General features: G+C 60.1%; 55 protein-coding genes and 1 pseudogene (2 of these 56 cut by a window edge). 31 read left to right on the forward strand and 25 right to left on the reverse strand.

The window, feature by feature from the left end; genetic code table 11:
• Positions 1–2490 carry the 3' portion of a hypothetical protein gene (locus ACIOMR_RS02575; protein WP_401192030.1) on the forward strand. It extends 984 nt beyond the left edge of the window, so 2490 of the gene's 3474 nt are visible here — the last part of the coding sequence; the start codon falls outside the window, past its left edge; its stop codon occupies positions 2488–2490.
• Between the two features lie 80 nt (positions 2491–2570).
• Here the strand turns inward: ACIOMR_RS02575 and ACIOMR_RS02580 are convergent, their stop codons facing one another.
• Positions 2571–3170 carry a nitroreductase family protein gene (locus ACIOMR_RS02580; RefSeq protein ID WP_008437924.1) on the reverse strand — a complete coding sequence of 200 codons (600 nt, stop codon included), beginning with the start codon at positions 3168–3170 and terminating at the stop codon, positions 2571–2573.
• A 153-nt stretch (positions 3171–3323) separates the two neighbouring features.
• On the opposite strand from ACIOMR_RS02580, the gene ACIOMR_RS02585 reads away from it, so the two are divergent.
• Together ACIOMR_RS02585 and ACIOMR_RS02590 are read left to right on the forward strand one after the other, a co-directional pair.
• Complete coding sequence (locus ACIOMR_RS02585) at positions 3324–3773, forward strand: YcgN family cysteine cluster protein (protein ID WP_003210671.1); 450 nt, start codon at positions 3324–3326, stop codon at positions 3771–3773.
• A gap of 12 nt (positions 3774–3785) precedes the next feature.
• Entirely contained in the window at positions 3786–5024 is a 1239-nt protein-coding gene (locus ACIOMR_RS02590; protein ID WP_178966425.1) for a hypothetical protein, read from the forward strand.
• A 106-nt stretch (positions 5025–5130) separates the two neighbouring features.
• Here ACIOMR_RS02590 and ACIOMR_RS02595 read toward each other — a convergent pair whose 3' ends face one another.
• From ACIOMR_RS02595 to ACIOMR_RS02605, 3 genes are all read right to left on the reverse strand, one after another.
• Entirely contained in the window at positions 5131–5481 is a 351-nt protein-coding gene (locus ACIOMR_RS02595; protein ID WP_003210673.1) for a DUF2892 domain-containing protein, read from the reverse strand.
• Positions 5482–5550: 69 nt separating this feature from the next.
• Positions 5551–6018 carry an RNA methyltransferase gene (locus ACIOMR_RS02600; protein ID WP_003210674.1) on the reverse strand — a complete coding sequence of 156 codons (468 nt, stop codon included), beginning with the start codon at positions 6016–6018 and terminating at the stop codon, positions 5551–5553.
• A gap of 288 nt (positions 6019–6306) precedes the next feature.
• The gene (locus ACIOMR_RS02605; RefSeq protein WP_003210675.1) at positions 6307–6681 is read right to left on the reverse strand and encodes a YajD family HNH nuclease; all 375 of its coding nucleotides are present in this window, start codon (positions 6679–6681) and stop codon (positions 6307–6309) included.
• A gap of 147 nt (positions 6682–6828) precedes the next feature.
• On the opposite strand from ACIOMR_RS02605, the gene ACIOMR_RS02610 reads away from it, so the two are divergent.
• Both ACIOMR_RS02610 and rarD read left to right on the forward strand, forming a co-directional pair.
• Positions 6829–7743: a ParB/Srx family N-terminal domain-containing protein gene (locus ACIOMR_RS02610; RefSeq protein WP_401192035.1), complete on the forward strand. Its 915-nt coding sequence runs from the start codon at positions 6829–6831 to the stop codon at positions 7741–7743.
• Between the two features lie 573 nt (positions 7744–8316).
• Complete coding sequence (gene rarD, locus ACIOMR_RS02615) at positions 8317–9201, forward strand: EamA family transporter RarD (protein ID WP_401192038.1); 885 nt, start codon at positions 8317–8319, stop codon at positions 9199–9201.
• A gap of 22 nt (positions 9202–9223) precedes the next feature.
• Here the strand turns inward: rarD and ACIOMR_RS02620 are convergent, their stop codons facing one another.
• A complete protein-coding gene (locus ACIOMR_RS02620) occupies positions 9224–9910 on the reverse strand; it encodes a spermidine synthase (RefSeq protein WP_063032534.1) in 687 nt (228 codons plus the stop codon).
• 78 nt (positions 9911–9988) lie between these two features.
• On the opposite strand from ACIOMR_RS02620, the gene ACIOMR_RS02625 reads away from it, so the two are divergent.
• Positions 9989–10276: a hypothetical protein gene (locus ACIOMR_RS02625; RefSeq protein WP_003210679.1), complete on the forward strand. Its 288-nt coding sequence runs from the start codon at positions 9989–9991 to the stop codon at positions 10274–10276.
• Here ACIOMR_RS02625 and ACIOMR_RS02630 read toward each other — a convergent pair.
• Together ACIOMR_RS02630 and ACIOMR_RS02635 are read right to left on the reverse strand one after the other, a co-directional pair.
• Positions 10273–10746, reverse strand: a complete 474-nt coding sequence (locus ACIOMR_RS02630) for a cyclic nucleotide-binding domain-containing protein (protein WP_003210680.1) — start codon at positions 10744–10746, stop codon at positions 10273–10275. The two genes, ACIOMR_RS02625 and ACIOMR_RS02630, sit on opposite strands and share 4 nt — an antisense overlap.
• 82 nt (positions 10747–10828) lie before the next feature.
• A complete protein-coding gene (locus ACIOMR_RS02635; RefSeq protein WP_401192042.1) occupies positions 10829–12883 on the reverse strand; it encodes a S9 family peptidase in 2055 nt (684 codons plus the stop codon).
• Positions 12884–12904: 21 nt separating this feature from the next.
• On the opposite strand from ACIOMR_RS02635, the gene ACIOMR_RS02640 reads away from it, so the two are divergent.
• The 3 genes from ACIOMR_RS02640 to ACIOMR_RS02650 are packed head-to-tail and all read left to right on the forward strand — an operon-like array spanning position 12905 to position 14814.
• The gene (locus ACIOMR_RS02640; protein WP_003210682.1) at positions 12905–13453 is read left to right on the forward strand and encodes a hypothetical protein; all 549 of its coding nucleotides are present in this window, start codon (positions 12905–12907) and stop codon (positions 13451–13453) included.
• Between the two features lie 30 nt (positions 13454–13483).
• Entirely contained in the window at positions 13484–14260 is a 777-nt protein-coding gene (locus ACIOMR_RS02645; protein ID WP_003210683.1) for a class II glutamine amidotransferase, read from the forward strand.
• Positions 14261–14271: 11 nt separating this feature from the next.
• Entirely contained in the window at positions 14272–14814 is a 543-nt protein-coding gene (locus ACIOMR_RS02650; protein ID WP_177040339.1) for a DUF2937 family protein, read from the forward strand.
• 110 nt (positions 14815–14924) lie between these two features.
• Here the strand turns inward: ACIOMR_RS02650 and ACIOMR_RS02655 are convergent, their stop codons facing one another.
• Positions 14925–15863 carry a LysR family transcriptional regulator gene (locus ACIOMR_RS02655; protein WP_008437943.1) on the reverse strand — a complete coding sequence of 313 codons (939 nt, stop codon included), beginning with the start codon at positions 15861–15863 and terminating at the stop codon, positions 14925–14927.
• A 176-nt stretch (positions 15864–16039) separates the two neighbouring features.
• On the opposite strand from ACIOMR_RS02655, the gene ACIOMR_RS02660 reads away from it, so the two are divergent.
• The 3 genes from ACIOMR_RS02660 to ACIOMR_RS02670 are packed head-to-tail and all read left to right on the forward strand — an operon-like array spanning position 16040 to position 18404.
• Positions 16040–16783: a 5-oxoprolinase subunit PxpA gene (locus ACIOMR_RS02660; RefSeq protein WP_087692567.1), complete on the forward strand. Its 744-nt coding sequence runs from the start codon at positions 16040–16042 to the stop codon at positions 16781–16783.
• Positions 16780–17484 (forward strand): 5-oxoprolinase subunit PxpB, encoded by a 705-nt coding sequence (gene pxpB / locus ACIOMR_RS02665; protein WP_177080158.1) that lies wholly within the window; start codon positions 16780–16782, stop codon positions 17482–17484. The genes ACIOMR_RS02660 and pxpB overlap by 4 nt, the downstream gene beginning before the upstream one ends.
• On the forward strand, positions 17481–18404 hold the full coding sequence (locus ACIOMR_RS02670) for a biotin-dependent carboxyltransferase family protein (protein ID WP_177008940.1): 924 nt from the start codon (positions 17481–17483) through the stop codon (positions 18402–18404). The genes pxpB and ACIOMR_RS02670 overlap by 4 nt, the downstream gene beginning before the upstream one ends.
• 136 nt (positions 18405–18540) lie before the next feature.
• Here the strand turns inward: ACIOMR_RS02670 and ACIOMR_RS02675 are convergent, their stop codons facing one another.
• The 3 genes from ACIOMR_RS02675 to ACIOMR_RS02685 all read right to left on the reverse strand — a co-directional run bounded on the left by ACIOMR_RS02675 (position 18541) and on the right by ACIOMR_RS02685 (position 21795).
• Positions 18541–19719 (reverse strand): VWA domain-containing protein, encoded by a 1179-nt coding sequence (locus ACIOMR_RS02675; RefSeq protein ID WP_003210689.1) that lies wholly within the window; start codon positions 19717–19719, stop codon positions 18541–18543.
• An 11-nt stretch (positions 19720–19730) separates the two neighbouring features.
• On the reverse strand, positions 19731–20576 hold the full coding sequence (locus ACIOMR_RS02680) for an AAA family ATPase (RefSeq protein WP_401192048.1): 846 nt from the start codon (positions 20574–20576) through the stop codon (positions 19731–19733).
• A 142-nt stretch (positions 20577–20718) separates the two neighbouring features.
• A complete protein-coding gene (locus ACIOMR_RS02685; RefSeq protein WP_401192051.1) occupies positions 20719–21795 on the reverse strand; it encodes a DUF748 domain-containing protein in 1077 nt (358 codons plus the stop codon).
• 123 nt (positions 21796–21918) lie between these two features.
• On the opposite strand from ACIOMR_RS02685, the gene cysK reads away from it, so the two are divergent.
• From cysK to ACIOMR_RS02700, 3 genes are all read left to right on the forward strand, one after another.
• Positions 21919–22893: a cysteine synthase A gene (gene cysK / locus ACIOMR_RS02690; RefSeq protein WP_177019671.1), complete on the forward strand. Its 975-nt coding sequence runs from the start codon at positions 21919–21921 to the stop codon at positions 22891–22893.
• Between the two features lie 186 nt (positions 22894–23079).
• Positions 23080–24018: an aspartyl/asparaginyl beta-hydroxylase domain-containing protein gene (locus tag ACIOMR_RS02695; RefSeq protein WP_003210693.1), complete on the forward strand. Its 939-nt coding sequence runs from the start codon at positions 23080–23082 to the stop codon at positions 24016–24018.
• Positions 24019–24434: 416 nt separating this feature from the next.
• On the forward strand, positions 24435–25295 hold the full coding sequence (locus tag ACIOMR_RS02700) for a DMT family transporter (protein ID WP_401192055.1): 861 nt from the start codon (positions 24435–24437) through the stop codon (positions 25293–25295).
• 31 nt (positions 25296–25326) lie between these two features.
• On the opposite strand, the gene ACIOMR_RS02705 is transcribed toward ACIOMR_RS02700, so the two are convergent.
• Positions 25327–26223, reverse strand: coding sequence for a DMT family transporter (locus ACIOMR_RS02705; protein WP_177040341.1), 897 nt, complete (start codon positions 26221–26223; stop codon positions 25327–25329).
• A 72-nt stretch (positions 26224–26295) separates the two neighbouring features.
• Positions 26296–27921, reverse strand: coding sequence for a methyl-accepting chemotaxis protein (locus ACIOMR_RS02710; RefSeq protein WP_177040342.1), 1626 nt, complete (start codon positions 27919–27921; stop codon positions 26296–26298).
• 411 nt (positions 27922–28332) lie between these two features.
• Here ACIOMR_RS02710 and aceK point away from each other — a divergent pair, with 411 nt between their 5' ends.
• From aceK to ACIOMR_RS02740, 6 genes are all read left to right on the forward strand, one after another.
• Entirely contained in the window at positions 28333–30054 is a 1722-nt protein-coding gene (aceK, locus tag ACIOMR_RS02715) for a bifunctional isocitrate dehydrogenase kinase/phosphatase (protein WP_102368332.1), read from the forward strand.
• A gap of 70 nt (positions 30055–30124) precedes the next feature.
• Entirely contained in the window at positions 30125–34036 is a 3912-nt protein-coding gene (hrpA, locus tag ACIOMR_RS02720; RefSeq protein ID WP_008437986.1) for an ATP-dependent RNA helicase HrpA, read from the forward strand.
• 264 nt (positions 34037–34300) lie between these two features.
• A complete protein-coding gene (locus tag ACIOMR_RS02725) occupies positions 34301–35422 on the forward strand; it encodes a beta-ketoacyl-ACP synthase III (RefSeq protein WP_003210699.1) in 1122 nt (373 codons plus the stop codon).
• 25 nt (positions 35423–35447) lie between these two features.
• On the forward strand, positions 35448–36062 hold the full coding sequence (locus ACIOMR_RS02730) for an RNA polymerase sigma factor (protein ID WP_008437987.1): 615 nt from the start codon (positions 35448–35450) through the stop codon (positions 36060–36062).
• On the forward strand, positions 36056–36289 hold the full coding sequence (locus ACIOMR_RS02735) for an anti-sigma factor (RefSeq protein WP_003210701.1): 234 nt from the start codon (positions 36056–36058) through the stop codon (positions 36287–36289). Before ACIOMR_RS02730 ends, ACIOMR_RS02735 begins: the two co-directional genes overlap by 7 nt.
• 339 nt (positions 36290–36628) lie before the next feature.
• Positions 36629–37963, forward strand: coding sequence for an OprO/OprP family phosphate-selective porin (locus tag ACIOMR_RS02740; RefSeq protein ID WP_003210703.1), 1335 nt, complete (start codon positions 36629–36631; stop codon positions 37961–37963).
• 33 nt (positions 37964–37996) lie between these two features.
• Here the strand turns inward: ACIOMR_RS02740 and ACIOMR_RS02745 are convergent, their stop codons facing one another.
• Complete coding sequence (locus ACIOMR_RS02745; RefSeq protein WP_157222855.1) at positions 37997–38152, reverse strand: hypothetical protein; 156 nt, start codon at positions 38150–38152, stop codon at positions 37997–37999.
• Between the two features lie 39 nt (positions 38153–38191).
• Between ACIOMR_RS02745 and ACIOMR_RS02750 the strand changes: the two genes are divergently transcribed.
• From ACIOMR_RS02750 to ACIOMR_RS02760, 3 genes and pseudogenes are all read left to right on the forward strand, one after another.
• Positions 38192–39316: a GNAT family N-acetyltransferase gene (locus ACIOMR_RS02750; RefSeq protein WP_401192063.1), complete on the forward strand. Its 1125-nt coding sequence runs from the start codon at positions 38192–38194 to the stop codon at positions 39314–39316.
• 79 nt (positions 39317–39395) lie between these two features.
• Positions 39396–39675, forward strand: a pseudogene (locus ACIOMR_RS02755) (BrnT family toxin).
• The gene (locus ACIOMR_RS02760) at positions 39653–39901 is read left to right on the forward strand and encodes a BrnA antitoxin family protein (RefSeq protein WP_003210705.1); all 249 of its coding nucleotides are present in this window, start codon (positions 39653–39655) and stop codon (positions 39899–39901) included. The pseudogene ACIOMR_RS02755 and the gene ACIOMR_RS02760 overlap by 23 nt, the downstream one beginning before the upstream one ends.
• 54 nt (positions 39902–39955) lie before the next feature.
• Here ACIOMR_RS02760 and aqpZ read toward each other — a convergent pair whose 3' ends face one another.
• The 5 genes from aqpZ to ACIOMR_RS02785 form a co-directional block, all read right to left on the reverse strand.
• Positions 39956–40654: an aquaporin Z gene (gene aqpZ, locus ACIOMR_RS02765; RefSeq protein WP_087692558.1), complete on the reverse strand. Its 699-nt coding sequence runs from the start codon at positions 40652–40654 to the stop codon at positions 39956–39958.
• Positions 40655–40833: 179 nt separating this feature from the next.
• Complete coding sequence (locus ACIOMR_RS02770) at positions 40834–42666, reverse strand: ABC transporter ATP-binding protein (RefSeq protein WP_003210707.1); 1833 nt, start codon at positions 42664–42666, stop codon at positions 40834–40836.
• An 83-nt stretch (positions 42667–42749) separates the two neighbouring features.
• Positions 42750–43313, reverse strand: coding sequence for a peptidylprolyl isomerase A (locus tag ACIOMR_RS02775; protein ID WP_003210708.1), 564 nt, complete (start codon positions 43311–43313; stop codon positions 42750–42752).
• Positions 43314–43316: 3 nt separating this feature from the next.
• Complete coding sequence (locus tag ACIOMR_RS02780) at positions 43317–44120, reverse strand: alpha/beta fold hydrolase (RefSeq protein WP_401192068.1); 804 nt, start codon at positions 44118–44120, stop codon at positions 43317–43319.
• Positions 44121–44133: 13 nt separating this feature from the next.
• The gene (locus ACIOMR_RS02785) at positions 44134–45057 is read right to left on the reverse strand and encodes a LysR family transcriptional regulator (protein ID WP_003210710.1); all 924 of its coding nucleotides are present in this window, start codon (positions 45055–45057) and stop codon (positions 44134–44136) included.
• 49 nt (positions 45058–45106) lie between these two features.
• Here ACIOMR_RS02785 and ACIOMR_RS02790 point away from each other — a divergent pair, with 49 nt between their 5' ends.
• From ACIOMR_RS02790 to ACIOMR_RS02800, 3 genes are all read left to right on the forward strand, one after another.
• Entirely contained in the window at positions 45107–45421 is a 315-nt protein-coding gene (locus ACIOMR_RS02790; protein WP_177035903.1) for a 3-phosphoglycerate kinase, read from the forward strand.
• A gap of 151 nt (positions 45422–45572) precedes the next feature.
• Positions 45573–46172, forward strand: coding sequence for an FMN-dependent NADH-azoreductase (locus ACIOMR_RS02795; RefSeq protein WP_003210712.1), 600 nt, complete (start codon positions 45573–45575; stop codon positions 46170–46172).
• A gap of 203 nt (positions 46173–46375) precedes the next feature.
• On the forward strand, positions 46376–47257 hold the full coding sequence (locus tag ACIOMR_RS02800) for a carboxylate/amino acid/amine transporter (protein ID WP_102368336.1): 882 nt from the start codon (positions 46376–46378) through the stop codon (positions 47255–47257).
• Here ACIOMR_RS02800 and ACIOMR_RS02805 read toward each other — a convergent pair.
• The gene (locus tag ACIOMR_RS02805; protein WP_032899700.1) at positions 47202–48107 is read right to left on the reverse strand and encodes a LysR family transcriptional regulator; all 906 of its coding nucleotides are present in this window, start codon (positions 48105–48107) and stop codon (positions 47202–47204) included. The genes ACIOMR_RS02800 and ACIOMR_RS02805 overlap by 56 nt on opposite strands.
• A 153-nt stretch (positions 48108–48260) precedes the next feature.
• Here ACIOMR_RS02805 and ACIOMR_RS02810 point away from each other — a divergent pair, with 153 nt between their 5' ends.
• The gene (locus tag ACIOMR_RS02810; RefSeq protein ID WP_008437999.1) at positions 48261–48905 is read left to right on the forward strand and encodes a hydrolase; all 645 of its coding nucleotides are present in this window, start codon (positions 48261–48263) and stop codon (positions 48903–48905) included.
• Between the two features lie 50 nt (positions 48906–48955).
• On the opposite strand, the gene ACIOMR_RS02815 is transcribed toward ACIOMR_RS02810, so the two are convergent.
• Positions 48956–50254: a mechanosensitive ion channel family protein gene (locus ACIOMR_RS02815; RefSeq protein ID WP_003210716.1), complete on the reverse strand. Its 1299-nt coding sequence runs from the start codon at positions 50252–50254 to the stop codon at positions 48956–48958.
• Between the two features lie 193 nt (positions 50255–50447).
• On the opposite strand from ACIOMR_RS02815, the gene ACIOMR_RS02820 reads away from it, so the two are divergent.
• Positions 50448–51794, forward strand: coding sequence for a DEAD/DEAH box helicase (locus ACIOMR_RS02820; RefSeq protein ID WP_401192073.1), 1347 nt, complete (start codon positions 50448–50450; stop codon positions 51792–51794).
• Positions 51795–51840: 46 nt separating this feature from the next.
• Here the strand turns inward: ACIOMR_RS02820 and ACIOMR_RS02825 are convergent, their stop codons facing one another.
• Positions 51841–52116: a hypothetical protein gene (locus tag ACIOMR_RS02825; protein WP_401192076.1), complete on the reverse strand. Its 276-nt coding sequence runs from the start codon at positions 52114–52116 to the stop codon at positions 51841–51843.
• Positions 52117–52270: 154 nt separating this feature from the next.
• On the opposite strand from ACIOMR_RS02825, the gene ACIOMR_RS02830 reads away from it, so the two are divergent.
• On the forward strand, positions 52271–52660 hold the full coding sequence (locus ACIOMR_RS02830) for a hypothetical protein (RefSeq protein ID WP_003210719.1): 390 nt from the start codon (positions 52271–52273) through the stop codon (positions 52658–52660).
• Positions 52661–52663: 3 nt separating this feature from the next.
• Here ACIOMR_RS02830 and ACIOMR_RS02835 read toward each other — a convergent pair whose 3' ends face one another.
• From ACIOMR_RS02835 to ACIOMR_RS02845, 3 genes are all read right to left on the reverse strand, one after another.
• Positions 52664–53530, reverse strand: coding sequence for a DUF6279 family lipoprotein (locus ACIOMR_RS02835; RefSeq protein ID WP_003210720.1), 867 nt, complete (start codon positions 53528–53530; stop codon positions 52664–52666).
• Positions 53531–53596: 66 nt separating this feature from the next.
• Positions 53597–54322, reverse strand: coding sequence for a TorF family putative porin (locus tag ACIOMR_RS02840; protein ID WP_003210721.1), 726 nt, complete (start codon positions 54320–54322; stop codon positions 53597–53599).
• Positions 54323–54530: 208 nt separating this feature from the next.
• The gene (locus ACIOMR_RS02845; protein ID WP_003210722.1) at positions 54531–54710 is read right to left on the reverse strand and encodes a hypothetical protein; all 180 of its coding nucleotides are present in this window, start codon (positions 54708–54710) and stop codon (positions 54531–54533) included.
• A 323-nt stretch (positions 54711–55033) separates the two neighbouring features.
• Here ACIOMR_RS02845 and ACIOMR_RS02850 point away from each other — a divergent pair, with 323 nt between their 5' ends.
• Positions 55034–55431, forward strand: the 5' end (the start) of a protein-coding gene (locus ACIOMR_RS02850; RefSeq protein ID WP_008438162.1) for a S1 RNA-binding domain-containing protein. 439 nt of this gene lie beyond the right edge of the window; only the first 398 of its 837 coding nucleotides appear in the window; its start codon is at positions 55034–55036; its stop codon lies beyond the right edge, outside the window.

Here is a 55431-nt window from a genome sequence, read left to right on the forward strand (position 1 = left end):
GTGACCTACGGCAGCCCTGCCTGGGTAAGCCTCGCGGTCGCAGCGGCGGCCATAGAGGCGCAGTTCCCCGGAAAGGTGGCGCACATGACCTTTGCCCAAGTCATGTCCAGCGCGGAAAACGCGATCCTGACGAATCGAGCCGCCGCCGAACATGCACAAAAGGCGGCATTGGTGGACTGGGCCGTGGTCAACGGGATCGTCACATGCCAGCCAGATGATCGTTACAGCGACGATGAGATAGACCGTGCAAGGACGGCATTCAACGCACAACTGAAGTCGACGCTTGCGGCTACCGGTTTGTTGGAAGCCGAGATTCCAAGCCGTAAAGACATTGCGTTGGCCCATTTGAAGGAGCGGTTTGGCGAACACGTACCTTTTGAAGAGAATCGACTGAAGGTCGTTGACTCGAAACAACCGTCAGCCCAACCACTTTATGATCCGAACCGGGCGCCCGGCGGGCTTTTCTCGTTGTTGGACATCGCCATGAGCGGACTTGGCCAATACCCATGGGAAACCAGGGACCCGAGCATTGCCGAGGCAATCAAAGGCAAGAGCCTGGATTTCAGCGTGAACAAAATCTTCAACGAAGAATTTGAACAAGCAATCACTTCTCGCCAGCAAGGGGTTCGCAGCGTCATCAAGCACCTTGTCGCAACACTGCCCTTGGTTGACCGGGAAAACCTGGAGTTTGCAAAGCTCGAGTTTTTTCAGAAAAACACTTATGAACTGGGCCTCGACTTCACCTCTAAAAAACGCCAGGGCGCGGAAAACAAACTGTGGGTCAAGGCCACCGGAAGGAATGGCAACACTGTTTATGAAATTGATTTGAACGCAGGTGCAATCAAGTCGGTGCCGACCTCGGAGTTAACAACAAAACGCGAGCGGCAGGCCAACAAGGAGTTCAAGACGGAGCCCTTCAAGCCCAAGACCGTGAGCGAGGCTGCCCTTGGCCAAAAGAGCCAGGACGGCTTGTCAACGCCGCCCCTCAGTTTTTCCAGTGCGCGAACCCAGCACATTGCCGATGCCTTTGTTGAGCATCTTGATCTCGACAGTGATGACATAAAAACCTATGCCCGGGGTGTCACCTCATTCGATAAACAAATGGCAACCGAGTGGAACGTCACCCACTTTTTTCTTGACCTGATTCCGCTCAGGTCCGCCATCGTGAATTTTTCCAGGGGTAACCACCTGGAAGGGGCCAGTGACCTGGCGCTGGATGTCTTTGGTTTTGTCACGGCGGGCGCGGGTGTGGCGGCGAAAGTCACGAAGGCGGGAGCCAAGGTCGCGAGCGCCGCCGCCAAGGCCATTCAAGTGGCAAAAGTCATCGGTGTGGCTGCCATTCAAGCATTCAACCCATTGGATGGCTTCAGCGAACTGGTCGCGGGCGGTGCCCGGTTGCTGGGCAAAGGCGCCAACTTTGTATGCGCCACGGGTGCAGAGGTGGTCAACAAGCTCAGGGGCGCGAGCGGCAGCTATGACCTGTTGAAGGCTGCGAGTAAACACTATGACGCAGCAGCGACGGGTACCTTCAAGGTCGCCGGGCAAAGCGTTGATGGAGGCGCGGTGCTCCAGAACGGTCGATGGTATGCGTTTGATGTGGACAGGATGCGGCCTTACGGCAGCCCTCTTGAAGGCTTCACCGCAAAAACGAGCGCGATGGATGGGGCGATCATCACCACGCCTGCCGAGCCGGGCAGCGCCCTGAACAACCGGTTGCTTGGCGACTACAGCGTGGCCGAATCGAAAATAGCCGGGCTTGCGCGCAACAGTCAGGGGATCTATGTGGCGGCGGACGGTCACTTGTCCCACATCCGCCATACCGATACTGCCGGCAACACTGCGGTCTACGAAGTGCGGCAAGTGACTCGCACCGCCGACGGTGCCGTACAGGCGCAGATTTATCACAACAACCGGCAAACGCCGCTGCTGGTGCAGCACCTGCAGGGGGACCAATGGCAGCGCCTGGGGGCACGCGGCGGTAACCCGCCTTCTGTGGCATCAGACCTGGGGCCGGAAATTGGCGGGGGCGGTGAGGGGACGATCTACGACAGTCTCGACGGGAAAAGTGTCTATAAGGACTATGGCCCTTCATCCATGACTTCTGCCGACGACTTTGTCGATAACGAGACCCTGTGCCTGAACAGCTATTACGGTGACGGCTTTGCAACCACGATATTTGAAAATGGTCGCCGTTATTTGAAAATGGGCAAGCTGGACGGGGTGGATGTAAATACCCTGGCAAGGGGAAGTTTGCCCCCAGAGGCCAGGCTTTTACTGGATGACGCATTTCGGCGCATGGAACAGAAAAATCTTTACCACAACGATCTGCAGTTAAGTAATTTCCTGTATTCAGCGAGGGATAATAAAATCTATCCAGTGGACTTGAACGCAAACGGTCTTGAAGACATGACACCGTTTCTCGCCAATATGTACAAGCGTGATCGAGACGAGCTGCGCAGGGCCTATTACGCGCTGATCGCCAAGGCGTAGCTGCACTTGTGGCGGGTGTACCCTGCTGTGATCGCAGCAGCAGGGTTTTGACGTGACCGTCAACGACTGCCAGAGCGTGTTCAGTCCTGGTGGTTGAAGTCGCCTTCGGACACCAGCTCGTTCAATGGACGACGCGGGCTCGGGGTTTCCCGGGCTTGCAGGTAGTCGGCCAGGGTCGATTTGTCGCCGAGCTTGCCAATCGCCACCGCAGCGTGCAGGGCGTAACCTTCAGGAATCTTCAGTTCCTTGCGGGTCAGTTCCTGGTCGAAACCGGCCATGCCGTGGGTGTGCCAGCCGCTGAGGCTGGCTTGCAGCGCCAGGTGGCCCCAGGCCGAGCCGGTGTCAAAGGTGTGCCACAGGGCCGGGGTTTCTTCGGTGGCACCAGGCACGGCAAAGGTCGTCTTCGACGCGACGATCACCAGGGCCGAGGCATGCTGCGCCCAGCCACGGTTGAATTCGTTCAGCAGGCCCAGGAAACGTTCCCAGTTCGGCGTGTCGCGGCGCGCATAGAGAAAACGCCATGGCTGCGAGTTGTAGGCCGAAGGTGACCAGCGCGCGGCTTCGAAGAAGCTCAACAGGGTGTCCACCGGGATGCTTTCGCCGGTGAAGGCGCGCGGCGACCAGCGGTCGGTGAATTGTGGGTGGATCGGATAGTCGGCGACGCGTGGGTTGCTGCTCATTGGGCTGATCCTGATGAAAAACCGGGGTTCAAAGCTACTTCGCCGCCGGGTGGCTGACAAGTCTTGTTCTACCGACAGTCGTAAGCGCTTGGCCCCGGGGGCCATGGGCACTAGACTGGCGGCCTTTTAACATACCGATATTGATGTAGAGCCATGGCCGCCAAAGTCGAACCTTTCTGGATCCGCAAAACCCTCGAACAACTCGACCAGGATGAGTGGGAGTCGTTGTGCGACGGCTGCGGCCTGTGCTGCCTGCAAAAGCTCGAGGATGAAGACGACAACAGCGTCTACTACACGCGCATCGCCTGCAAACTGCTGGACCTGAAAACCTGCCAGTGCACCGATTACCCCAACCGTCGCGCCTCGGTGCCCGATTGCATCCAGCTCACTCCGGGCCAGGCCGACCAGTTCAAATGGCTGCCGCCCACCTGCGGTTACCGGCTGGTCAGCGAGCGCAAGGATTTGCCGCTGTGGCACCATCTGGTCTGCGGCGATCGCGACGCTGTGCACCAGGAACGCATTTCCCAGTCCGGGCGCATGCTCAGCGAAGGCAGCGTGCCCGAGGATGACTGGGAGGATTACCTGATTTTTCGTGCAGGCTGAGAAGGAGTGTGTATGACGGTTGGAGCCAGGCTGGCGGCGAGCCTGCTGTTGTTGGTATTGAGTGCGCCGGCGTGGGCGGCGAAGAAAGTTGACCTGGACTATCACGTCAAGCTGTTGCCCCAAAGTGATCAGGCAGAAGTGCGCCTGAGCCTGTCCCAGGGCTCGGCGGTGCGCAGCCTCAACTTCGACCTGGGCCGCGACGGCGACTACAGCGACTTCAAGGCCGATGGCCAGTGGCAAGTGTTGCCGGGCAATACCCCGGGTGACAGCCGCGGCCTGTGGCAACCGAGTGCCGACAAGGCCAGCCTGACCTACCGTGTACGCCTCACCCACGCGCGCAAGAAAGGCGTCTATGAAGCGCGGATGACCCCGAGTTGGGCGCTGTTTCGCGGCGAAGACCTGGTGCCCACTGCACGTCTGGATCAACAGGACGGCATTGAACTGGTGTCGCGCCTGGTGTTTGAACTGCCTGCCGGCTGGAAAAGCGTCGAGACGTCCTGGCCGCGCATCGGCAAGAACAAATTCCGCATCGATAACGTTTCCCGCCTGTTTGACCGGCCCACCGGCTGGATGCTCGCGGGTACGCTGGGCAGTCGCAGGATGCGCCTGGGGGAAACCGAAATCACCGTGGCGTCGCCCAAAGGGCAAGGCATGCATCGCATGGATGTGCTGACCTTGCTGACGTTTGTCTGGCCGCAAGTGCAAGCGGCATTCCCACGGCACCCGGCGAAATTGCTGGTGGTGGGCGCCAGTGACCCGATGCGCCGCGGTGCGTATTCGGCGCGGGACTCGATCTACCTCAACAGCCGTACGCCGTTGGTCAGCGAGAACGGCAGCAGCCCGTTGATCCGTGAAGTGGTGCAGGCTATCGGCCGCTTCAACGACCATCAGGGCAGCGATTGGATCAGCGAGGGCTTGGCGCAGTACTACGCCATTGAGCTGATGCGCCGCGCAGGGGGGATCAGCGACGATCGTTATGCCGCCCTGCAGGCCCGGCTGGCCAGCGAAGGCAAGGACGTGACCACCCTGCGGGTCGAGCACGCCAATAGCGCGACCGTCTCACGAGCGGTGGTGTTGTTGCAGGAGCTGGACCGCGAGATTCGTGTGAAAACCCACAACAAGCGTTCGCTGGATGATTTGACCCAGGCGGTGATGCGCTTGAACAGCATCAGCACAAAGGAATTCGTGCAGCTGGGGGAGAGCATTATTGGCGAGTCGTCGGTAGTACTCGATACCAAACTGCTGCACTGAAACCAAGGTGGGAGCGGGCTTGCTCGCGAAAGCGGTGTATCAGAAACACAGTCAGTGACTGACACTCCGCTTTCGCGAGCAAGCCCGCTCCCACTTTTGATCGGGGTTAACCCACAGTTTTGCTGGCGTTTTCAGCCGCCACTTCAGCCTTGGTCTTGAGGTTTTTCAGTTCCTCACCGGCGCGTTCGATCTTGGTTCGCACGCTGTTCATTTCCTGGCGGCTGCGCTCCAGCAACTCTTTCGCCGAGCTATGCCCGCTGATCCCGCGTGCCAGCGCTACGCCGCCAATCGCCACCTGGATCAAACCGAAAAAGCCGCCACGGCGCAGGCCTTTGCCCATCATCACCACACCGCCAGCCAGGGAGCCGATGCGTTCCCAGCCCTGGACGTTTTGCGTGGGTTGGGGCTCGAACGGGGTGGACCGGATAACGGGTCGCAGGGTTTTGCTGTCGCTCATGATCTGTCTCCAACAAGGGCTGATTGATATGCAGCTGACTGCACACAGGCCACGGATGTTCCCAAAAAATCAGTATTTGGGGCCCGAGCGGGTGTTGTTGCCCTTGGCCAGACGGTCGTAAAGCACCACGTTGACGGTGGCGGCGAGGTTCATGCAACCGGTGGTCGGGATGTAGATCACGTCTTCACACCAGTCGCGAATCTCTTTGTCGAGGGAGCCGTCTTCCGGACCGAAGATATACAGCGCACGGTCCGGATGGGTGTATTCGGGGAGAGGGCGGGCGCCTTCCACCAGCTCCACGGCGACGGGGATGCAGCCCAGGGGCAGGATCTTTTTCAGGTCGTCGATACCGATCAGCGGAATGTCGTGGTGGACCTTCTTGGTGTCGGTAATAAAGTCCCGGGCCCGCTCATAGCGCTTGCCGGTGTAGAACACCGAGGCCACGCCGTAGCAGCCGGCGGCGCGCATCACCGAGCCGACGTTTTCGGGGGATTTGGGGTTGTACAGACCGATGCAGCTGTAGCGTTTATTGCCCACGGGAGAGGGTGCCTTCGAGAAAAACCGCGATTATACGGGGATTGCTCGAAAGGCGGTCAGTTTGAGCGGCACGTGTTGCAACACTGTGGCAAGGGAGCTTGCTATGGCAAAGGGGCTTGCTGTGGCGAGGGAGCTTGCTCCCGCTGGAGTGCGAAGCGCTCCCAAAAAGCGTGGGGCCGCTACGCAGCCCAGCGGGAGCAAGCTCCCTCGCCACAACAAGCCTTCTCCCACTGCGAGCCTCCTTCCACAGCGAGCCATCTCCCACAGCAGGTCGTTCATTACATCGCTTCAGTCGTCTTTCTTCATCAACCCGGCCAACGCCGCAAACGGGTTGTGCGTCGCCTTGGCGATCGTCGGGCTGCTGGTGGAGCCTTCGCCGAAATACTGCTGGTCGGTATAACGCGAGTGTTCGTTGTCGTGGCAATACAGGCACAGCAACTCCCAGTTGGAGCCGTCCTGGGGGTTGTCGTCATGGTTGTGGTTGCGGTGGTGCACGGTCAGTTCGCTCAGGCGCTTGCCGGCGAATTCACGGGCGCAGCGGCCACATACGTGGGGGTACATCTTCAGGGCTTTGTCGCGGTAGCCCATTTCCCGGTCGCGCTGGGCATCGGCGAGGATGCGATCCAGCTTGGCGGTGTGGGAGGGCGGGTTGGTCGAGCTCATCATGGCTCCTGTCTTTTAGTGGATCACGGATAGCGTTGATTCTAGCTGCTTGCGGGCTAATAAACCTCCGGCTTTTTCAGGCGCGGTCATGCCGGTGAGGGGGATTGTTTGTAGTATCGACGAACTGAATCATAAGGAGCGGTACTCATGCGGATGCATTCATGGTTGTGGGCGCTGCTGTTGTGCGCCGTCAGTGTTCAGGTCCAGGCGTTTTCCACGCCCCAGCCAGGCGAGGTGATCGATGTGGCGCTGGAGCAGCTCCACCCGACCCAGGCCGTCATCGGTTTTGATCAGATTCATTACAAGCTGGGGGTATTTGCCGAGTCGCCCAAAAAAGTGTTCGACGAATACTGTGAAACCAACGGCCAGGGCGGTGTCGACAAGGTGCCTGAAGATGCCGATCTGCATAAGCCGGGCAGCTTCACCTGCAAAGACCCGGTAGGCGCCCACCCGGCGGACATGAAAACCGTGGTGGTCGGCCCCGCTGGCCAGTTGTACCTCACTGACGGCCACCACTCGTTCAGTACCTTGTGGGAGCAGCCAGGTGCCGGCGCCAAACTGAAGATGTGGGTGCGGGTCACCGATAACTTCAGCGACAGTCCCGACCTGGCGACTTTCTGGAAACGCATGGAGCAGGGCCGCAAGGTCTGGCTCAAGGACGGCCAGGGCAAGACCATCACGCCTGAGCAAATTCCGGCACACCTGGGCTTAAAGGACCTCGGCGACGATATGTTCCGCAGCCTGGTTTACTTCTCCCGCAAGGCGTCCTACGGCAAGCCGACCTCTGGTGAGGTGGTGCCGGAATTCCTGGAGTTTTACTGGGGAGGGTGGTTGCGCACGCAGATTGACCTCGGCGCGTTCAACCTGAACAAGCAAGGCGGGTATGAAAAGGCAATCGAGGCGGTAGCCAAGCGCATGGTCAGCCTGGCGCCCGAGGCACCGGTAGGGGACAGCGGCTTCAGCGCCCGGCAGTTGGGCGGCTTCACGTCACTTGACCGCAAAGAACTGAACGATACGTTCAAGAAGAAAGTGCCCTACGTTATCGACAGTAGAAGTAACTAAGTGACGAACCGGCAGGGGCGGCCTTGTGCTGTTTCTGTCGGGCGTATAACGGCTTAATATACAGTAAAGATCCGGCAAATATCGATTTAAATGCCGTGGGGCATTTAATTGTCTTCAGGGTGATAAAGTGTTGGACTAACTTTGCCAGTTTGTTTAATGTGGCGCCTCTTGGCCTACTGCCGTTAGTGTGTTCTGTGGTGGCGTCAGGTAGTCAATACGTCAGGTCTTTCCTGGCGACTGTCAGTTTCCCGCAAGCCGGGCTTTCATTTCACGATATCAACCCCCGTGGTTGACGTTGTGGCGTTTCAAATCAGAAGCGCTCATCCAGAGCGTACTGCTTCCAATAACCGAAGTCGGGTGGTTGAAGTGTCTGATGATCGTCGTGCAAATAATAAAAGATCGACGCGTTACCCTGTTGTTATAACTTGAAGATTCGGGATAGGTGTCCTGTGCAAGTTGTAAGTTTATGGTGCCCGTTAATAAACTTCTGATGTTCATCTCGCTGACATTCACACTGCGTGAATGCAACGGCCTGCTTCAATTGAATACATGCAATTTTTTGTAGAGGCTGTTGTGTCTAAAGGCGTTGTTCTGGCGGTTTCCGCTTCCTTCCTGTTTGGTGTGCTGTATTTCTTTACCTCCCTTCTTGAACCCTTGAATGGCCAGCAGATATTTGGCTGGCGAATGCTCATCTCCTTGCCCTTCATGACGTTGCTGCTGTGCCTGTCCGGGGATTGGAAGTGGGTGCCGTTGATCTACAAGCGTCTGCGGGAGAAACCCGCGTTGCTGCCCTGTGTCGTGCTCACCAGTGCCCTGGTGGGTGTGCAGTTGTGGATCTTCATGTGGGCGCCCCTCAATGGCCACGGCCTGGATGTGTCGCTGGGCTATTTCCTGTTACCGCTGACCATGGTCATCACCGGGCGCATCGTTTACGGCGAACGCCTTTCCCATCTGCAAAAAATTGCCGCTGCGCTGGCGGCGGTGGGCGTGGCCAACGAGCTGTATCGCACGGGCGGGTTCTCCTGGACCACCCTGGTGGTGTGCGTCGGTTATCCGCTGTATTTCGTAGTGCGCAGGCGTTGTGGCACCGACAACCTCGGCGGGCTGTGGCTGGACATGATGCTGATGATTCCGGTCGCGCTGTGGTTCGTCCTCGGTAGTGAGCCCATCAACGAGACCCTGGCGCAGCGCCCGGCGCTCTATTGGCTGGTGCCACTCATGGGGTTGGTCAGCGCGGCGGCGGGTTATTCCTACATCCTGGCCAGCCGGCTGTTGCCGTTCAGCCTGTTCGGTTTGCTCAGTTACGCGGAACCGGTGCTGCTGGTGGCCGTGTCGCTGATGCTGGGAGACGCCCTCAAGCCGGGCCAATGGATGACCTACGTGCCGATCTGGCTGGCGGTGGTGGTGTTGGTGCTGGAAGGCTTGAGGCATTTGAATCGACTGCGCCGGTCGATCTGACTTCAACCCACGCAGTTAATGCTTAGCCCTTGAGCTTTTCAGCAATCCAGATGGTATGCCGCGTGCCCTTGTTGCCATGGGCAAACACTTGCACTTCCTCGGCCTTGAAGCCGGCCTTGCGCAGTTTGTCGCTGAACTGCTTGTCGGCGCTGGCCGACCACACCGCCAGCACGCCCTTGGGCCGTAGCGCCTTGGCGCAGGCGCTTAGGCCACCGGCGGAATACAGCCAGCTGTTGGCTTTTTGCGTCAGGCCTTCGGGGCCGTTGTCGACGTCCAGCATGATCGCGTCAAACCCCTGGGGCTCGGCCTGCAGCACCTTGGCCACGTCTTCCATACGGATCACGGTGCGCGGGTCCAGCAGCGGGCGGCCGGACTTTTCCCCCAGGGGCCCGCGATTCCACTCGACCACGCCGGGCACCAGCTCGGCAACCACCACTTCGGCAGTCTTGCCCAAATGCTTGAGCGCTGCCGCCAGGGTAAAACCCATGCCCAGGCCGCCAATCAACACCCTGGAGCCGGGCCGACCGGCGACTTTGCGGCACGGAATCTCCGCCAGCGCATCCTCGGAACCGTGCATGCGCGTGTTCATCAACTGGCCACCGTCACCGCCCTGAATCTTGATGACAAAATCCTCACCGTATTCGAACAGGCACAAGGCACCGCCGTTGTCGGGGATCGGAGTGGTGTCCAGCAGAACGAAACGTTTCATGGAAATCTCATTGGGAAGGGCATTCTTGCGCGGTTGGGAGTAGCCTTACGACTTTACGGTCAGGCCATGGAGCCATCGATGAAGTGCAGCATTCTAACGGTCATTGTGTGGAGCGCGCTCGCCCTTGGCGGTGTGGCCCAGGCTCAGGAGTCGCAAACCGTGCCGATTACCCCCGCGCCTACGGCGGGTTCACCGGGTACTGCAACGCCCACGCCTTATCCGCAAGTCACGCCACCGGCAACGCCAAAGGCGGCCGGCAGCGGTGAGCCATTGTTGGCGCCGATCGTGCTGCCCGCGCCGCCGAAGGACCAGACGATCCCCGGCTTGCAGCAAAACGACATCAAGCCCAAGACCCCGGGCGGCTAAAACTGCTGGGACAGCAATTGCCCGTCCGCCATGCGCAGGCGCCTGGACAGGGCGATAGCAATCGCACGAATGATCTTGGCCGCGATTTTCGGTGCATCGTTGAGCATCTTTTCCAGGGAATCCTTGCCCAGGTTCAACAGCACGCAATCGCTGGCCGCCACACAGCTGGCGGAGCGGCGCTCGCCGTCCAGCACAGCCATCTCGCCAAAGGTCCGTCCGCTGCGCAAGGTGGCGATAGTCAGGCGCTGGCCTGCATGGTTGGTCTTCTGCACCGCCACCTGGCCTGAGTGAATGATGCACATGAAGGTGCCCGCGTCGCCCTCGAGGAAAATCACCTCATCGCGGGCGATGCTGCTGATGTTGAAATAGCCCGCCGCTACGTGGAAGTCTTCCGGCAGCAACGGGTCGAACAGGCCGCAATCCATCAGCATGTCGCGGATTTCGTTATTGAGTAAGGTCGGTTCTGGCATGAGGCTTACAGTCTTTGTCCATAAATCGTGCAGGGCGCGCCCGGCGGTCAAGTGTTCAGACCGGCCCGCCAGGCGGAGTTCCTTAAATCAGCCCCAGCGCCTTGAAAACAAATGCATATTCGAGTGCTACGTCACGTAATCCCTGGTAACGACCACTCATGCCGCCGTGGCCGGCGCCCAGCTCGGTCTTGAGCAGCAACAGGTTGTCGTCGGTCCTGGTGTCGCGCAGCTTGGCCACCCACTTCGCCGCTTCCCAATACTGCACGCGGCTGTCGTTGTAGCCGGCGATCACCAGCGTGGCCGGATAGGCCTGGGCGCTGACGTTTTCGTACGGTGCGTACGCCTTGATCCGCTCATACACCTCGGGCTCCTGCGGGTTGCCCCATTCGTCGTACTCGGTGATGGTCAGCGGCAACTCGGGGTCGAGCATGGTGTTGAGCACATCGACGAACGGCACTTCGGCAATCGCCGCCTGGAACAGCTCCGGGCGTTGATTGAGCACCGCGCCGATCAACAGGCCACCGGCGCTGCCGCCGCTGATGGCCAGTTGCTTGGAGGTGGTCAGGCCCTGGGCGATCAAGTGTTCGGCGCACGCGATAAAGTCGCTGAAGGTGTTTTGCTTGTACTCCTGCTTGCCGCCGCGATACCAGGCCTCACCCAGTTCGCCACCGCCGCGTACATGGGCAATGGCGAAGGCCACGCCACGGTCCAGCAGGCTCAGGCGGGCGTGGGAGAACCACGGGTCGAGGCTGTGGCCGTAGGCGCCGTAGCCGTACAGATACAGGGGCGTCGGCTTACCCAACTGATCGCGTCGGACGACAAGACTGATCGGCACCTGAGTGCCATCGGCCGACGTTGCCCACAGGCGTTGGCTGACGTAGTCGTCGGCGTTGAACACACCCAGCACCGGGGTTTCCTTGAGCACTTGTTGTGCGCCGCCGGCCAGTTCCAGCTGACGAACCTGGGCCGGGCGGTTCAGCGCCTCATAGCGCAGGCGGATCTTGTCGCTGGCAAATTCCAGGCTGTTTTGCACATAGAGGCTGTAGGCCGCGTCCGGTAACTCCACGCGATAAGCGGCTTGCCCCTGTGGGTGCACTTCGATGATCGGCAGGCCGCCGATCCGCAGGCTCAGGGTCATGGCCCGGGCATTGAGGCTTACGCCATCGAGCATTACCGCGTCGTCGTGGGGGATCAGGTTCAGCCAGTCGTCCTGGGTCGGCACACTGCCGGTGTCGGCCGCCTGGAACAGCGCAAAGTTGATGCCGTCACGGTTGCTGCGGATAAACCAGGTCCACTGGTCGTCCAGCTTGCCGTGGTCGACGTCATATTCATGGCCTTCGACCCGTGGCGCCATGCAGGTAAACGCCTGCTGCGGCTTTTCGGCGTCCAGGGCCCAGATCTCGCTGGTGGTCTTGCTGCCCAGGGCCAGCAGCAACTGACGCTCGGAGCTGGAGCGGTAGCAGTGCAGGAAGAAACGTCCGTCAGGCTCGTGGAACACTTCTTCGGCGGCAGTGCCGTCCAGGCGATAGCGATACAGCTTGTGCGGGCGATGGGTGTCGTCCAGTTCGGTGAAGAACAGGGTCAGGCTGTCGTTGGCCCAGGTCATGCTGCCATCGCAGTCTTCAAACTCCAGTTCGCTGACCTTGCCGGTGGCCAATTCCTTCACGTAGAGGGTGTAGATCTCTTCGCCGCTGGTATCCAGGCTGTAGGCCAGGCGCTGGTGGTCCGGGCTGATGCTGAAGGCGCCGAGGGAGAAAAAGCCGCCATTGGCCAGTACGTTCGGGTCCAGCAGCAGCTCTTCCGCGCTTTCGTCGACCTGTTGGCTGTCGTCCGCCGGGCGCGGGCAGCGGTAGTGGCGGGCGTATTCGTCGCCGGCGGTGGTGCGGGTGTAATACAGGTACGGGCCCCAGGGCGAGGGCAGGGACAGGTCGGTTTCGAGAATGCGGCCCTTGATCTCCTCGAACAGGGTCTCGCGCAGCGCCTGCTGGTCGGACAATTGTGCTTCTTGCCAGGCATTTTCCGCCTTGAGGTAATCGAGCACCTCGGCGCTGTCACGCGCTTGCAACCAGGCATACGGGTCGGTGCCTGGGGCCTTGCGGGCGATCGGGGCGGCAGTGATGTGGGTCGATGGGGGCATGGATCACTCTCTGTCTGGCGGTTGGCCGACGGCATTGCAGCCTCGGCACTGAAAAGCCGTTATCATAGCGGCCTGTTTGCCTACCTTGCCATGGACACCATGACCGAGAACGACTATCTGATCGCTTGGGGCCTCTACGCCTTCGCAGCCCTGGGTTGCCTGTTGGTGTGGTTTGCCATGACCCGCTGGATGTGGCGCTGGCTGCGCGAGCCACTGCGGTTGCTGGTGGCGGTGCTGCTGTTCAGCCCGACCATCGTCGATCCGGTGAAGACCCAGTTCGCCCCGGCCGTGGCCATCACCGCCCTGGACCTGGTGCTCAAGGTCGGCAACAACGCCTGGCGGGCGATCTCCGATCTGTTCATGTATTGCATGATCGCGTTCGGCGTGTACCTGGTGTTCGTGCTGATCCGCTGGCCCATCGAGCGTGCCGCCAGGGTTCGTCGTGAGCAGAAGGCCGCCGCTGCGGCAGCCGCTGCCGCCGAGCCGGAGGATGACGACGAACCCTTCGCCGATGAGCGTTACGGTCGCCCGGCACCTGTCAGCGGTATGCGGGTCGAACCGCGCCTTTAACGTTGTACGCCCTGTATCGAGAAGCCTGGCATGTGTGAATTATTGGGCATGAGTGCCAACGTACCGACCGATATCGTCTTCAGCTTCACCGGGCTGATGCAGCGCGGCGGACGTACCGGGCCCCACCGCGACGGTTGGGGCATCGCCTTCTACGAGGGCCGTGGCCTGCGGTTGTTCCAGGACCCGGCGGCCAGCAGCGAATCGGAAGTCGCGCTGCTGGTGCAGCGTTATCCCATCAAGAGTGAAGTGGTGATTGGCCATATCCGCCAGGCCAATGTGGGCAAGGTGTGCCTGTCCAATACCCATCCGTTCGTCCGTGAACTGTGGGGCCGTAACTGGTGCTTTGCGCATAACGGTCAACTGGCGGACTTCAACCCCCGCGCCACGTTCTACCGCCCGGTGGGCGATACCGACAGCGAAGCGGCGTTCTGCGATTTGCTCAACCGAGTCCGTGAAGCGTTCCCGGAACCGGTGGACATCGAACAGGTGCTGCCGGACCTGATCGCCGCCTGCAGCGAATACCGCAGCAAGGGCGTGTTCAACTGCCTGCTCAGCGACGGTGACTGGCTGTTCTGCTATTGCTCGACCAAACTGGCACAGATCACCCGGCGTGCGCCATTTGGCCCTGCACGGTTGAAAGATGTCGACGTGATCGTCGATTTTCAGGCCGAAACCACCCCCAATGACGTGGTGACGGTAATTGCCACCGAACCCCTGACCGAAAACGAGACCTGGACCCGCTACGAACCGGGCCAGTGGAGCCTGTGGCGACGCGGCGAATGTGTCAGCCAAGGTAAAACGGAATAAGGACGTCGAATATGTTGCTCAGCTATTTGCGACTGGTGTTGTTTGCCGTGGGTCTGTTGGTCGGTGTGCAGGTGCCGGGGTTTATCAGCGACTACGCCAAGCGCGTCGAAGCCCACTTGATCGAAGCCCAGACCGGCTTGCGCGGCTTCGATGCCACGGCGCAACAGTTCTTCAACGGTGACTTGCAGGCGCTGGTGGCCCATTACCGTGCCAGTGACGACCCGGTGTTTCGCAGCGATGCCAACAGCCTGGGCACCTTGCTCGACCGCCAGGCAGCGCTGGATAAGCAGTTCCAGGCGATGCAGGGCCCGTGGTACATCCGCGCGCTGCAAGTGGCGGTGGCCGCCGACCCGGCGATTCGCCAGGAAACCTGGAACGGCTACAGCTACATGCTGTTGCTGACCCCGGAAGCCATGGGCTGGGGCCTGGGCGGGGCGATGTTGTTGTCGTTCGGCATCGAGTGCCTGTTCCGCCTGATCGACTGGGTGGTGTTGGGCGGCAAGCGCCTGCGCCAGAGCCGACCGATTGAAGAGCGGGACCTCAAGGGGCTTTAAAGGCTGACGCGGTCAAATTGTGGGAGCGGGCTTGCTCGCGAATGCGGTGCGTCAGTGACATATGGGGTGGCTGGCACACCGCATTCGCGCGCAAGCCCGCTCCCACAGTTTTAAATCGGTTCCTTCAGTGGCATGGGTTTGCTCAACACCATCAAGTCCTCGCCCACCTTCTGCGCGTACTGCTGCACCACGCTCTGGCACAGCGCCACAATCTCCTCCACCAACTCCACGCCCACTCGCCACGACACCACCACCTGCAGGTTCGGCGGCCGTTGTTCCATGGGCAGCATGGTCAATTCACCTCGTGCCAGCTCTTCACTGACCAATACGGGCGGGAACGCACCAATCCCGAACCCGTCCCGCAGCAGGCGGGTGATCGCTGACACCGAGTTCACACAGTTCATCCGTGGGGCGGATACGCCGTTAGCCTGCATCAGGCTGAGCACGTCCTGGTGCGGACAGGAGTTTTTCGAGTAGGTGATGATGCGCTCCTGGGCCAGTTCGGCGAGGGACGCGTAGTCGCGGTTGTAGATCGAGTGGCTGGCGACGATCCAGCCCATGGGGTGGCTGGCCAGTTCCAGGCTGCGCAAGGTTTCCTGGCGCAGCAGGTCGGTTTGCAGGATCAGGTCGAGAAAGCCCTTTTGCAACTGATCGCTGAGGTTCAACGCGGTATCGGCGACCAACTCGATTTCTACCCGCGGAAAGTTGTCCGTCAGTTCTGCCACCAGCGCGCTCAGCCAAGTGTGAATCACCGTGTCCATCACTCCGATGCGGATACGCCCGACCTTGCTGCTGGTGGTTTCCAGGGACTGCTTGAGCCCTTGCATGGTCGCCATCATCTGCTCGGCATAATCGAGCACCTTCAAGCCTTCCGGCGTCAGGCTCACACCTCGGGAATCGCGCAGGAACAGCTTCACCCCCAACTCGCTTTCCAGCACGGCGATGCGGCTGGAGATCGAGGCCTGGGTGGTGAACAGCTTCTCTGCCGTGAGGCGAAAGCTCTTGAGCTTGGCCACCCAGACGAAGGTTTCGAGGAACTTCAAATTCATGGGATCAACTTTTCTTATGCATGGATTGTTTTTTATTAGTTGGACGCAGCGTGCCGCAACCGCCAAAAATCGAGCTGTCTCACGATAAGCGTCGTTGGGGCTCGGGACAACATCGTTGCGAGATCTTGGTAAAAGATCCCACACTACAAAAAAATAAAGCCTACAGGAGCCCTACCGTGAGCCGCCTGCTATTGAACTGCGACATCGGCGAAAGCTTTGGCAACTGGACCTTGGGTCTGGACGCCGAAGTCATGCCGTTCATTGATTGCGCCAACGTAGCCTGCGGTTTCCACGCCGGCGACCCGAGCATCATGCGCAAGACCGTCAGCCTGGCCTTCGAGCATGGCGTGCAGGTGGGCGCGCACCCGGCGTACCAGGACCTGCAGGGCTTCGGCCGCCGCTCCATGGCCTACACCCCGCAGGAAATCCAGGACCTGTTGCACTACCAGGTCGGCGCCCTCGACGGTATTTGCCGGGCCCAGGGCGGACGGGTCAGCTACGTCAAACCCCATGGCGCGATGTACAACGACATGATGGCCAAACCTGCGCAATTGCGTGCGGTGATCCAGGCCGTGGCGGCCTACGACGCCAGCCTGCCATTGATGCTGATGGCCACCCGCGACAACAGCGCCGCCCAGGCCCTGGGTGACGAATATGGCGTGACCCTGTGGTTCGAAGCCTTTGCCGACCGTGCCTACGACAGCGCCGGCCATCTGGTCTCCCGCCAGTTGCCGGGCGCGGTGCATCATGACCCGGAAAAGATCATCCAGCAGGCCTTGATCATCGCCCGGGGAGAACAGTTGGTCGCCAGTGATGGCAGTCCGTTGCACCTGCAAGCCAATACCTTGTGCGTGCATGGTGATAACGCTAGCTCAGTGGCTGCCGTGCAGCGCATCCGCGAGGCGTTGACCCCAGCATGAAGCCACGGATTGAAGTGGTGGCCATCGACTGCCTGATGGTGCGCCTGTTTGAGGTGATCGCCGAAGACAACATGCCCTGGATGCTCGCCGCCACCCGCCGTTTGCGCGAAGGTTTTGGCCCGGCGCTGGTGGACCTGGTGCCGTCCTACACGACCCTGATGGTGCACTACGACCTGCTGGCGCTGGACCCTGGCCAGGCACGGGCGTTGATCGACCAGGCGCTCAAGGAATTGCAGCCCGAACCCAAGGGCAGCGGGCAATGCCATGTGTTGCCGGTCTGGTATGACCTGAGTGTCGGCCCGGAGTTGGCGTTGCTGGCGCAGCGCAGTGGCCTGGCAGTGGAGGAGGTGATTCGCCGTCACAGCCAGCATGAGTACCAGGTATTCGCCTTGGGCTTCGCCCCGGGGTTTGCCTTTATGGGGCTGGTGGATGAACAGCTCGCGACACCGCGGCTCAACACCCCGCGCAAGCGGGTGGCGGCGGGCAGCGTGGGCATCGCCGAGCGGCAGACGGCGGCTTATCCGGTGGTCTCGCCAGGTGGCTGGAACCTGATCGGCCGCACACCGGCCAAGTTGTTTGACCGCGAACGCGACGGCTACAGCCTGATGCAGCCGGGGGACACCGTGCGTTACGAAGCGGTCAGCCATCGCGAATTCATCAACCTGGGTGGCGATGACACGCCGTTGGAGGCGCAGGCATGAGCCGCTTGCTGATCGAGGCCAGCACGCCGCTGTGCCTGTTGCAGGACGCCGGACGTTTTGGCGTCAGGCATTTGGGCGTGACCCAGGGCGGCGCGCTGGATTGGGTGTCGATGTCGTGGGCCAATTGGTTGCTGGGCAATGCCCTGGATGCGCCGGTGGTGGAAATCACCTTGGGTGGCTTCACCGTGCAGGCCGAGGCCTATTGCCTGCTGGCGCTGGCCGGGGCGGACTTGGGCGCGTATGTCGACGAGCGCGCGATCAGCCCGGGGCGCAGCTTTATTCTGCAAAAGGGCCAGCGCTTGCGTTTTACTCAGCCTTTCAGCGGTGCGCGGGCTTACCTGGCAGCGCCGGGCGGGTTTGATGCGCCGCAGGTGCTGGGCAGTTGCGCCACGGTGGGCCGTGAAGAACTGGGCGGGCTGGATGGCTTTGGCCGGTCACTGGCCGAAGGTGCGCAATTGACCTATTCGGGCGTGGGCGGTGCGATGCAGGTGTTGTCCGCCGGGCAATTGCCGAAGCTGGATTCCAAGGCGCCACTGGAGGTGATCCTCGGGGCGCAGATCGGTCAGTTTGGCGGGCAGAGTCTGTTTGATGTGTTCAACAGCGAGTGGACCCTCGACAGCCGTGCCGACCGCATGGGCATGCGCTTGCTTGGCATGCCGCTGGAGTATCAGGGGCCGTCGCTGATCTCGGAAGGCATCCCGCTGGGGGCGATCCAGGTGCCGCCGGATGGGCAGCCGATTGTGTTGCTCAATGACCGGCAGACCATTGGCGGCTACCCACGATTGGGCGCGTTGACGCCATTGGCGTTGGCGCGGCTGGCGCAGTGCTTGCCGGGGGAGAAGGTGAGGTTGGCGCCGGTGGTGCAGGAAACGGCGCATCGCCAGCAAGTGGAGTATTTGCAGTACCTTGCCAGAAACTAAAGACCGCCGCAGGACAAAATGTGGGAGCGGGCTTGCTCGCGAAGGCGGTGTATCAGCCAATATATTCGGTGACTGACACTGCGCTTTCGCGAGCAAGCCCGCTCCCACATTTGATCGTGGTTGTCTGGGAAACAACTTACTTCGACAAAAAGCGCATCCCTTCCTCAAGCCCGCGCAACGTCAACGGAAACATCTGGTCCTCGATCAAATCCCGGACAATCCCGGTGGACGCCGTATAGCCCCAGGTATCTTTCGGGTACGGATTAATCCAGATCAGCTTCTTGTACTTCTCCATGAACCGCTGCATCCACACATACCCGGGCTCTTCATTCCAGTGCTCGACGCTGCCGCCGGCCTGGGTGATTTCATACGGCGCCATGGCCGCATCACCAATAAAGATCACCTTGTAGTCGGCGCCGTACTTGTGCAGCAAATCCTGGGTCGAGGTGCGTTCCGAGCCCCGGCGCATGTTGTTCTTCCACACCGATTCATAAATGAAGTTGTGGAAGTAGAAATACTCCAGGTGCTTGAACTCGGTCTTGCACGCCGAGAACAACTCTTCGCAAGTCTTCACATGGGCATCCATCGAGCCGCCGATGTCGAACAGCAGCAACAGCTTGATGGTGTTGCGCCGCTCCGGGCGCATCTGGATATTCAGCAGCCCGGCATCGCGGGCCGTATGGTCGATGGTGCCGTCAATGTCGAGCTCTTCCGCCGCACCCTGGCGTGCGAACTTGCGCAGGCGGCGCAGGGCGATCTTGATGTTGCGCGTGCCCAGTTCCACCGAATCATCGAGGTTCTTGTACTCGCGCTGGTCCCAGACCTTGACCGCCTTGCCCTGGCGCTTGCCGGCATCCCCCACGCGTATGCCTTCGGGGTTGAAGCCGCCGGAGCCGAACGGGCTGGTACCGCCGGTGCCGATCCACTTGTTGCCGCCGGCGTGGCGTTCTTTCTGTTCTTCCAGACGTTTCTTGAATTCTTCGATCAGCTTGTCCAGCCCGCCGAGGGACTGGATCTGTGCGCGTTCCTCGTCGGTCAGCGAGCGTTCGAATTCCTTGCGCAGCCAGTCTTCGGGGATCAGTGCCTGCAGGTGATCGTCGAGTTTTTCCAGGCCATTGAAGTAGGCGCCGAAGGCCCGGTCGAACTTGTCGAAATGCCGTTCGTCCTTCACCAGGATCGCCCGGGCCAGGTAGTAGAACTCGTCCATGTCGGCGAAGGTCACGCGCTGTTTCAGCGCGTTGATCAGGTCCAGCAGCTCACGCACCGACACCGGCACCTTGGCTGCACGCATTTCATTGAACAGGTTGAGCAGCATGGCAATCGCCCTTATCGGTTACCGCGACGGCTCATGAACGCCAGGCGTTCCAGCAACTGCACGTCCTGCTCGTTCTTCACCAGGGCACCGGCCAGGGGCGGGATGGCCTTGGTGGGGTCGCGCTCGCGCAGCACCGCTTCGCCGATGTTGTCGGCCATCAGCAGTTTCAGCCAGTCCACCAGTTCGGAGGTGGACGGTTTTTTCTTCAGGCCCGGTACTTTTCGCACGTCAAAGAATACGTCGAGGGCTTCGCTGACCAGGTCTTTCTTGATGTCCGGGTAGTGCACGTCGACGATCTTTTGCAGGGTGGTGCGGTCCGGGAAGGCGATGTAGTGGAAGAAGCAGCGGCGCAGGAACGCGTCCGGCAGCTCTTTTTCGTTGTTGGAGGTAATGATGATGATCGGGCGCTTCTTGGCCTTGATGGTCTCGTCGATTTCGTAGACGTAGAACTCCATCATGTCGAGATCTTGCAGCAGGTCGTTGGGGAACTCGATGTCGGCCTTGTCGATTTCGTCGATCAGCAGGATGACCCGCTCCTCGGACTCGAAGGCTTCCCAGAGCTTGCCCTTTTTCAGGTAGTTGCGTACGTCGTGCACCTTGTCCACGCCCAGTTGCGAGTCCCGCAGGCGGCTCACCGCGTCGTACTCGTACAGGCCCTGGTGCGCCTTGGTGGTGGACTTGATGTGCCAGGTGATCAGCTTGGCGCCAAAGGATTCGGCCAGTTGCTCGGCGAGCATGGTCTTGCCGGTGCCCGGTTCGCCCTTGACCAGCAGTGGCCGCTCCAATGTGATGGCGGCGTTGACGGCCAGTTTCAGGTCATCGGTGGCAACGTAGGCCTGGGTGCCTTCGAACTTCATCTATCAATCCTCGAACGTGACGCCGAACGGTGCAGGACCGAAGCGGGCGAGTAATCAGCTTGGCCCGACTATACCGCGCAGCCCCGGCGACTGTGAACGCAGACGGGCTATTCAGTCTCTGAATGGGCAGTCACGTTGAAGATCAATCTGTCGAGGGCTTGGGTTGTTCATAGCGGGCGTTGAAGGCCTGGACAAAACCATTGCGCAAAATCTGCAAAAACGCCTGGAACGCGCTGATATCTTGCTGGTGCACGTTGCCGCTGAGCTCCACGCGGGTGGCGAACTGGTTTTTCTGCTGGTTCTTCAGCACGGTTTCGCTGGCGCCAACCACCGCCTCCCAGATCGACCGAAAGATGCCCTTGTCCTTGTTCTCGACATCCTGCTGCCAGTTGAACACTTCGACATTGCGCAGCAAAGGCTTGATGTAGCCGGTCAACTGGCCTTTTTCGGCCTGGGCTTCAACCACCAGGTCGCCGTTGCCGGCATTGAAGTCGAACTTGCCGTAGGCCGAGGCGAAGTCATTCATGCGCTTGAGTTGGATATCCCGGGCCCGGAAGCGGAATTCGAAGTTTTCGAAATTGCTCAAGGGGTCGAACGTGGCGGTGGCTTCCAGCGGTGCCTGGCCCAGAAACAGCGCCTTGCCGTCGAAGCGCGCGTCGCGCTGGCCTTTGACATCCACCACGTTGGTCAGGTTGTAGAAGCTGGCGTTGACCTGGGTCGCGTACATATTGACCGGCGGTTTCGAACTGAAGTTATGGAACGCGATCTTGCCGTCGTCGATGCGCACCTCGTTGAGGGTGATCGGCAACAGTTTGCTCAGTTGGGCCCGCCAGTCGGTGCCCTGACCGGTCTGGGACGCCTGTTTGTTGGTGCCGCCGTCGACGAAGTTCAGCTCCGGCTTGATGAACTGTGCCTCGGCCACCACTGCGTGGTCGTACCACAGCGAATGCCAGCTCACTGACAGGTCGATCACCGGCGCCTTGACGAACGGTACCGGCACCTTGCCGTCGACCTTGACGATCTGCAAGCCGTTGATCCGATAGGCGCCGCGCCACAGTGCGAGGTCGACATCGGTGACCAGGCCGCGGTAATCGCCCATGTCGGCGAGTTTGTCATTCAGGTAATTGCGCACCAGATAGGGCAGGGCGATATCCAGGACGACCAGCAGTACCACGACCCCGACGAGGGTCCAGAGCGGCCAACTGTAGCGACGTTTCATAGGAAAATTCTCCATCCGTGTAGGCGATTGACTGCTGGCGCCGCCGGACGTTCGCTTGACTGGACGCCTTGCAGCACGAGGCATACCCTTGGGGCCTTCCTGAAATTGCCTTAAGGACCCGTCATGAGCCGCATTTTTGCAGACAACGCGCACTCCATCGGTAACACGCCCCTGGTTCAGATCAACCGTATCGCGCCGCGTGGCGTGACTATCCTGGCCAAGATCGAAGGGCGTAACCCGGGGTATTCGGTGAAGTGCCGGATTGGCGCAAACATGATCTGGGATGCCGAAGGCAGCGGCAAACTCAAGCCGGGCATGACCATTGTCGAGCCGACTTCCGGCAACACCGGGATCGGCCTGGCATTTGTTGCCGCCGCCCGTGGTTACAAGCTGTTGCTGACCATGCCCGCCTCCATGAGCATCGAGCGCCGCAAGGTGCTCAAGGCCCTCGGCGCCGAACTGGTGTTGACCGAGCCGGCCAAGGGCATGAAGGGCGCGATTGAAAAAGCCGGCGAAATCCTTGCCAGCGACCCGGCCAAGTACTTTATGCCGGCCCAGTTCGAAAACCCGGCCAACCCGGCGATCCACGAGAAAACCACCGGTCCGGAAATCTGGAATGACACTGATGGCGCGGTGGACGTGCTGGTAGCGGGCGTGGGCACTGGCGGCACCATCACCGGGGTGTCGCGCTATATCAAGAACATCCAGGGCAAGCCGATCCTGTCGGTGGCGGTGGAGCCGATCAGTTCGCCGGTGATTACCCAGGCACTGGCCGGTGAAGAGATCAAGCCCAGCCCCCACAAGATCCAGGGTATCGGCGCCGGTTTTGTGCCGAAGAACCTCGACCTGTCGATGGTCGACCGGGTCGAACTGGTCAGCGACGAAGAATCCAAGGCCATGGCGTTGCGCCTAATGCAGGAGGAGGGGATTCTGTGTGGTATCTCCTGCGGCGCGGCGATGGCCGTGGCGGTGCGACTGGCGCAGAAGCCGGAAATGCAGGGCAAGACCATCGTCGTGGTGCTGCCGGACTCCGGTGAACGCTACCTGTCGAGCATGCTGTTCGCCGATTTGTTCACCGATCAGGAAAACCAGGCTTGATTCAAATCAGCGCGATGGCGTGGCCCTTATGCATAATTGGCCCGTTATCGCGCACCGCTAGATGCTGATTGTTGGAGTGCGCGGGTTTTTCCCGAGGCCCGGAGTGTTTATCATGGCCGGCTGCTACGTCTGGTTTCCCCTTAACGGGAGGCTAATGGCCAGACGCCTATTTCCAGGAGTTGCTGCATGACCTTTTCTTTGGCCGCCAAACTGTCGGTGTTGCTGCTGTTTATCGGCAGCACGCTGTATGTGCATTTGCGTGGCAAGGCCCGTTTGCCGATGTTGCGTCAGTTCGTCAACCATTCAGCGCTGTTCGCCCCGTACAACGCCTTGATGTACATCTTCTCCGCCGTGCCGTCCAAGCCGTACCTGGACCGCAGCAAGTTCCCGGAGCTGGACGTGCTCAAGGACAACTGGGAAGTGATTCGCGAAGAGGCCATGCACCTGTTCGACGAGGGCTACATCCGCGCCGCGGAGAAGAACAACGACGCCGGTTTCGGCTCGTTCTTCAAGAAGGGCTGGAAGCGTTTCTACCTCAAGTGGTACGACAAACCGTTGCCGTCGGCTGAACTGCTGTGCCCGAAAACCGTGGCCCTGGTCAGCAGCATTCCCAACGTCAAGGGCGCGATGTTCGCCCTGTTGCCAGGTGGCAGCCACCTCAACCCGCACCGTGACCCGTTTGCCGGTTCCCTGCGTTATCACCTGGGGCTGTCCACGCCGAACTCCGACGACTGCCGTATTTTCGTCGACGGCCAGGTGTACGCCTGGCGCGACGGTGAAGATGTAATGTTCGACGAGACCTACGTGCACTGGGTGAAGAACGAAACCGAGCACACCCGGGTGATCCTGTTCTGCGACATCGAACGCCCGCTGAGCAACCGCCTGATGACCCGCATCAACCGTTGGGTCAGCGCGCAACTGGGGCGCGCCACCGCGCCGCAGAACCTGGATGACGAACGCGTTGGCGGGATCAACCAGGCGTATGCCTGGAGCAAGCGCTTCAGCGACAGCTTCAGTGGCGTGGTCAAGCAGTGGAAGCGCAAGCATCCGAAGGCTTATCGCATCCTGCGGCCAGTGCTGGCGGTGGTGGTGCTGACGGCGCTGGGGTATTGGTTGTTTGGTTAAGGCTTTTGCTGGCACGAAAAAACCGCTCCGATGAGCGGTTTTTTTATGCGCTGGATTTGTGCGGGCGAAGTTATTGCAAAGCATGTCCCCAGCTGGTTATAGTCGGCCGCAGGTGTTTCCAGACACCTTGTTCATCCCTTCATAAAAGATCAGCACATGCCAGCTTCCCTGCGCATAGCGGTAGTCGATTCAGCGGTCAACGCTGCGGTCGTGCCGTGCGGGAGCCAGCAGCCTGCGCAGATCAGTCACTACCCCCCACCTGTCAGTAGCACGCCGGTGTACGCAGTCGTATCACCGCCGGGTGTTGGTATTTCGGGCTGATCAGCTGATGGCTGTTCCCCTGTGCCCGCCTGAAAAAACCTACTGAATTTCAGCTGTTGCTGAGTTGGCTTTTTGCCTGATCACAGGTGGTATCCATGTCTGTTCTTTCGAAACAATCCGTGGCCGCGGCGGCCTCGACGAGCCTGTTTGTCTTGCTGTGGAGCAGCGGGGCGATTTTCTCCAAATGGGGCCTGGCCCACGCTTCACCCTTTACGTTTCTGCTGATCCGTTTCGCCATCGCCCTGGCGGGGTTGGTGATACTGGTACCGATCCTCAAGCTGAAGTTGCCGCGTCCCGGCAAGCCGATGCTTTACGCGGCGGCTACCGGGCTGGTGCTGTTGGGGGCCTACCAGATTTTCTATCTGCTGGCCCTGGACCTCAAAGTCACGCCCGGCATGATGGCAACCATCATGGGCGTGCAGCCGATCCTGACCGTGGTGTTGATGGAGCGTCGGCGCTCCTGGAGCCGGATGTTCGGCCTCGCGCTGGGATTGGCGGGGTTGATCATGGTGGTGTATCAGGGCATCGGGATGTCCGGCATGTCCCTGGCAGGCATGCTTTTTGGCCTGTTGGCCCTGGCCAGCATGACCTTTGGTTCGATCATGCAGAAGCGCATCACCGATAACCCGTTGGGCACGCTGCCTGTGCAATACCTGGCCGGCTTGCTGTTGTGCTCGGTGTTTGTGCCGTTCCAGCCGTTCCACTTTGAACACAACACCGGCTTTTTCGTGCCGGTGCTGTGGATGGGGCTGGTGGTGTCATTGCTGGCGACGCTGTTGCTGTACCGGCTGATTGCCCGGGGCAACCTGGTGAATGTCACCAGCTTGTTCTATCTGGTGCCCGCGGTGACGGCGGTGATGGATTACCTGATCTTCGGCAACAAGCTGGCAATGTTGAGCTTGCTGGGGATGGGCTTGATCATCGTCGGATTGGCTTTTGTGTTCCGTAAGGGCTGATAAACCCAATGCTGTAGGAGCCAAAAAGCTCCTACAGCTTGCTGGCCAATTTCCCCGGCCGAAGCACCAGCCACAACGCCCCCGCAATCAACAACCCGCCATACAGATGCGCCATGGACAACGGCTCATCCAGCAGCAACGCGCCCCACAACACCCCGAATGGCGGAATCATGAAGGTCACGGTCATCGACTTCACCGGGCCGATGGACGTCAGCAAGCGGAAGTACAGGATGTAGGCAAACGCCGTGCATACCAGCCCCAACCCCAGCAGCGACAACCAAACAGGCCAGCCACCCCAGCTGACCGGTGGATGGCTGATGGCACTCCAGGCAAACAGTGGAAACAGGAACAGCGTGGCCCCGAGCATGCTGCCCAGGGCCGCCAGGCGACTGTCCAGCCCGCCCTGTTGATCGAGCCAGCGGCGTGCCAAAAAGCCGGCAAAGCCATAGCAGGTGGTCGCCAACAGGCATGCCAGCGCACCCATCAGCAATTCCATGTCGAAGGCCACCGGCCCGGCGCGGGTCAGGATGCCAACGCCGAACAGGCCCAGGCATACCCCGGCGATTTTCGACGGCGTGAGGCGCTCACTGAAAAACAACCCGCCAATCAGCACGCCCATCAGTGGCGTCGTGGCATTGAAGATCGCCGAGTAACCGGCCGGCAGCACTTGGGCCGCCACTGAATACATGGTCGCGGGAATGCCCGAGTTGATCACCCCGAGCAACAGGACCGTCTTGAACTTGCCCTGGAAATCCCAACTCACCCGCATCATGGCGAGGATCACCAGCAGGCCGGTGGCGGCAATCGACACCCGGAAAAACGCGGTAGGAAGGGTGCCGATTTCCGGCGCGATAATTCGCATGAACAAAAAACTCGCGCCCCAGATAGCGGCCAGCACCAACAGGTGCAGGGTGTCGACAGGTCTCACGGAGGAACTCCAGTTTGATAAGGGCGGAAGTGTTGCCCACCGACCTGTCTGACACAATCGCTAATACATGTTTTACAGCACGAAACGCGTCACCAAGCCATTGAGGTCCACCGCCAGCCGCGACAGTTCCTGGCTGGCCGCCGAGGTCTGGGTGGCACCGGCGGCGGTTTGCGTCGACAGGTCCCGGATGTTCACCAGGCTGCGGTCCACCTCACGGGCCACCAACGCTTGCTGTTCGGCGGCGCTGGCGATCACCAGGTTGCGCTGGCTGATCTGCGAGATTGCCGCCGTGATTTTCTCCAGTGCACTGCCGGCGCTGTTGGCTCGCTGCAAGGTCTGGCCGGCGTGTTCGGCGCTGCTGTTCAGGGCGCCGACGGTGTCCTGGGTACCTTGCTGGATACCGTTGATCATCTGCTCGATTTCTTCGGTGGAGTCCTGGGTGCGTTGTGCCAGGGAGCGCACTTCGTCAGCCACCACGGCAAAACCACGACCGGCCTCGCCCGCGCGGGCCGCCTCAATCGCTGCGTTGAGTGCCAGCAGGTTGGTTTGCCCGGCAATCCCGCGAATCACTTCAAGCACCTTGCTGATGTCCTGGGCCTGCGCCGCCAGGCCCTCGGCCTTGGTCGAGGCACCGAGGACTTCGTCCACCAGGTTCTGGATCGAGCTGATGGTTTCGCTGATCTGGTAGTGACCGTGCTTGCTGTCTTCGTCGGAGGCCTTGGAGGCTTCGGCGCTGGACACCGCATTGCCCGCCACTTCATCGACTGCCGCGCTCATCTGCGTCACGGCGGTGGCAGCCTGTTCGATCTCGTCGTTCTGCGCTTGCAGGCCGCGGGTGCTCTGCTCCATTACCGAACTCATCTCTTCCGCCGCCGAGGCCAACTGCTGCGACGATTCGCTGATGCCACGGATGGTTTCCTGCAGGTTGGCCTGCATGGTGGCCAGCGCGGTGAGCAGTTGCGCCGGCTCATCCTTGCCCTCCACGACGATCGGCCGGCTCAGATCGCCGGAGGCGATGGTGCGGGCCACTGTCAGTGCCTGGCCAATGGGCGCGGTGATGCTGCGGGTCAGCAGCCAGGCCAGCAGTAAAGTTGCCATCAGGGCGGTGACGATGATGGTGCCGACCACCCATTGGGCGCTGGTGTACATCTGCGCCGCCGACGTTGCGGCGTCTTCCACACCTTTTTGGTTGAAGGTGATCATGTCTTCCAGGCTTTTATTGAGGACCATGCCTTGGGGTGCGAGGCGGCTGTTGAGCAGGTCCATGGCGTTTTGCTGCTGGTCCTGGTCGACCAGTTGAATCATCTGGCCGACGATCGTCATATAGCTCGCAACGTTGGCTTTCAACTGTTTGAGCAGGTCGCGTTCCTGCTCGTTGCTCAGCAGGGTTTCGTGACGGTTCAGCAGTTCTTCAAGGTCGCCACGCTGGCGGGTGATCAGGTTTTTGCTGTTGTCACGCACCCGGGACTCATCGGTGGTGAGCAAGCGCAACGCTTCCAGACGGATGCTGGCGACGTAGGCGGCGCTGTCGTGAATGTTTTCAATACTCGGCATCCACGCCTCTTCGATGATCAGTGCGCTTTCCCGCAGCTTGGCCATCTGGCCTAAACCAAACAGGCCGACCACGATCAACAGGCTGGCCAAAACCCCAAAACTCAGACTGGCGCGCAGGCCGATCCCCATATTCCTCAATGACATCTCAATGCTCCTTTGGCGGTTAGAACCTGTTCCCGGATCGGTCTTCTGACCTTGTTAGGTGGGAGAGGGCGCGCTATATAGCAAAGTGCCACTAGCTAGGGTAGTCAGGGTTTCCCTTACGTTGGATCCAATGGTCGAGAAGCCACCAGTACCGAAGCAGTAGAGCAAAGACTCTTATTTACCCCGGCTCGCACAGGCAGGCCACGTCACACAAGGCCTGTAGATGAAACGTTTGATGCAGGGAGGGTGACGCGCGGGTTTTTTGTTGACCGGTTAGTCGAATTAAATAAAGAGTAAATAAATGTACGAAATGAACAATCTTGTACAAGTCTGAATGAAAAATGATCCTTCTCCTGTTCCCGCACACTGGCTAAGCTCAGCTCACTCCAAATGCCCGCAGAGGTTTCCCGAATGCCGCAGCCAACGCCCGCCCTCGACATTGCGCAGATGATCCTCGACGGCTTCGACGACTACCGCGAGCACTTCCGCCAGATCACCGACGGCGCCCGGGAGCGCTTTGAAAAGGCGCAGTGGCAGCAAGGGCAGGCGGCATCGGCTGCGCGCATCAATCTTTACGAAGAGAAGGTCAGCGAAGTCACGGCGCGGCTGCGGGCGGCTTTCGATGAAGCCGTGTTGCTCGACATTGCCGACTGGCCGCTGGTGAAAAGTGCCTACATCAGCCTGATCGACCTGCGGTTTGACGATGAGCTGTCCGAGACCTGGTACAACTCGACGTTTTGCGGGCTGTTCAGCCATGACCTGATCAGCGACGGCTGCATGTTCATCCATACCACCCGGCCGAGCCTGCGCCGCGCCCGGGCGGCGCAGACCCGAACCTACAAGCCGGGCGGCAAGCTGGCAGGCATGCTGGAACAGATTTTCGCCGACTACAGTTTCAGCGAACCCTACGCCGACTTGCCCGCCGACCTGCGCCGCCTGGAGGCGCAATTGCGCGAAAACCTGCCGGACTGGGTGTGCAAGGACCCGGACCTCAACGTCGAACTGTTTTCCTCGGTGCTGTACCGCAACAAAGGCGCGTACCTCGTCGGACGCATCTACACCCGCGACGAACAGTGGCCGCTGGTGATCCCGCTGCTGCATCGGGAAGGGCGCGGCATCCAGATCGACGCGCTGATCACCGACGAGGCCGATGTGTCGATCATCTTCTCGTTCACCCGCTCCTATTTCATGGTGGACGTGCCGGTGCCGGCGGAGTTTATCGGCTTCCTCAAGCGCATCCTGCCGGGCAAGCACATCGCCGAGTTGTACACCTCCATCGGCTTCTACAAACACGGCAAATCCGAATTCTACCGGGCGCTGATCAACCACCTTGCCACCACCGATGACCAGTTCATCATGGCGCCGGGCGTGCGCGGCATGGTCATGAGCGTGTTTACCCTGCCGGGCTTCAACACCGTGTTCAAGATCATCAAGGACCGGTTTTCACCGTCGAAAAACGTCAACCGCGCCACCGTGATCGAGAAGTATCGGTTGGTGAAAAGTGTCGACCGGGTAGGGCGCATGGCCGACACCCAGGAGTTCGCCGACTTCCGTTTTCCGTTGAGCAAATTCGAGCCTGAATGCCTGGCCGAACTGCTGGAAGTCGCCGCCGGTACCGTCGAAGTCGAAGGCGATACGGTACTGATCCGCCACTGCTGGACCGAGCGGCGCATGACCCCGCTCAACCTCTACCTGGAAAACGCCAACGAAGCCCAGGTGCGCGAAGCCCTGGAAGACTACGGCCTGGCGATCAAGCAACTGGCGGCGGCGAATATTTTCCCGGGCGACATGCTGCTGAAGAATTTTGGCGTCACCCGCCACGGTCGCGTGGTGTTCTACGACTATGACGAAATCTGTTTCCTGACCGAGGCCAACTTCCGCCACATCCCCGCGCCGCGTACCCCGGAAGATGAAATGGCCTCCGAGCCCTGGTATTCCATCGGTCCGCTGGACGTGTTCCCCGAGGAGTTCCCGCCATTCCTGTTTGCTGATTCCGGCCAGCGCCGCCTGTTCGACGAACTGCACGGCGAGTTGTACAACGCCGACTACTGGAAAGGCCTGCAAGAGGCGATTCGCGCCGGCAAGGTAATCGATGTGTTTCCTTACCGGCGCAAGGGCCTGGACAATGAATGAGGGGAGCGCGCGGCGGCGCTTTTCTGCGACAATCCGCCCCCTGCCTACATAGACGACCTTTGCGTACCTGATGACTGACCAAGCGCCCGCTATCGACCAACTGCTGAAAAACCTCGATCACGCCATGCTCGCCGACCGCCACCGCTTGCGGCGGCAGCTGCTTGAGCTGCGCAAGAAACCCGATGAGGAAAAACTTGCGCAGTGGGTGACGCGGATGCAGGCCTCCTGCGCCCAGGTGACGGCGCGGCGCGCCAGCCTGCCGGTGATTCGCTATGACGACAGCCTGCCGATCGCCGCCAAGCGTGACGAGATCAAGGAAGCGTTGCTCAAGCATCAGGTGCTGATCATTGCCGGTGAGACCGGTTCGGGTAAAACCACCCAGTTGCCGAAAATCTGCCTGGAAATCGGCCGCGGCCAATACGGCCTGATCGGCCACACCCAGCCGCGGCGGATTGCGGCGCGCAGCGTGGCGAGCCGGGTCGCGGAAGAGTTGGCGACGCCGCTGGGTTCCCTGGTGGGTTATCAGGTGCGGTTTGAAGACCAGAGTGATTCCAACACCCTGATCAAGCTGATGACCGACGGCATCCTGCTGGCCGAAACCCAGAACGACCGCTACCTCGAACGCTACGACACGATCATCGTCGACGAAGCCCACGAACGCAGCCTGAACATCGACTTCCTGCTGGGTTATCTGAAAACCCTGCTGCCGCGTCGCCCGGACCTCAAGGTCATCATCACCTCGGCCACCATCGACCTGGAGCGCTTTTCCAAGCACTTCGACGATGCGCCGATTGTCGAGGTGTCGGGCCGCACCTTCCCGGTGGAAACCTGGTACCGCCCGCTGACCCTGGAGCAGGACGAGGAGGGCAACCGCGTCGAGGACGACCTGACCGTCGACCAGGCGATTCTCGCCACCCTCGATGAGATCGCCGCCTTCGAGCGCAGCGAGCGCAAGAGCCCCGGCGATGTGCTGGTGTTCCTGCCCGGCGAGCGCGAGATTCGCGACGCTGCCGACATGCTGCGCAAGGCCCAGCTCAAGCACACTGAAATCCTGCCGCTGTATGCGCGCCTGTCACCGGCGGAGCAGCAGCGGATTTTCCAGTCGCACCCAGGCCGGCGTGTGGTGCTGGCGACCAACGTCGCGGAAACCTCGCTGACCGTGCCAGGCATTCGTTATGTGATCGACAGTGGCACCGCGCGCATCAGCCGCTACAGCTACCGGGCCAAGGTGCAGCGACTGCCGATCGAGGCGATTTCCCAGGCCAGTGCCAACCAGCGTAAAGGCCGGTGCGGGCGGGTCGAACCCGGTATCTGCGTGCGCTTGTACAGCGAAGAGGATTTTATCGGGCGCCCGGAATTTACCGACCCCGAGATTCTTCGCACAAACCTCGCGGCCGTAATCCTGCAGATGCTGCACCTGCGCCTGGGCGAGATCACCGATTTCCCGTTTATCGAGCCGCCGGACGGCAAGGCCATCAGCGACGGTTTCAACCTGCTGCAAGAGTTGTCCGCCGTTGACCGCAACAGCCAGCTGACACCGATGGGCCGCCAGTTGGCGCGTCTGCCGGTGGACCCACGCATGGGCCGCATGTTGCTGGAGGCGGCCAAGCTTGGCAGCCTGCAGGAAGTGCTGATCGTCGCCAGCGCCATGTCGATCCAGGACCCGCGCGAGCGTCCGCCGGAGCGCCAGCAAGCCGCCGACCAGGCTCACGCACAATGGAAGGACGCGGATTCGGACTTCGCCGGGTTGGTGAACCTGTGGCGTGGTTTTGAAGAGCAGCGCCAGGAATTGACCGCCAGCCCGCTGCGCAATTGGTGCCGCAAGAATTTCCTGAACTACCTGCGCCTGCGGGAATGGCGTGACTCCCACCGCCAGTTGAGCCTGATCTGTCGCGACATGCAGTTGACCGTCAATAAAGAACCGGCGGACTTCCCCAAACTGCACAAGGCGGTGCTGTCCGGCCTGCTCAGCCAGATTGGCCAGAAGACCGAAGAGGGCGATTACCTCGGCGCGCGTCAGCGGCGTTTCTGGATTCACCCGTCGTCGGGTATTGGCAAGAAGCGTCCGCAATGGCTGATGACCGCCGAGCTGGTGGAAACCACCAAGCTGTACGCGCGGATGGTGGCCAAGATCGACGCCGACTGGATCGAGCCGTTGGCCGGGCACCTGATCAAGAAAAACCACTTCGAACCTCATTGGGAAAAGAAGCGCGGCCAGGTGGTGGCGTTTGAGCAGATCACCCTGTTCGGGTTGATCATCGTCGGGCGCCGGCCGGTGCATTACGGGCCGATTGATCCGGTGACGTCTCGCGAGCTGTTTATCCGCGAAGGCCTGGTGCGCGGCGAGATCCAGTCCCGGGCCCGCTGCCTGACGGCCAACCAGCAATTGCTGGAGCAGCTCGACGAACTGGAAGCCAAGGCCCGCCGGCGCGATATCCTGGCGGACGAGGAAACGCTGTACGCCTTCTACGATGCGCGCCTGCCCGCCGAGATCCACCAGACTGCGACCTTCGACAGTTGGTACAAGGTCAACAGCCAGAAAGACCCGCAACTGTTGATCATGCGCGAAGAAGACGTGCTGGCCCGCGAGGCCAGCGAAGTCACCGCTGCCCATTACCCCGACACCTTGCACCTGGGCGACCTGGCGCTGGCCTTGAGTTATCACTTCGAACCCAACCATCCACGGGACGGTGTGACCCTGCGCGTACCGGCGCCGTTGTTGCCGGCCTTGCCGCCCGAGCGCCTGGAATGGCTGGTGCCGGGTGTGATCGAGGCCAAGTGCATTGCCCTGGTGCGCAACCTGCCCAAGGCCCTGCGCAAGAACTTCGTGCCGGTGCCGGATTTCGTCAAGGCGGCGTTGCAACGTATCGAGTTCGGCCAAGGCTCGTTGCCTCAGGCCTTGGGGCGCGAGTTGCTGCGCATGACCGGGGCACGGGTCAGCGATGAAGCCTGGGCCGAGGCTGCGCAGCAGGTGGAGAGCCACCTGAAGATGAACCTGGAAGTGGTCGACGGCCAGGGCAAGTTCCTCGGTGAAGGCCGCGACCTGGCCGAGTTGACCGCGCGTTTCGCCGAGGCCAGCCAAGCTGCGTTGGCGGTGCCGCAGACTGCGAAGAGCCAGCAGCCGGTGGAGGCCAAGGTGTTTGCGGCGGTGGCCGAGAAAACCCAGCAAAACATCGCCGGGCTTTCGATGACGGTGTATCCGGCCTTGGTCGAAGAAAACGGCACGGTCAAGGAAGGGCGTTTCTCTACCGCTGCCGAGGCTGAGTTCCAGCACCGTCGAGCCTTGCAGCGCCTGCTGCTGCAACAACTGGCCGAGCCGGCAAAGTTCCTGCGGGGCAAATTGCCGGGCCTGACCGAGTTGGGGTTGATGTACCGCGAGCTGGGGCGTATCGAAGCCCTGGTGGAAGACATTCTGTTGGCCAGCCTCGACAGTTGCGTGCTGGAAGGCGAAGCCAGCCTGCCGCGGGACGGCGCCGGCCTGGCCGCCCTGGCCGAGCGCAAGCGTGGCAGTTGGACCGAGCACGCCGAGCGCCAGGCGCGCCTGACCCTCGAAATTTTGAAACTGTGGCATGGCCTGCAAAAACGCTTCAAGGGCAAGATTGACCTGGCCCAGGCGGTGGCGCTGAATGATATCAAGCAGCAACTGAGCAATCTGGTGTATCCCGGTTTCGTACGGGAAACCCCGGCGCAATGGTTCAAGGAACTGCCGCGCTTCCTCAAGGCCATCGAGCTGCGCCTGGAGAAATTGCCAAGCCAGGTGCAGAAGGACCGGGTCTGGAGTACCGAGTTGGGCGGTTTGTGGAGCCAGTATCAGAACCGCCTGAACAAACACGCCCAGGAAGGCAAGCGCGACCCTCAGCTGGAGCTGTATCGCTGGTGGCTGGAGGAATACCGGGTTTCGCTGTTTGCCCAGCAGTTGGGCACCAAGGTACCGATTTCCGACAAGCGCCTGAGCAAGCAATGGAGCCTGGTCGAAGCGTGACCGACGTGCGGCAAGCAACTGTGGCGAGCGAGCTTGCTCGCTCGCCACAGGGAAGGTGTTTGCGCGGGATAGGCGCCAAGTGTCCGATGTTGTGGCAAACTTCGCGGTTATAAATGCCGGGATCGTCGAGTTGGGCTGGTGCAGCCGTGGCGCGATGGAATAAAGCGTTTCCAGTTTGAAGGCCGCTGGGCGGCATAAAACTACTTACGGTTTGGTACGACGGTACCAATACCCTTCTGCCTGAACAGATTTAGAGGAACGACCGTGCATAACGTCGTCATCAGCGGCACAGGCCTGTACACCCCGGCCAACAGCATCTCCAACGAAGAGCTGGTGCAGTCTTTCAATGCTTACGTGCAACAGTTCAACCTGGATAACGCCGCCGCCATTGAACGCGGTGACGTGGAGGCCCTGACCGAATCCAGCGCCGCCTTTATCGAGAAGGCCTCGGGCATCAAGAGCCGCTTTGTCATGGACAAGGCCGGCATTCTCGACCCGCAACGCATGGCGCCACGCCTGCCCGAGCGCTCCAACGACGAATGGTCGATCCTCTGCCAGATGGCCGTCAGTGCTGCCGAGCAAGCGTTGCAGCGCGCCGGCAAGACCGCCGCCGATATCGACGGTGTGATCGTCGCCTGTTCCAACCTGCAGCGGGCGTACCCGGCGATTGCCATCGAAGTCCAGGAAGCGCTGGGTATCCAGGGTTTTGGCTTTGACATGAACGTGGCGTGTTCCTCGGCGACCTTCGGTATCCAGAACGCCGCCAACAGCATCCAGCTGGGCCAGGCGCGGGCGATCCTGATGGTCAACCCGGAGATCTGCACCGGCCACCTGAACTTCCGCGACCGCGACAGCCATTTCATCTTTGGCGATGCGGCCACCGCCGTGATCCTGGAGCGGGCCGACCTGGCCACTTCCGAGCATCAGTTCGACGTGGTGAGCACGAAGTTGCTGACCAAGTTCTCCAACAACATCCGCAATAACTTCGGCTTCCTCAACCGCGCGGCGGAAGAGGGGATTGGTGCCCCGGACAAGCTGTTCGTGCAGGAAGGCCGCAAGGTCTTCCGTGATGTCTGCCCGATGGTCGCCGAGTTGATCGGCAAGCACCTGTCGGAAAACCAGCTGAATGTTGGCGATGTGAAGCGTTTCTGGCTGCACCAGGCCAACCTCAGCATGAATCACCTGATCGTGAAGAAACTGCTGGGCCGCGAGGCTTCTGTGGAAGAGGCGCCGGTGATCCTCGATACTTACGCCAACACCAGTTCGGCGGGTTCGGTGATTGCGTTCCACACCTACCAGGACGACTTGCCCAAGGGCGCTGTGGCTGTGCTTAGCTCGTTTGGCGCAGGGTATTCGATTGGTAGCGTGATCCTGCGCAAACGCTGATCATGTTTTGAAATCGAGGTCTTGAATGGCAGCAGCGGACGACGCGCACCTGCTTGAACGATTGCTCAAGGGTGAGCAGCGGGCCTACAAGGAGTTGGTCACCACCTACCAGAGCGCGATGCGTGCCGTGGCCTATGCCATCGTTGGCCAGCGCCATGCCGATGAGGTGGTGCAGGACGCCTGGCTCTCGGTGGTGCGTAACCTGGCGAAGTTCGAGGGGCGTTCCAGCCTCAAGACCTGGCTGCTGACCATTACTGCCAACTCGGCAAAGGGCCGCTACAAGCAGAACCGCCGGGAAGTACTGCTCGATGACTTGCCGGCGCCCCATGGCACCATCGGTGATGATCGCTTTGTGCCCGACGATGGCCATTGGGCCGTCGCGCCGTTTGCCTGGCATCAGGACACTCCCGAAGCGCTGCTTACCGAAGACGAACTGCGTAATTGCCTGGAGCACACGCTGGCCAGTCTTTCCGAACTGCAAAGCAGCGTACTGCTGCTGCGTGAGCGCCAGGGGCTGGAGTTGGAGGAGATTTGTAATCTTCTGACGCTATCGCTCTCCAATGTTCGTGTGCTGTTGCATCGAGCACGGCTTAAAGTCTTCGCCACGGTGGAGCATTTTGAGGAAACCGGCGAATGTTGACCTGTAAGGAACAAGTGGCACGTTCCAGTGACTATCTCGATGGGCAACTGACCTTTCGCGAGCGCCTGCTGGTGCGCCATCACCTGATGTTCTGCCCCAACTGCCGGCGCTTTATCCGGCAGATGCGCTTGATGCAGGCGACGCTGAAGATCCTGCCCGAGCCGCCTATCGCCGATGTTGATGCGTTGGCCGAACGCCTGGCCGCCGAGCGCTCCCGCGACCAATAATATCCATCACTTTTCACACTTAAACGAAGCCCGCATCGATAAAAGATGCGGGCTTTTTTTTGCTCAAAAAACAACCAAAATGAAAAATATTTCATTTTTCTCGGGTGTTTTTACATTTTGTATCATCTGACATTTTCACCAGTTTCCGGGGCTGGAGCCTTGATTTCCGTAGGCTCTGGCTTATTTCGAATGGCTATTAAAAAGTTCCCGAGTAACAAAATCTTTATGTTCCGGCAACCCAGCTGAAATATCCCCTCGCCAAGATCGCCCCCCAACACCAGCGGCTCTAAACCGCGTGTTTTACCAATGCACAAGACCATCAATTAGGGGAATTCTTCGATGATCCGCAAGCACTTCGCCGGTTTCGCGGCCAGCGCCTTGGCCCTGGCTGTTACCGCCCAGGCTTTCGCCGGTACTGTCACTACTGACGGTGCCGATATCGTTGTCAAAACCAAGGGCGGCCTTGAGGTTGCAACCACCGACCAGAATTTCAGCTTCAAGCTGGGTGGTCGTTTGCAGGCCGATTACGGCACGTTTGATGGCTTTTACACCAAGAATGGCAACTCGGCGGACGCCACGTATTTCCGACGCGCCTACCTCGAATTGGGCGGCACGGTGTACAAGGACTGGAAATACCAGATCAACTACGACTTTTCCCACAACTCCGGCAATGCCGATGATGGCTACTTCGACGAAGCGTCCTTCTCGTACGTAGGCTTCAAGCCAGTGGTGATCCGCGCGGGTCGTTTCGACCAGGACTTCGGCCTGGAAAAAGCCACCAGTTCCAAGTGGGTGACCGCCATCGAGCGTAACCTCGGTTATGAAGTCGCCGACTGGATCAACTCCCACGAGAACGGCATGGGCCTGCAGGTCAGCGCCGTGGTGGCTGACATGGCCTACCTGTCCTCCAGCGTGTCGTCCAAGGACATCAACGACAAGGACGGCAAAGGCGTGAAGCAGTTCAACGGCCGTGCCGTGTTTGCGCCGATGCACGACAGCGGCAACGTTTTGCACCTGGGTGTGGACGTGGCGGTGCGTGACCTGAAGGACACCTCGTTCGACTCGCGGATCCGTCCTCGCCTGGACGCTCGTGGCGTTGCCACCAACGGCGGTAACGATGCCGGGGCCAACGGCAACCGTGCGACCTTCGGCGGCGGTGTAGGGCTGGACTCCGGCAACCTGACCGCGAACGACGCCTACGACACCGACACGGTGTTCGGCGGCGAATTTGCCTTCGCCCGCGGTCCGCTGTCCCTGCAGGCCGAATACCTGAACCGCAAGATGAAGGCCGACAGCAGCGCTTATCAGGATGTGAAGGCCACGGGTTTCTACGGCCAGGTGGCATACACGCTGACCGGCGAGTCCCGGGTCTACAAACTCGACGGCGCCAAGTTCGACACCATCAAGCCGCAGAACAAGCAGTTCGGTGCGTGGGAAGTGTTCTACCGCTACGACAACATCAGCGTTGACGACAAAAACGTGGTGCGTAACAGCGCGACCCGTGAAGTGGGTGACGCCAAGGCAAGCCTGAACACCATCGGTGTCAACTGGTACGCCAACGAAGCGGTGAAGGTGTCTGCCAACTACCTCAAGGTCAGCACTGACAAGATCCAGAACGCCAATGGCGACGACAGCGGCGACGCCATCGTGGCCCGCGTGCAATACGTGTTCTAGGCACCTGTAATACCGCTCCAAAGCGCTCTTTCTTCATCCGTCAAAGCGCTCCTCATTTGGTTTGCCCCGCCGTTTGGCGGGGCTTTTTTTTGCGCCGTGTCCTGTAGGCGCGAGCTTGCTCGCGAAGAACCCGAGATCACCGCGTTCTGTCAGAATGGTCGCGTTGTCGTTAACGATCATCGCGAGCACGCTCGCTCCTACACAAAGCCGTGACCGTCGGGGAATGGGATGCCGTTACAACGTTTGAATAACCTGTCCGAGATTGCGCCCGATGAATGGAACGCGTTGGTCCCCGTCGATCAGCCGTTTCTGCGCCATGCGTTCCTCAGTGCCCTGGAAGACAGCGCCAGCATCGGCGCGCACTCCGGCTGGCAGCCCGAGCATTTGCTGCACTATGAAGGTGGACGGCTGATTGCCGCGTTGCCCAGCTATCGCAAATGGCATTCCTATGGCGAGTACGTGTTCGACCACGGTTGGGCCGATGCCTGCGAGCGGGCGGGCATCGACTACTACCCGAAATTGCTGACGGCCGTGCCCTTCAGCCCGGTCAGCGGCCCGCGCCTGTTGGCCGCCAGCGCCGAGGACGGTTTCGAATTGCTTAAAAGCCTGCCCGGTTACCTGGAAATCGAAGGCCTTTCCAGCGCCCATATCAACTTTACCGACGCCCTGGCAGACACCGCACTGGCCCGGCAGCCGGGTTGGCTGCAACGCCTGGGCTGCCAGTTTCATTGGCAAAACCGCGGCTACCGAGACTTCCAGGACTTTCTCGACGCGCTGAGTTCGCGCAAGCGCAAACAGATGCGCAAGGAGCGCGAGCAAGTGGCGGGGCAGGGCATCGATTTCGAGTGGCTGCAAGGTCATGAGTTGAGCGAGGCGCAGTGGGATTTTGTCTACGCCTGTTACGCCAATACCTACGCCATACGCCGACAATCGCCGTACCTGACCCGGGCGTTTTTCAGTCTGCTGGCCGAGCGCCTGCCCGAGGCGATTCGCGTGGTGCTGGCCAAGCAAGGCTCACGGCCGGTGGCCATGGCCTTCAGCCTGATCGGCGGCAACAGTTTTTATGGGCGTTACTGGGGCTGCCTGGCCGAGTTCGACCGGCTGCATTTCGAGACTTGCTTCTACCAAGGCATGGATTACGCGATTGCCCATGGCCTGCAGCGTTTCGACGCCGGCGCCCAGGGCGAGCACAAGTTGATTCGCGGGTTTGAGCCGGTGATCACGCACTCCTGGCATTACCTGCGACACCCGGGATTGAAGACCGCCGTGGCGGATTTCCTGGAGCGCGAAAGCGTGGGGATCCTGGCATATGCCGAGGAGGCGAGGGCAGCCCTGCCTTATCGGCAGGGCTGAACCACTGATCGGTTGACAGGTGCCGAGGGCGGGAGCACTTCGCTATAGTGTATGTACAAAAGTAAATACAGTATGCACCATGCGTTTTGAGTGGGATGAATCCAAAAAACCAAATAAACATCCGCAAGCACGGCATAGACTTCAACGACGTATCGGATATTTTTCAACATCCAATATTGTCACAACGTGATCCTCGAACGGATTATGACGAAGAACGCTGGGTCAGCATTGGCTGGATAAAATTACTGGTAGGTGTAGTTGTATACACCGAGAGGCGGGGTGACGTAATTCGCATTATTTCCGCCCGAAAAGCAACCAAACAGGAGGCCAAATACTATGTCGAAAGCATCGAAAACTGACTGGGAGCGCCTGGCTAAGATGGACGATCGGGAGATCGATACCAGCGACATCCCCGAATTGGGAGAAGACTTCTTCCGTCGTGCCGAATTGCGTGTGCCGGTCAAGCAGGCAGTTACTATCCGTCTGGATGCTGACGTTCTTGAGTGGTTCAAGGGGCAAGGGACTGGCTATCAGACGCGCATCAATCAGTTGCTGCGCCAGTATATGCAGGCACATCAAGGCTGATAGAGCACTGGCGAGGGCAGCCCTGCCTTATCGGCAGGGCTGAACCTGTCTGGCTCAGGCGGTTTTTTCCGTGCCGAGCCATCGATAGGTAATGCCGCCGACCACTGCACCGAGGATCGGCGCCAGCCAGAACATCCACAACTGCTGGAGCGCCCAACCGCCGACAATCAGCGCCGGGCCGGTACTGCGGGCCGGGTTGACCGAGGTGTTGGTGACCGGGATCGAGATCAGGTGGATCAGCGTCAGCGCCAGGCCAATGGCAATGGGCGCGAAGCCCGTCGGCACACGACGGTCGGTGGCGCCGAGGATGATCAGCACGAACATGGCCGTCATCACCAACTCGCACACAAACCCCGCTGCCATCGAATAACCACCAGGTGAGTGCTCGCCGTAGCCGTTGCTGGCCAGGCCCGAAGCCAGTTCGAACCCCGGCTTGCCGCTGGCTATGAAGTACAACAATGCAGCGGCAACGACGCCGCCGATTACCTGGGACACGATGTACGCCGGTAACTCCCTGGCCGGAAATCTTCCGCCCACTACCAGCCCCACCGACACTGCAGGGTTCAGGTGACAACCGCTGATGTGCCCGATGGCAAATGCCATGGTCAGCACCGTGAGCCCGAACGCCAGGGCCACACCGAGCACACCGATCCCGACCGGGGACGATGCGGCCAGTACCGCACTGCCGCAGCCACCCAACACCAGCCAAAACGTACCCAGTCCTTCCGTAACGGAACGTTTGAACAGTGACATGAACACATCCTTAATAGATTGCTCTATCTGATTAACGGGTCTGTGATGCATCCCTGCTGCCTTAAATCAGGGCCCTCCTGGGGCCTGATTGGAGTACAGCAGGATTGTGTCGCAAGACCAGCGGGATAGAGAAAACTGTCAGAATTGTTCGGAATTGAGGTCGCAGTTAACCAACGGAATCAGTCTATTCCGACGAAGCCACCGGTCTGGTGTTGCCACAATCGCGCATACAAACCGCCGTGTGCGAGCAATTCGGCATGGCTGCCGGTCTCGGCGATCTGGCCTTTTTCCAGCACCACCAGCCTGTCCATTCTGGCAATGGTGGAAAGCCGGTGGGCGATGGCGATCACTGTCTTGCCCTGCATCAGGGTTTCCAGGCTTTCCTGGATCGCCGCTTCGACTTCCGAATCCAGCGCGGAGGTGGCTTCGTCCATGATCAGGATCGGCGCGTCCTTGAGCAGTACCCGGGCGATGGCGATGCGCTGGCGTTGCCCGCCGGAGAGTTTCACCCCGCGTTCACCGACGTGGGCGTCAAGGCCGGTGCGGCCCTCGGCGTCCGACAGCAATGGGATGAACTCGTCGGCGCGGGCCTTGTGCACGGCGGCCCAAAGCTCTTCGTCGGTGGCGTCCGGCTTGCCATACAGCAAGTTGTCGCGGATCGAGCGGTGCAGCAGCGAGGTGTCCTGGGTGATCATGCCGATCTGTTCGCGCAAGGTTTCCTGGGCGACGTCGGCGATGTTCTGGCCGTCGATCAGGATACGGCCGCCTTGCAGGTCGTACAGGCGCAACAGCAGGTTGACCAGGGTGGATTTGCCCGCGCCGGACGGACCGATCAGGCCGATCTTTTCACCCGGTTTAATCGCCAGGTTCAAGCCGCTGATGATCCCGCTCTTCTTGCCGTAGTGGAAATCCACCTGATCGAACCGCACCTCGCCATGGGGCACTTCCAGGCGCGGGGCATTTTCCCGGTCGGTCACTGCCAGCGGCTGGGCGATGGTTTTCAGGCCGTCCTGGACCATGCCGATGTTTTCGAAAATGCCGTTGACCACCCACATGATCCAGCCGGACATGTTGACGATACGAATCACCAGGCCGGTGGCCAGGGCGATGGCGCCCACCGAAATCAGGGATTGGGTCCACAGCCACAGGGCAAGGCCGGTGGTGGTGACAATCAGCAGGCCGTTCATGGTGGTAATCACGATGTCCATGCTGGTCACGACGCGGCTGGCCAGCTGGGTTTTCTCGGTCTGCTCGACGATCGCTTCCCTGGCGTAGTTCTGCTCGAAATTGGTATGAGCGAACAGCTTCAAGGTGGTGATGTTGGTGTAGCCGTCGACGATCCGCCCCATCAGTTTTGAGCGTGCCTCGGAGGAGATGACCGAGCGCTCCTTGACCCGTGGCACGAAGTACCGCAGGGCCAGGCTGTAGGCGACGATCCAGGTGATCAGCGGAATCATCAGGCGCCAGTCGGCTTCGGCGAACAGCACCAGGGCGCTGATGGCGTAGATCGCCACGTGCCAGATCGCGTCCACGGCGGCCACTGCGGAGTCGCGCAGGGAGTTGCCGGTTTGCATGATGCGCTGGGCAATGCGCCCGGCGAAATCGTTCTGGAAGAAGTTCAGGCTCTGTTTGAGCACATAGCTGTGGTTTTGCCAGCGGATCAGGCTGGTCATGCCGGGGCTGATGGTCTGGTGCACCAGCAGGTCATGCAGGGCGCCGAAGATCGGGCGCAACAGCAGGGCGACCACGGCCATCCAGATCAGCTCGGTGGCGTGGATCTGGAAGAAGTTGGCGGGCGGCGTGCCCTGGGCCAGGTCGATGATGCGGCTCAGGTAGCTGAACAGCGCCACTTCGATCAGCGCGCCGATCAGGCCCACCACCAGCAAGGCGGCAAAGCTTGGCCATACCTGGCGCAGGTAATAGACGTAGAAGGGTAGGACTTTGTCTGGAGGGGCCGCGCTGGGAGGTTCGCGGAAGATGTCGATCAGTTGTTCAAAACGACGATAGAGCATTAGGTCTGACGCCCGCGCGGCGGGCTCTCCTGTTCAAATGCGCGCGACGCCTTGCGGGCCCCGCGCGAAACTCCCTGTAGCCTTCAGTCGATGCGCTTGGCCGACTTGATCAGGACAGGATCGATTGGCACGTTCTGCATGCCCTGTTTGGTGGTGGTCTGCGAGTTGACGATGATGTCGACCACGTCCATGCCCTTGACCACTTTGGCGAACACCGCGTAACCGGCATCACGGCCCGGGTCGAGGAAGGCATTGTCCGCAACGTTGATGAAGAATTGGCTGGTGGCGGAGTTCGGGTCGTTGGTACGCGCCATCGACAGGGTGCCGCGCACGTTATGCAGGCCGTTGCTGGCTTCGTTCTTGATCGGTGCTTCGGTCGGCTTTTGCGACATTTGCTGGGTAAAACCACCGCCCTGCACCATGAAGCCCGGGATTACCCGGTGAAAAATGGTGTTGGTGTAGAAGCCCTTGTCGACATAGGCCAGGAAGTTCTTGGTACTGATCGGGGCCTTGACCGGGTCCAGTTCGATCTCGATGTCGCCATTGGTGGTGGTGATCAAGACGTGGGGTGCCTTGGCGGGTTCGGCCGCCATCAGGTTGGCAGCGAACAGTACGGAACCGGCAAAGAAGGCGATTTTTTTCAGCATGGGTCAGTGATCCTGGGTTGTGGTTTCGACTGTCTTGAGAAAATCGAGCAGGGTGTTGTTGAAGCGTTCGGGTTGGTCCAGCGGCGTGGCATGGCGGGAATCCTCGATCACCACCAGCCGCGCATCGGGCAGCAGTTTTACATAGATTTCTTTCTGCGCCACGGGGGTGTAGTCGTGGTCGGCGCTGATGACCAGGGTTGGACAGGATATTTTCGAAAGTTGTTCCTGTACGCCCCAGCCAACAATCGCATCGAAGCTGGCGAGGTAAGCACGTTTGTCGTTTTTTGCCCAGCGTTCGGCCATCTTGCGCCGCAGTTCGGCCTGTTCGGGCTTGGGAAACAGCAGGCTGCCCAGGGCCTTGCCGATAGTGTTCAGGCTGAGGATGCGCGCCAGGCTCCAGCGCTTGGCCCACTGCCAATAGTCGCTGGCGCTGCGAACCTTGACCTGGGGCGCACTGTTGACGATGCACAGGCTCTTGAGCATTTGCGGCTCATCCACTGCCAGTTGAAAGGCGATCATGCCGCCCATGGACAGGCCGACCACGTGGGCCGGCGGCAAATGCAGGTGTTCGATCAAGGCCACCAGGTCGGCGGTGAAGCCGGCGATGCTGTAGCGCTCACGGGGTTTGTCGGAGCGGCCGTGACCGCGCACATCCACCACCACCAGGCGATAGTGATGGGACAGCACGGGCACTTGCAGTTCCCAGTCCAGGCAACTGGAGCCCAGGCCGTGGATCAGGATCAGCGGCGCGCCGTGGCCATATTCCTCGTAATGCAGGGTGCAACCTTCATGTTCGAAATAGGCCACGTGAACTCCTTGTTCAGGCTTGCTGCGGTGCGGCGAATGGCGCGTCCAGTGGTGCAGTGTCGAAGGTGCGCAGCAACTCGACGAGAATCTGCGTGGCCGGGCCCAGGGGTTTGTCCTTGTTCGAGTAAAGATAGAAGGTCGGGTTGCGGCTGCCACCCCGTTCCAGGGGCAGTAGCTTGAGCAGGCCTTCCTTGAGTTCGCGTTCGATCAGGTGTCGCGGCAGCCAGGCGAAGCCCAGGCCGCTGCTGACGAAGGTGGCGGCGGTGGGCAGGCTGCCGACGGTCCAGCGCTGCTCGGCGCCGAGCCAGCCGACGTCCCGTGGCTGCTGGCGGCCGGAGTCGCGGATCACCACCTGCATGTGGCTTTCCAGATCCTGGAAGCTCAGTTCGCGGTGCAATTGATGCAGCGGATGTTCGGGGTGGGCCACGGCGACAAATTCGACGTCGCTCATTTCCGTACCGAGGTAACCGGGAATGATGAACCCGCTGATGGCGAGGTCGGCCATGCCGTCCATCAACAGCTCTTCGACGCCGGACAACACCTCTTCGCGCAAACGCACCCGGCAGCCACGGCTTTGCGGCATAAAGGCAGTGAGGGCGCGCACCAGGCGGGCGTTGGGGTAAGCGGCATCGACCACCAACCGCACCTCGGCTTCCCAGCCTTGTTCCATATGGTGGGCCAGGTCTTCCAGTTGGCTGGCGTTTTTCACCAGTTGCCGGGAGCGGCGCAGCAGCACTTCACCGGCTTCGGTGAGCACGGCCTTGCGCCCGTCAATGCGCAGCAGCGGCACGCCGAGCTGATCCTGCATGCGGGCCACGGTGTAGCTCACCGAGGATTGCGAGCGGTGCAGCGCTTCGGCCGCCTGGGCGAAGCCGCCATGGTCGACCACGGCTTGCAAGGTGCGCCATTGATCAAGGGTAACGCGGGGCGCTTTCAAGATGAGCTCCTCTTGTCCTAAGCTGGCGGTCCTTATTGGAGACTGCCGAATGAGAAAATTCTGTTGTGTGCTGCTGGCGTTGCTGCCGTTGAGTGCGTTTGCATTCAGTACCGATGTGACGAAAGACATTCAGGGCGTGAAGATCGATTACAGCGCGTCAGACGTCGACAGCACTATCAGTTCGATCCAACTCACCAACTACGGCCCCAATGACGCGGAGTGCAAGGTACGCTTTACCAATGGTCCGGAAGCCCCGCGTACGCGCAAGGTCACGGTCGCGGCAGGGAAAACCACCAACACCACGGCCAATTTCAGCCGTGCCATCATCAAGATGCGTATCCAGCTGACCTGCGCACCGAAATAAGGCAAAAGCGGAGCTTGCGTACAGCAATACTCCGCTTATAAACAAATTTCTAGATGGGTTATAGCAGTTTTTTACGCTTTTTAATCGAACGGACCCTGTCTAACCTTCACTCCATCGCCTTACAGCATTCACCGATGGAGCTTACATAATCATGGCCCGTGTTCTGATCATCGAAAGCAGCGCCCGTCAGCAGGACTCAATCTCCCGCCAGCTGACCCAACAATTCATCAGCCAATGGAAAGTCGCCCATCCGGCTGATCAGATCACCGTACGAGACCTCGCCATCAACCCGGTTCCGCACCTGGATGCCAATCTGTTGGGCGGCTGGATGAAACCTGCCGAGCAGCGCAGCACGGTTGAACAGGCCTCCCTGGACCGCTCCAACGAACTGACCGATGAGTTGCTGGCCGCCGATGTGTTGGTGATGGCCGCGCCGATGTACAACTTCGCGATTCCCAGCACCCTCAAAGCCTGGCTCGACCATGTGCTGCGTGCCGGTGTGACCTTCAAATACACCGCCACCGGGCCCCAAGGCCTGTTGACCGACAAGCGTGCCTTTGTGCTGACCGCCCGCGGCGGCATTCACGCCGGTGGCAGCACCGACCACCAAGAACCGTACCTGCGTCAGGTCATGGGCTTTATCGGCATCCATGACGTTACGTTCATTCATGCCGAAGGGGTGAACCTGGGCGGTGATTTCCAGGAGAAGGGTTTGAACCAGGCCAAGGCGTTGTTGGCCCAAGTGGCGTGAGATGTTAATCGTCAGATAATCGCCCGCTGTTTAGATAGCTCCACGCAACCCTTCAAGTACGCGTATCGAACCTCCCTTTGCACTTTTTGCTCCTGAGTGCTCCCGCCCGACTGACGCTTTTAGCGAGGTCGGGTTTTTTTTGCCTTGAGTTTCGTAACGCGCGGAAAACCGCTAATGTCGCGCCCATTCAAAATGAGGCGAGCATGGGCTATCTACTTGTTGTGACGCTGATCCAGGCGTTTTCCTTCAGCTTGATCGGCGAATACCTGGCCGGTCACGTCGACAGTTATTTCGCGGTGCTGGTGCGTGTACTGTTGGCCGGGCTGGTGTTTATCCCGCTGACCCGCTGGCGCTCGGTGGAGCCGGCGTTCATGCGCGGCATGCTGTTGATCGGCGCACTGCAGTTCGGCGTGACCTACGTGTGCCTGTACCTGAGCTTTCGCGTACTGACGGTGCCGGAGGTGTTGCTGTTCACCATCCTGACACCGTTGCACGTGACCCTGATCGAAGACGCCCTGAACCGCCGCTTCAACCCGTGGGCGCTGGTGGCCGCACTGGTGGCGGTGGCGGGGGCAGCGGTGATTCGCTTCGACCAGATCACCCCGAACTTCTTCATGGGCTTCCTGCTGCTGCAACTGGCCAACTTCACCTACGCCGCCGGGCAGGTGCTTTATAAGCATCTGGTGGCCCGTCATCCGAGTGATCTGCCGCATTACCGGCGCTTTGGCTACTTCTACCTCGGCGCGTTGGCGGTGGCGTTGCCGGCGTTCCTGATGTTCGGCAAGGCCAACTACCTGCCGGAAGCGCCGTTGCAGTGGGGCGTTTTGGTGTTCCTCGGTCTGGTCAGCACGGCACTGGGTATGTACTGGTGGAACAAGGGCGCGTGCATGGTCAACGGTGGCACGTTGGCGGTGATGAACAACCTGCATGTGCCGGTGGGGTTGTTGCTGAACTTGCTGATCTGGAATCAGCATGAACCGTTGGGCAGGTTGCTGCTGGGCGGTTTGGTGATTCTCGGGGCGGTGTGGATCAGCCGGCTGGGCCTGCGGTCGTCGGCGCCAATTGCGTCAGCAAAAAATCAATGAATGCGCGGGTCTTTTGCGGCACGCGTCGCGCTGACGAATAAACCGCATTGATGGTGATTGCCGGCGCCTGCCATTCGCAGAGCACCGGCACCAGGCGCCCAGCGCTCAGGGCGTCTTCGACGATAAAGTCCGGCAACAGCGCGATGCCCATCCCGGCCTCTGCCGCCTGGGCCAGCAGGTCGCCGTTGTTGGCGTGCAGAGGGCCGGTAACGTTGACCCGCTGGGTTTCCTGGCCCTTGCTCAATTGCAGGCTGACGCCGCTTTGCAGATACCCATAATTGAGGCACTGGTGCTGGCGCAGGTCTTGCGGGGTCTGCGGTATGCCCGCGCGTGCCAGGTAGGCTGGCGCAGCCACCATGATCCGTGGCGCAGGTGCCAACTGGCGGGCGATCATCGTTGAGTCGGGCATGCTGGCGATGCGGATAGTCACGTCGAAACCACCGCGTACCGGGTCGACCTGTTGGTCGCTGAGCACCAGTTGCAGCTCGATATGCGGATGCTGTTCATGGAACAGCGGAATCAATCTTCCCAGGCGATGCAGTCCGAACGACATCGGCGCATTGACCCGCAACACGCCCCGTAACTCCCCGATGCCGTCTCTGGCTCGCTGTTCGGCCTCGTCCAGGGCGGCCAGTACTTCACGCGCCGCTTCAAAATACTCGGCCCCGGCCTCCGTCAAATGCAGGCTGCGGGTGGTGCGCTGAAGCAGTTGCACGCCTATGGCTTCTTCCAGCGCCTGAATCTGTTTGCTGACTTTTGAGCGCGGTACGTCCATGGCTCGCGCGGCGGCCGCGAAGCCGTTCTCGCCGACCGTGACGACAAACGCCCGCATGCATTCGATACGGTCCATGATTGTCCCTTTTTTAGAATCAATGATTCTCTATTTTAGGTAATTGTCTCGATTTTATCCATCCCATAAAGTTACTTCCAAGCCGCCAGCCAAGCTTCACAGCGGCGCTGAACGCACCCCTTACCGAATCGAAACCATTAAAAGGAAGTCACCATGTCTATTCGCGAATTGCTCAACCCAGCCAACTCCACCCTGATCCTGATCGACCACCAGCCGCAGATGGCCTTTGGCGTGCAGTCGATCGATCGCCAGACCCTGAAGAACAACACGGTGGCGCTGGCCAAGGCGGCGAAGATCTTCAACGTGCCGACCATCCTGACCTCGGTTGAGACCAAGAGCTTCAGCGGCTACATCTGGCCGGAACTGCTGGACGTGTTCCCGGACCAGCAGCCGATCGAGCGCACCTCGATGAACTCCTGGGAAGACAAGGCGCTGGTGGCCGCGGTGAAGGCCACCGGGCGCAAGAAGCTGATCATGGCGGCCCTGTGGACCGAGGTGTGCCTGAACTTCCCGGCCCTGGAAGCCCTGGCCGAAGGCTACGAGGTGTACATCGTCACCGACGCCTCCGGCGGCACCAGCAAAGAAGCGCATGACATGTCGGTGCAACGGATGATTCAGGCGGGCGCGGTACCGGTCACCTGGCAGCAAGTGCTGTTGGAATACCAGCGTGACTGGGCTCACAAGGAAACCTACGACGCGGTGATGGGCCTGGTACAGGAGCACAGCGGCGCTTACGGCATGGGCGTGGATTACGCCTACACCATGGTTCACGGCGCGCCGCAGCGTCAGGTCAAGTAAGGTCCAACGCAAAAAAAACGGCACAACTCGGGTTGTGCCGTTTTTTGTTGTTACATCACTGCCTTTTCCGCCGGGGGCAGGTGACTGGCCCCCAGCACCGCCGGCAACATCCCGGCCCGCAAGTCACCGCCGCTCGGCTGCTGGTACAGGCTCAAACCAAATTCCGGCAGCACCGCCAGCAGGTAGTCGAAGATATCGCCCTGGATCCGCTCGTAGTCGGCCCACGCGGTGGTGCGGGTGAAGCAGTAGATCTCCAGCGGAATGCCCTGGGCGGTGGTCTGCATCTGCCGCACCATGCAGGTCATGTTCGGCTGGATCTCCGGATGGCTTTTCAGATAGGCCAGGGCATACGCGCGGAAGGTGCCGATATTGGTCATGCGTCGGCGGTTGGCGGACATCGCCGCGACATTGCCCTGGGCTTCGTTCCAGGCCTTGAGCTCGGCCTTCTTGCGGCTCATGTAGTCGGTCAGCAGGTGTACCTGGGTGAGCTTCAGTTCTTCGTCGTCGCGGATGAAACGCACGCCGCTGGCGTCGATATACAGGCTGCGCTTGATCCGCCGGCCACCGGAGGCCTGCATGCCGCGCCAGTTCTTGAACGACTCGGACATCAGGCGCCAGGTGGGAATCGAGACGATGGTCTTGTCGAAGTTCTGCACTTTGACGGTGTGCAGGGTGATGTCGACCACGTCACCGTCGGCGCCGACCTGGGGCATTTCGATCCAGTCGCCGACCCGCAGCATGTCGTTGCTGGTCAGTTGCACACTGGCGACGAACGACAGCAGGGTGTCCTTGTAGACCAACAGAATCACCGCCGACATTGCACCCAGACCGGAAAGCAGCAGCAGTGGCGAGCGGTCGATCAACGTGGCGACGATGATGATTGCGCCAAACACGAACAGCACCATCTTCGCCAACTGCACATAGCCCTTGATCGAGCGGGTGCGGGCGTGTTCGGTGCGGGCATAGATGTCCAGCAGGGCGTTGAGCAGTGCACTGATCGCCAGCACCATGAACAGAATGGTGAACGCCAGGGCGACATTGCCGATGAACAGGGTGGCGGTCTTGCTCAGGTCCGGCACCAGGTACAGGCCGAACTGGATCACCAGTGACGGCGTCATCTGTGCCAGGCGATGGAAGACTTTGTTGTGCCGCAGGTCATTGAGCCAGTGCAGCGCGGGTTGCCGGCCCAGCAGCTTGACGGCGTGCAGGATGAGGTAGCGGGCCACTCGTCCGAGCAGCAATGCCACTACCAGCAACACCATCAGCGCGAGGCTGGAATGCAGCAGCGGGTGTTCGTCGAGGGTGCCCCAAAGGTCTTTGACGTTGAGCCAGAGCTGTTTGATATCCATGGGTAAACGCGATTCTTCTGTAAGACGTGACGGGCCGATTAGAGCATTTAAGTACGTCAAAGTTGTGGTTGTGGACAAATCCCCTGACAAAAAAGCGCCTGATTAACCCAGTTCGCGTAAAGAAACTCGGCCTCGGCGCCCGAAACCGTTACCCTATGCAGCTGTTTTTTTGTATTTCTTCGAGGTAGCACCCGTGTTTTCCCAATTCGCCCTGCACGAACGCCTGCTCAAAGCCGTGGCCGAGCTTAAATTTGTCGAGCCAACGCCTGTGCAAGCAGCGGCCATCCCGCTCGCGCTCGAAGGGCGTGACCTGCGGGTGACGGCTCAAACCGGGAGTGGCAAGACCGCCGCTTTCGTCCTGCCGATTCTTAACCGTCTGATCGGCCCGGCGAAAGTTCGTGTCAGCATCAAGACCCTGATCCTGCTGCCGACCCGCGAACTGGCCCAGCAGACCTTGAAGGAAGTGGAGCGCTTCTCGCAGTTCACTTTCATCAAGTCCGGCCTGATCACCGGCGGCGAAGACTTCAAGGTCCAGGCCGCCATGCTGCGCAAGGTGCCGGACATCCTGATCGGCACCCCGGGCCGGATGATCGAACAACTGAACGCCGGCAACCTGGACCTCAAGGAAGTTGAAGTCCTGGTGCTCGACGAAGCCGACCGCATGCTCGACATGGGCTTTGCCGACGACGTGCAGCGCCTGGTGCAAGAGTGCCTCAACCGCCAGCAGACCATGCTGTTCTCGGCCACCACCGGTGGTTCGACCCTGCGCGACATGGTCGCCAAGGTCCTGAACAACCCTGAGCACCTGCAGGTCAACAACGTCAGCGACCTGAACTCGACCACCCGTCAGCAGATCATCACTGCTGACCACAACGTGCACAAAGAGCAGATCCTCAACTGGTTGCTGGCCAACGAGACCTATCAGAAGGCTATCGTGTTCACCAACACCCGGGCCATGGCCGACCGCATCTACGGTCGCCTGGTGGCTCAGGAGTACAAGGCGTTCGTCCTGCACGGTGAGAAAGACCAGAAGGACCGCAAGCTGGCCATCGACCGCCTCAAGCAAGGCGGCGTGAAGATCCTGGTCGCCACCGACGTTGCCGCCCGCGGCCTGGACGTGGATGGCCTGGACATGGTGATCAACTTTGATATGCCCCGCAGCGGCGACGAATACGTACACCGTATCGGTCGTACCGGGCGTGCCGGCAACGATGGCCTGGCGATCTCGCTGATCTGCCATGGCGACTGGAACCTGATGTCGAGCATCGAGCGCTACTTGAAGCAGTCGTTCGAGCGCCGCACCATCAAGGAAGTCAAAGGCACCTACGGCGGGCCGAAGAAGGTCAAGGCATCGGGCAAGGCCGTTGGCGTGAAGAAGAAAAAGGTCGACGCCAAGGGCGACAAGAAGAAGGCCGGTGCCAAGTCGCCGACCAAGCGCAAGATTGCCAACCGTCCAAAGACCGACAACCTGTCGTTGGTCAGCAAGGACGGCATGGCGCCTCTGAAGCGCCGCAAGCCGGAAGCACCGGCTGCCGAGTAAGGCTTGAGCCATAAAAAAACCGGACAATGTCCGGTTTTTTTTCGCCTCAGTTTTTGGCCTTGGCCGCTGCTTCGTCCATTTCCTTGAGGCGCTGGTCGATCAGTTGGCACTTGTCGGGCAGGTCCGCGCTGGCGGTTTCCAACTTCATGTTCTGCAATTCTTCGTTGATCTCCTTGGCCTTCTCCGGGTTCTGTTGGGTGAGCTTGGTCACTTCCTTGGCCAGTTGTTCACGTTTGGCGGTGGCTTCTTCGAGCGTGCAGGCCCAGGCGGGCAGGGCGGCAAGCAGCGTGGTGGCGACGGCCATATTCAGCAGGGTTTTCATGATTCGGACCTCCATGGCGGTGATGAACGGTTGAGGGCCGTGAGCACTGAAAAGTTCAGCGAAATCGCGTCCGTACGCTAGGCTGAACGGACGACGGGTCCGGCATGTCACACCTTTGAAGGGCCTATTTCGTGTGCCTTCAGGAGGAATCAGGATGACGACTTACGATTGGGATTTGATCGAACGACTGCTGCATGAGGTACAGAACGGTGGCGCCAGCTTCGCCCCACGCAAATACGCCGAGGAAGAAGCGACTAAAAGGGCCGCCGCCGGAGAGCCCATCGGTAATCTCGATGAGTTTAAAAAGCTCGCGGCGGATTACGAGGCGTTGTTGTTCAAGCACGGCTTTATTGAGTCGCGGTCAGAGGAAGAGTGCGGCAATGGTGAGAACTTCAAATTGACCCAGCGCGGCTCACAGTTGCTGAGCCTGATCGACAGCTGTATCCCCGGTGATAATCACCCGCGTCAGGTGCTGGACGAGCAGGCGGATGCGCTGGATCCGGCGACGTTTGATGAACTGGCTTCCAAACCACAGATTGCCTGATGACTATGGGGTGCCAGCCTTCAGGCATTTAAGTGCCTTGAAGTCGCTGCGCACCTTGTCGATCTTTTGTGTCAGCTTCTGGCGTTGTTGCACGGTGCTTTCCGCCATCAGGTCGACGATCAGGCTGCGGGCAGCGGCTTCGGTCTGGGCGTAGGCCTGGCGATATTCCGGCGTCCACAGGCTTTCGCGGTTCACCAGCAGTTGCTCGATCTTCTGTGGGAAATCGCTGCTGTGGCGGTCTTTGACGGCTGCGATAAATAGTGTTTGCCAGTGGGCGCGGTTGCCAATCCATTGTTGGTTCTGCTCACCCAAGGCGATCGACCAGGCGGTGACGCGATTCTGCTGGCTGGCACTTAACGGCCCGAGCCACGCATCGAGGCGCTTGTTCATGCGCTCGGCGCGTTCCTTGATCTGCTGCTCGAGGGGCGGTTTCAGGTATTCGTCCTGACGCTTGCGCAGGTCCTTGGCGAACGCTTGCTCCATATCCTGTACTTGCTGGTCGTCCAGCCCCTGCAGTAGCTCGACGGCGGACGGCGTGATCGCCCGGGCGCTCTCGGCAATGGCTTGTTTGGCTTCGGCGGTACGGGTTTGCAGGGCGGCGTCGGTCACCTGGTTGGTGTCGACCATCTGTTGCAGGCGATCGAGCCAGTCCAGGTAGCCCGGCAACTGGGTGGTGCAATGCCAGGCCAGGTGTTCCTTGAGTGTGTCGTTGAACCAGCTCTTCTGCCCGGCGTTCATTTCCAGGTAGTCGCTGAGGGTCCAGGGGATGATCACATCCAGATTGCGATAGGCCAGGCCCACCCGATTGCAGCCGGCAAGCACCAGGCTGAGGGTCAGCAACATCACCAGAAATTTTAACCGACGCAGCATGAGCGAGTCCTTGCGCAGACGAGAGTATTGCATCTGAACCCGTCAGGGCAGCGACAGTTCAGCCCATCAATAAAACGCCCGCTCGGCCTTCAGGGTCAACAGCCCGTCGCATTGCGAGTTGTGTCCGGAGTAGGCCGAGCAATCGCCGCCGCTGAGGCTGGAGTCGCTGTAGATCAGGTTCAGGTCGACGCCCATCCATGGCCTGGAAAATTGTACCGACCAGTCGCTGAAGCTGCGGATCGAGCTGCCATCGGCCACCGAGACCGGGGTGCCGAGCTGGTGGGTGGTGTATTTCATGCTGACGCCGATGCCGAACGGCTTGGTGCCGCCGAGGTCGGCGAACAGGGTGCTGTCCTGCCGGTCCGGGTCGTTGCTGAAGGAGGCGCCGAAGCGATTGCCCAGCAAGGTCAGGCCGCCGTAGAACTCCTGGCTGTCGAGGGGGCTCAGCTTGGGATAGCTGTAGTGAATCATCCCCAGTTCATAACCCAGGGTCTGGTCGAAGGGGCGTTTGAAACCCAGGTAGGAGTCGACTTCCAGGTTGCTGGTCGGGGAAATGCCCATGCTCGGTGAGAATTGGCCGAGGTACAGGCCGCTGCCGTGGCTCAGGTCCAGGCCGCCATGGAACGAGTCGCTCCCGGGTGCCGTGGGCTTTACCAGGCCTTGAGCCATGCTTCGGCTGGGTGTCGTGCCCAATTTCAGGTCGAAATCACCCAGTTCACGCTGGAAAACCTGCGCTTCGGCGAGGGGGCTGGCCAACAGGGCACCGGCCAGGAATATGCAGGATTTGAGCATGCTTCACTCCATGAAAAGCGAGGAGCAGTAACGGGAAATATCAGGCAAATGCCCGATCTAGACGTGTGCAAGCATACCGGCGATGGTTCGCAGATGAGGCCCGTTCGTCGATTGGCGTAATAAAGGGGTGTATCAGGGGGTAGTGCGGGCTCTAGTCCTAGCGCCTTGAAAGGCAAAGCGCATAGGGACCAGGTGTAATGCGCGAGTCTTACTTTTTACCCAGGGTGATCTGCTTGGACGGGCCGAAAGTCTGGCCGCTTACGCCTTTGGCAATCTGCTGGATTTCGCCGCCCTGCTTGAGGAATGCAGCAATTTGGCTGTTGATCGATTCGCTGGTTTCAACGGCGGGAGCTGGCTTTGCTTTGCTGTTGGATGCTTTTACGCGCATGGCGGCCACTAACCTGTAGAAAATTAACTTGGCCATGCATCGTACATGAAATGCTTGACAATTGCTTGGCAAATATCCCCCTGAAATATACGCAGGGTTTATGAATCGCCTGGATTATTAAGTGAAATACTCACCTAACTTGCTGTTTTAACTCGAATCCCTCGAGGAAATCCGGCCGTGAGTACTGGCCGGATTCAGCCCGATGACCTGACGAGCGGGGCGCTTCTCGGCAAACCCATGATTTTTCAGGCCTGTACGCCGGTACGCGGGACCGCCGTCGTCAACTCGGGTAGAATGCCGCCCACGCAATGAGGGTATTTGAGATGGCTTTAGTCGGGCGCTACAACAGCTTGCAAGTGGTTAAACACACTAACTTTGGTTTGTACCTGGATGGTGATCAAGAGGGCGAAATCCTCTTGCCCAACCGATATATCCCCAAAGATATTCCCAGTGAAGATGAAGACTGGCTCAACGTTTTCATTTATCTGGACAGCGATGACAAACTTATCGCGACCACCGAAAAACCAAAAGTACAGGTGGGTGAATTTGCCAGTCTGAAAGTGGTTGAAGTCAACAGTATCGGTGTATTCCTCGATTGGGGCCTGCCCAAGGATCTGCTGCTGCCTTACTCCGAAGAAAAGCGCCAGCTGACCGCCGGTGAGTATTGCGTGGTACACGTCTACCTCGACAAACACACCAAGCGCATCACCGCCACCGCACG

It is taken from the genome of Pseudomonas sp. NPDC087814 (assembly GCF_044742865.1).
In the GTDB taxonomy this organism is placed as follows: Bacteria; Pseudomonadota; Gammaproteobacteria; order Pseudomonadales; family Pseudomonadaceae; genus Aquipseudomonas.

What these genes read in the sequence shown, in the direction of transcription:
- ACIOMR_RS02580 (WP_008437924.1), bottom strand. Translation starts at nt 3,170, where the DNA reads ATGAGCAGCAACCCACGCGTCGCCGACTATCCGATCCACCCACAATTC.
- ACIOMR_RS02585 (WP_003210671.1), top strand. Translation starts at nt 3,324, where the DNA reads ATGGCCGCCAAAGTCGAACCTTTCTGGATCCGCAAAACCCTCGAACAA.
- ACIOMR_RS02590 (WP_178966425.1), top strand. Translation starts at nt 3,786, where the DNA reads ATGACGGTTGGAGCCAGGCTGGCGGCGAGCCTGCTGTTGTTGGTATTG.
- ACIOMR_RS02595 (WP_003210673.1), bottom strand. Translation starts at nt 5,481, where the DNA reads ATGAGCGACAGCAAAACCCTGCGACCCGTTATCCGGTCCACCCCGTTC.
- ACIOMR_RS02605 (WP_003210675.1), bottom strand. Translation starts at nt 6,681, where the DNA reads ATGAGCTCGACCAACCCGCCCTCCCACACCGCCAAGCTGGATCGCATC.
- ACIOMR_RS02610 (WP_401192035.1), top strand. Translation starts at nt 6,829, where the DNA reads ATGCGGATGCATTCATGGTTGTGGGCGCTGCTGTTGTGCGCCGTCAGT.
- ACIOMR_RS02620 (WP_063032534.1), bottom strand. Translation starts at nt 9,910, where the DNA reads ATGAAACGTTTCGTTCTGCTGGACACCACTCCGATCCCCGACAACGGC.
- ACIOMR_RS02625 (WP_003210679.1), top strand. Translation starts at nt 9,989, where the DNA reads ATGAAGTGCAGCATTCTAACGGTCATTGTGTGGAGCGCGCTCGCCCTT.
- ACIOMR_RS02630 (WP_003210680.1), bottom strand. Translation starts at nt 10,746, where the DNA reads ATGCCAGAACCGACCTTACTCAATAACGAAATCCGCGACATGCTGATG.
- ACIOMR_RS02635 (WP_401192042.1), bottom strand. Translation starts at nt 12,883, where the DNA reads ATGCCCCCATCGACCCACATCACTGCCGCCCCGATCGCCCGCAAGGCC.
- ACIOMR_RS02645 (WP_003210683.1), top strand. Translation starts at nt 13,484, where the DNA reads ATGTGTGAATTATTGGGCATGAGTGCCAACGTACCGACCGATATCGTC.
- ACIOMR_RS02650 (WP_177040339.1), top strand. Translation starts at nt 14,272, where the DNA reads ATGTTGCTCAGCTATTTGCGACTGGTGTTGTTTGCCGTGGGTCTGTTG.
- ACIOMR_RS02655 (WP_008437943.1), bottom strand. Translation starts at nt 15,863, where the DNA reads ATGAATTTGAAGTTCCTCGAAACCTTCGTCTGGGTGGCCAAGCTCAAG.
- pxpB (WP_177080158.1), top strand. Translation starts at nt 16,780, where the DNA reads ATGAAGCCACGGATTGAAGTGGTGGCCATCGACTGCCTGATGGTGCGC.
- ACIOMR_RS02670 (WP_177008940.1), top strand. Translation starts at nt 17,481, where the DNA reads ATGAGCCGCTTGCTGATCGAGGCCAGCACGCCGCTGTGCCTGTTGCAG.
- ACIOMR_RS02675 (WP_003210689.1), bottom strand. Translation starts at nt 19,719, where the DNA reads ATGCTGCTCAACCTGTTCAATGAAATGCGTGCAGCCAAGGTGCCGGTG.
- ACIOMR_RS02680 (WP_401192048.1), bottom strand. Translation starts at nt 20,576, where the DNA reads ATGAAGTTCGAAGGCACCCAGGCCTACGTTGCCACCGATGACCTGAAA.
- ACIOMR_RS02685 (WP_401192051.1), bottom strand. Translation starts at nt 21,795, where the DNA reads ATGAAACGTCGCTACAGTTGGCCGCTCTGGACCCTCGTCGGGGTCGTG.
- cysK (WP_177019671.1), top strand. Translation starts at nt 21,919, where the DNA reads ATGAGCCGCATTTTTGCAGACAACGCGCACTCCATCGGTAACACGCCC.
- ACIOMR_RS02695 (WP_003210693.1), top strand. Translation starts at nt 23,080, where the DNA reads ATGACCTTTTCTTTGGCCGCCAAACTGTCGGTGTTGCTGCTGTTTATC.
- ACIOMR_RS02700 (WP_401192055.1), top strand. Translation starts at nt 24,435, where the DNA reads ATGTCTGTTCTTTCGAAACAATCCGTGGCCGCGGCGGCCTCGACGAGC.
- ACIOMR_RS02710 (WP_177040342.1), bottom strand. Translation starts at nt 27,921, where the DNA reads ATGTCATTGAGGAATATGGGGATCGGCCTGCGCGCCAGTCTGAGTTTT.
- aceK (WP_102368332.1), top strand. Translation starts at nt 28,333, where the DNA reads ATGCCGCAGCCAACGCCCGCCCTCGACATTGCGCAGATGATCCTCGAC.
- hrpA (WP_008437986.1), top strand. Translation starts at nt 30,125, where the DNA reads ATGACTGACCAAGCGCCCGCTATCGACCAACTGCTGAAAAACCTCGAT.
- ACIOMR_RS02730 (WP_008437987.1), top strand. Translation starts at nt 35,448, where the DNA reads ATGGCAGCAGCGGACGACGCGCACCTGCTTGAACGATTGCTCAAGGGT.
- ACIOMR_RS02735 (WP_003210701.1), top strand. Translation starts at nt 36,056, where the DNA reads ATGTTGACCTGTAAGGAACAAGTGGCACGTTCCAGTGACTATCTCGAT.
- ACIOMR_RS02740 (WP_003210703.1), top strand. Translation starts at nt 36,629, where the DNA reads ATGATCCGCAAGCACTTCGCCGGTTTCGCGGCCAGCGCCTTGGCCCTG.
- ACIOMR_RS02750 (WP_401192063.1), top strand. Translation starts at nt 38,192, where the DNA reads ATGCCGTTACAACGTTTGAATAACCTGTCCGAGATTGCGCCCGATGAA.
- ACIOMR_RS02760 (WP_003210705.1), top strand. Translation starts at nt 39,653, where the DNA reads ATGTCGAAAGCATCGAAAACTGACTGGGAGCGCCTGGCTAAGATGGAC.
- aqpZ (WP_087692558.1), bottom strand. Translation starts at nt 40,654, where the DNA reads ATGTCACTGTTCAAACGTTCCGTTACGGAAGGACTGGGTACGTTTTGG.
- ACIOMR_RS02770 (WP_003210707.1), bottom strand. Translation starts at nt 42,666, where the DNA reads ATGCTCTATCGTCGTTTTGAACAACTGATCGACATCTTCCGCGAACCT.
- ACIOMR_RS02775 (WP_003210708.1), bottom strand. Translation starts at nt 43,313, where the DNA reads ATGCTGAAAAAAATCGCCTTCTTTGCCGGTTCCGTACTGTTCGCTGCC.
- ACIOMR_RS02790 (WP_177035903.1), top strand. Translation starts at nt 45,107, where the DNA reads ATGAGAAAATTCTGTTGTGTGCTGCTGGCGTTGCTGCCGTTGAGTGCG.
- ACIOMR_RS02795 (WP_003210712.1), top strand. Translation starts at nt 45,573, where the DNA reads ATGGCCCGTGTTCTGATCATCGAAAGCAGCGCCCGTCAGCAGGACTCA.
- ACIOMR_RS02800 (WP_102368336.1), top strand. Translation starts at nt 46,376, where the DNA reads ATGGGCTATCTACTTGTTGTGACGCTGATCCAGGCGTTTTCCTTCAGC.
- ACIOMR_RS02805 (WP_032899700.1), bottom strand. Translation starts at nt 48,107, where the DNA reads ATGGACCGTATCGAATGCATGCGGGCGTTTGTCGTCACGGTCGGCGAG.
- ACIOMR_RS02810 (WP_008437999.1), top strand. Translation starts at nt 48,261, where the DNA reads ATGTCTATTCGCGAATTGCTCAACCCAGCCAACTCCACCCTGATCCTG.
- ACIOMR_RS02815 (WP_003210716.1), bottom strand. Translation starts at nt 50,254, where the DNA reads ATGGATATCAAACAGCTCTGGCTCAACGTCAAAGACCTTTGGGGCACC.
- ACIOMR_RS02825 (WP_401192076.1), bottom strand. Translation starts at nt 52,116, where the DNA reads ATGAAAACCCTGCTGAATATGGCCGTCGCCACCACGCTGCTTGCCGCC.
- ACIOMR_RS02830 (WP_003210719.1), top strand. Translation starts at nt 52,271, where the DNA reads ATGACGACTTACGATTGGGATTTGATCGAACGACTGCTGCATGAGGTA.
- ACIOMR_RS02835 (WP_003210720.1), bottom strand. Translation starts at nt 53,530, where the DNA reads ATGCTGCGTCGGTTAAAATTTCTGGTGATGTTGCTGACCCTCAGCCTG.
- ACIOMR_RS02840 (WP_003210721.1), bottom strand. Translation starts at nt 54,322, where the DNA reads ATGCTCAAATCCTGCATATTCCTGGCCGGTGCCCTGTTGGCCAGCCCC.
- ACIOMR_RS02845 (WP_003210722.1), bottom strand. Translation starts at nt 54,710, where the DNA reads ATGCGCGTAAAAGCATCCAACAGCAAAGCAAAGCCAGCTCCCGCCGTT.